The following is a 57,104-nucleotide window of genomic DNA, read 5'->3' on the forward strand; positions in this document are numbered from 1 at the left end:
TGCGCCGTGCCCGCCGACAGCAAGGAGTACCAACGCGTGACACTGGTGAACGACGCGGCCCCCGCCATGCGATCCACCGGTCGCAAGTTCCGCGCCTTCACGGCGAAGCACCTCGACGAGCTGACCGCTCGCGCCGGGCTCTCGCCGGCGCAGCGGCTCGCGACCCGGGCGGTCGCGACCGTCCTGCCGTTCCGGACGAACGCGTACGTCGTCGAGGAGCTGATCGACTGGACGGCGGCGCCCGACGACCCGATCTACCGGCTCGTCTTCCCGCAGGAGGACATGCTGCCGGCCGAGGACGTCGCGCACCTGTCGGACCTGCTCGCCCGGGAGGCGCCCAAGGCGGAGGTGGAGGCCGCCGCGCACGCGGTGCGGATGAAACTGAACCCGCACCCGGCCGGTCAGATGGAGCTCAACATCCCGAGCTTCGGTGACGGCAAGGTCCCCGGGATGCAGCACAAGTACGACGAGACCGTCCTGTACTTCCCCAAGCAGGGGCAGACGTGTCACGCGTACTGCACGTACTGCTTCCGGTGGGCCCAGTTCGTCGGCGAGGCCGACCTCAAGATGGCGGGCGACGAACCCGCGCAGCTCCGCGACTACCTGATCGCGCACCCCGAGGTCACGAGCGTCCTGTTCACCGGCGGCGACGCCATGATCATGGGCGAGCCGGTCCTGCGCCGCTACCTGGAGCCGCTGCTCGACCTGGAGCAGCTCGAGTCGATCCGCATCGGCACCAAGTCGCTCGCGTACTGGCCGCAGAAGTTCGTCACCGACCCGGACGCCGACGCCATGCTCCGCCTGTTCGAGCAGGTCGTGGAGTCGGGCAAGAACCTCGCGTTCATGGCGCACTTCTCGCACCCGCGCGAGCTCGAGCCGCTCATGGTCGCCGAGGCGTGCCGCCGCATCCGCGACACCGGCGCCGTCATCCGCACCCAGGCCCCGCTGATCCGCACGATCAACGACGACGCGCGGACCTGGGAGGCGATGTGGCGCACGCAGACGCGCATGGGCCTCATCCCGTACTACATGTTCGTGGAGCGTGACACGGGCCCGCAGGACTACTTCGCGGTGCCCCTGGCCGACGCCTACGACATCTTCCGGGACGCCTACAGCAACGTGTCGGGGCTCGCCCGCACGGTCCGGGGCCCGTCCATGTCCGCGACGCCGGGCAAGGTCTGCGTGGACGGCGTCCTGGAGCTGTTCGGGGAGAAGGTGTTCGCGCTGCACTTCATCCAGGCGCGGAACTCCGAGCTGGTCGGCAAGCCGTTCTTCGCCAAGTACGACCCGAAGGCGGTCTGGCTGGACGACCTCAAGCCGGCGTTCGCGGACCGCTTCCCCTTCCAGGGGTGATCCGGGCGTGGCGTGTTCGTCCCGCAGCCGCGCGGACGAACACGCCACGGTGCGTCGTCGAGTTCGGCGCCGTCACGTCCGGCGCCGTCACGTCCGGCGCGCGCGCGGAGCGGTGCGTCCCGGCGTGTAGCCGTACTCCTTCGTGAAAGCGGTGATGAACGCCGACGGGCTCGCGTACCCGACGAGCGGCGCGACCTGCGTCACCGGGGTGAAGCACAGCAGCACCCGCGCGGCGCGCACCCGCAGCTTCGTGCGCCACTGCGTGTACGGCATCCCGAACTCGCGGACGAAGTCGCGCTGCAGCGTCTTCACGCTCACGCGCAGCCGCGCGGCCCACTCGTCCAGGTGCGTCGGGTCGGCGGGGTCGCGGGCCAGCGCCCGCGCCACGGTCAGCGCGGCGCCCGTCCCGGACGGCCCCCGCCCCGGCGGGGCGCCGAGCCCGGCGGTGATGCGGCGGCGCGCGGCGAGCGCGGCCGTCTCGTCGCAGTCCCGGCGGGCGATCAGCTCGATCAGCCGCGCCGCCTCCCCGTCGATCGGCACCGGCCCGGCGCGCAGCCCGGCCAGCGTCGGGGGCACCTCCCGCAGGCACATGCGGTAGACCGTCTGCCGGTCGCCCGCCCGCACCTCGTGGCTGACCGCCCGCCGCACCCAGTACGCCTCGCGGGGCGCGGTGATGAACCCCTGGGACGTCGCGAGCGGGCCGTCCGGCGACCAGTACAGCTGGTGCAGGAAGTCCTGCCGGCTCTCCCCGAATCCGATCCCGCCGGAGGAGCGGTACTTCAGCACGAGCACCCCGGCGGGTTCGCCGAGCCCGTACCCGTACTCCTCGCGCTCCTCCGGATCCCGACTCCAGACTGGCACGACCCCGTCCTCTCGCAGTCATGGCGAGGCACCAGCATCTCGCGCCGCGAGGCCGGCGTCAGCGGATCTTTCCGCAGGATGGATGTCGGGTCGAGAAGACGCCCACCGCGGGTCAGGGGCGCTGTCGCCGGAACACCCGCCGAAACACCCGCCGAAACGCCCGCAGAAACGGGCCCCGGACGGCCGTCCGGGCGGCCCGGGGGGCGCGGCGCCCCGGGCCGGCGCGGGCGGCGCGTCAGCTTCCGTACTCGGGGACGATCACGGCGCGGGCCAGCGTGTGCGCGGTGATGTTGAAGCCCACGACCGCCGGGGAGGTGTCGGAGCCGAGGCCGAGGGACTCGACGTCCAGGGCGTGCACGGTGAAGACGTAGCGGTGCGGGTCGCCGGGCGGCGGGGCGGCGCCGCCGAACGCCTTCACGCCGTAGTCGTTGCGGGCGTGCACGCCGACCTTGGCGTCCTCCGTCCCGGCGCCGGTCTGCAGCTCGACGACCGCGGCCGGGACGTCGAACAGCGACCAGTGCCAGAACCCGCTGCCGGTGGGCGCGTCCGGGTCGAAGCACGTCACCGCGAAGCTCTTCGTCTCCGCGGGGAAGCCCGACCAGCGCAGGTGCGGGGACTTGTTCCCGCCGGAGAACCCCCAGTCGTCGAACACGTGCGCGTCCGCGAGCCGCTCGCCGTCGGCGACGTCGTCGCTGGTGACGGTGAACGACGGGACCTGCGGCAGGAACTCGTGCGGAAGCGGCGGCTTGGCGGCCATCGCGACCTCCTCGTGAGACGGATCTTCGTGTCGGTCCATCTCTACCAGCCGGGGGCCGCTCCGGTCCGCCGTCCCGCCGCTCGCCCGCCGCCCGCTACTTGCCGGTGGCTTCGGTGTAGGCGCGGATGACCTCGTCCGGCGGGCCGTCCATGTGCATCTTGCCGTCGTCGATCCACAGGACCCGGTCGCAGGTCTCGCGCACCACGTCGAGCTGGTGCGCGACCAGGAACACCGCGCCGGCCTCCTTGCGGAGCTCCTCGATGCGGCGCTTGCTCTTGGCCCGGAACTTGCCGTCGCCGGTCGCGAGGGCCTCGTCGATCAGCAGCACGTCGTGCGTCTTGGCCGCGGCGATCGCGAACCGGAGGCGGGCGCCCATGCCGGACGAGTACGTCCGCATCGGGTACTGGATGAACCCCTCCTTGAGACCGGCGAAGTTCACGATCTCCTGGTACTTCGCCTTGGTCTCCGCCGGGGACATCCCCATCGCGAGGCAGCCGAGGACGATGTTGCGCTCGCCGGTGAGGTCCTTCATCAGCGCGGCGTTGACGCCGAGCAGGGACGGCTGCCCGTCGGTGTAGACGCCGCCGCGGTGCGGCGGCAGCAGGCCCGCGATGGCCTTCAGCAGCGTCGACTTGCCGGAGCCGTTGGTGCCGATGATCCCGACGGCCTCGCCCCGGTAGGCGATGAACGACAACCCCTTGATCGCGTGGACCTCGGTCATCGTCGGCCGGTTGCGGCGGCGGATCACCCGGGAGAAGGCGCTCGCGGCGTTGCCCTTGCCGCCCGCGCCGAACACCCGGTAGACGATGTGCAGGTCGTCCACGACGACGATCGGCTCCCGGGCGGGGTCGATCGCGACCTGTCCGCGGACCTTGGTGTCAGCCACGGCCGTAACGCTCCTCGGCACGGTAGAAGAAGTAGAACCCGCCGATCAGCATGGCCACGCCCCAGCCGACGGCGTACAGCCACAGCTGGCTCATGGACGTCATGCCCAGGCTCGTCTCCACGTAGTTCCGGTACTCGCCGAGCAGGGAGTGCCTGGCGAGTTCGAGGAACACGTACGCGGGGTTCGCCTCCAGCACCTCGGTCAGCCAGGGGTGGTCCTTCAGCAGGCTGCTGCTGTTCATGAGCTGCGGCAGGCTGAAGATGACGCCGGAGGCGTACAGCCAGGTGCGCATGACGAACGGGAGCAGCTGCGTGATGTCGCGGTTGAACGCCCCGAGCCGCGCCATCACCATGCTGATGCCCACGTTGAACATCAGCTGGAGCATCAGGATCGGGATGAACAGCAGCATGTAGAGGGTGAACGGCTCGCCGAACGCCAGGATGATCGCGAACAGGACGATCAGCGACAGCAGCAGCTGCTGCAGTTCGACGACCGCGATCGCGAGCGGCAGCGTCGCCCTGGGGAAGTGCAGCGCCCGGATCAGCGACAGGTTGTCGCCGACCGACTTGGACCCGGCGGTGACCGACCGCTGGGTGAAGCCGAACAGGAAGACGCCGGTCACCAGGAACGGGATGAAGTCGGGGATGCCGCGGCTGAGTTTCAGCAGCAGGCCGAAGATCAGGTAGTAGACGGCCGCGTTCAGCAGCGGCGTCAGCACCTGCCACACCTGGCCGAGGCGCGAGTCGCTGTACATCGAGATGTTCTTCGCCGAGGCGAAGGCCCAGATGAAGTTGCGCCTGGCCCACACGTCTCGGATGTACTTGCGCAGCGGCGGGCGTGCCGCGCTCTGCCTCAGCCCATGCCGTGCGGCGTAGTCGGACAGCTTCTCGTTCACGTGAGGAGGCTCCGCGATCGTGCCGACCGACTCGCCACCCGGGGAACCGAGCCGTTCCGGGTGACTCATGCCGGGAAGCTTATTGCAGTCGATGTTGTCCGAGTGACGTTCGCCCGCATGTGACCCCCGATTTGAGATCTTCCCGGAATCATGTCGGCGCCTCTGGGGATACCCGGAGCATGCGCGTCAACCACTCGAGGGCTCCCTCCGGCCCGTCCGGAGCCGCGCACACCGCGTCCCGGCCCGTGTCCGCGGTCGAGCATAGACCCCGCCGTCACCGCTGGCCGTGGGTCCTGCGCCGGCTGGGGCGGGTGGACCGCTGGGCGTTCGACCGCGTCGCCGCCGCGCACCTGCCGGGCCTGGAGTACGTGCTGCCGCGGCTGTCCCGGTCCGCCGACCACGGTGTGCTCTGGTTCACGACCGCCGGCGTGCTCGGCCTCACCGGACGGCCGGGGCTGCGGCGCGCGGCGCTGCGCGGGGCCGTCGGGATCGCGGTGGCGAGCCCGGTGGTGAACGTCATCGGCAAGCACGCGTTCCGCCGGAAGCGGCCCGTCGTGGACCTGGTGCCGCCGATCCGGATCCGCTGGAAGCTGCCGACGTCGCACGCGTTCCCGTCCGGGCACTCCGCGTCGGCCGCCGCGTTCGCGACCGGGGTGGCGCTGGAGGCGCCCGCGGCCGTGGCCGCGCCCGTCGCGGCGGCGGCCGCCGCCGTCGCGTTCGCCCGCGTCTACACCGGCGCCCACTACCCGGGCGACGTGCTCGCGGGCCTCGGGATCGGCGCGCTCGCGGCGGTCGGGACGCGCCTGGTGTGGCCGCCGCGGCCCCCGGCGGCCCGCGTCGGCCCGGGCGGCGTCGAGGACGTGCGCGTCGACGCCGACGGGCGCGGGGTCGTCGCGGTCGTCAACGCGGCGTCGGGCGCCGGGCCGCCGGGGATCCTGCCGGGCCCGGCCGACGCGGCGGCGGACCTGCTGGAGCGCGAGCTGCCCGCGGCGGAGATCGTCCGGCTCGGTGCGGACGACGACGTCGACAAGGCGTTCGGGGAGGCCGCGGCGCGCGCCGAGGTCCTCGCGGTCGTGGGCGGGGACGGGACGGTCAACGCGGCGGCGCGGGCGGCGCTCGCGCGGGACGTCCCCCTGCTCGTCGTGCCGGGCGGCACGTTCGACCACTTCGCCCGCGCGTACGGGATCGAGAGCCCCGCCGACGCCGTCGCCGCCTACCGGAAGGGACGGGTGGGGCGGGTGGACGTCGGGTCCGTGCGGGGCCCGGAGGAGGAGCAGCTGTTCCTCAACACCGCGAGCTTCGGCGCCTACACCGAGATCGTGGACCGCCGGGAGCGGCTCGAACGGCGGCTCGGCAAGTGGCCGGCGCTCGCCGTCGCCGCCGTCCGGACGCTGCGGCACTCCCAGCCGGTCGAGCTGGACGTCGACGGGCACCGGCGGCGGGTCTGGCTCGCGTTCGTGGGGAACTGCGTCTACGGCTCGCCGGGCGCGGCCCCGTCGTGGCGGCGGCGGCTCGACGACGGCCTGCTGGACGTCCGGATGGTGGCGACGGGCCGCCGGGTGCCGCGCGCCCGCGCCGTCGCGGCCGTCCTGGCCGGGCACCTGCCGCTGATGCCCGGGTACCGGGCGTGGCGGGCCGGGGGGCTGGAGCTGTGGTCGCCCGCGGGCGGGCTGCGGCTGGCCCGGGACGGCGAGGTGTCGACGATGGCGGGGACCGTGCGGTTCGGCAAGCACGCGCGGGCGCTCGCGGTCTTCTGCCCCGGCTGACCGTGCGGGCGAAAGGCCCGAATGGGCGGGGAAGCCCGGGTAGGGGACGGGAACACCGCGACAAGGAGGTACACGCGATGACGATGGGCGTCGACCCGCGGGAGCTCCCCGACGACGATCTGTTCCGCGAGCTCGGGCACCTGTACCAGACCCGGTTCGAGACGCTGCGCCACGCGTCCGACCAGGCGTTCGAGGAGCACACCCGGCGGACGAACGAGCTTGAGGGCGAGTACCTGCGCCGCCGTCCGGCCCGGGAGGTCGACCCCAACCGCCTCCGCGAGGGCGCCCGCGCGCGCTGACCCCCGCCCCGGCGCGCAAGTCGATTCGCGCACCATCGCGCTCGTCCCGCGCGTTCGTTTTCCGCAGAGACTTCTCGAATAGACGGTAAAGAACGCCGGTTCGTCCGACTCACCTGAGGCAGGCTCCCGTCCCGGGGTCCCGACCGGGGATCCGCGGGGGGTGTGAGCTGTGGGACGGACCCGGCGCCGTCATTACCGCCGATACCGCGCGGACCAGCGGGCGCTGCGCGACCACGTGCGCCGCTGGTGGCCGTTCGTCGCCGGCGCGCTCGTCGCCAACGGCTTCCTCGTGGCGACGTACCTGTGGGCGCCGCACGGGCCGGCCGCCGACGCGGTGCCCGCGGCCGATCCGGCCGCCGTGCGGCGGGCCGCCCCGGCCGAGCGGCCGATGAGCACGTTCACGACCCGGTTCGAGCGGGGCGAGCCGCGCGTCCGCAACATCGAGATCGCGGCCCGGCGGCTGGACGGCGCGGTCGTGCGGCCCGGCGCGACGTTCTCCTTCAACGACGTCGTGGGGCCCCGCACCAGCGACCGCGGCTACGTGCCCGCGCCCGTCATCATGGGCTCCCGCCTCGTGAACGACGTCGGAGGCGGCATCTGCCAGGTCAGTTCGACGCTCTACAACGCCGTCTTCCGCGCCGGGCTCGACATCCGGAAGGCGCGCGCGCACACCATGTGGATGCCCGAGTACCCGGACGGGCGCGAGGCCGCCGTCGCCTACCCCGATCTCGACTTCCGCTGGCGCAACGACACCGACGTCCCCGTCCGCATCGACGTCCAGTACACCGACTCGTCCCTGACGGTGAGCCTGTGGGGCGAGCGGCGGTACGAGGTCCGGTCGGAGACGTCCGAACGGTACGACTACACGCCGTACTGGACGACCGTCGGGCACGGCAGCCGCTGCGTCCCCACGACCGGCCGCAGGGGGTTCGAGATCGACGTGTGGCGCGTCCTGCTGGAGGACGGCCGCAAGGTCAAGCGCGAGCGGTACCACACCGAGTACCAGCCGCAGCCCAAGGTCACCTGCGTCTGACGAGCGCCTCCGCCGCCGCCCGCGCGGTGGCCGCCGCGCCCGGATCGCCGGTCATCGCGGCCGCCACGATCGCGCCGTCCACGAGCATCCCGAGTTGCGCGGCCAGTTCGTCGTCGTGCACGAGCCCGTGCAGGAACCGCCGCAGCCGCTCCTTGTGTGCGCGCGCGGCCGCGGCCACGGGCGCGGACCCGTCGCCAAGCTCCCCGTAGGCGTTGATGAACGCGCACCCGTGGAAGTCGTCGCTCGCGAACCATTCGCCCAGCCAGTCGAACACCGCGCCGACCGAGCCGTCCCGGGCGGCGACGTAGCGCTCCAGGTCCGCGGTCCAGCGCAGGTCCCGCCGCTCCAGGTACGCCGTCACCAGCGCCTCCTTGGAGGGGAACGTGCCGTACAGCCGCTTGAGCGAGACGCCCGACGCGGCGCGGAGGTCGTCCATGCCGACGGCCTGGACGCCCCGGCGGTAGAACAGCGACTCCGCGGCGTCCAGCAGCCGGGTCTCGGCCTCCTGCCGCTCCATGCCCCTCCTTGCGTCGAGAACGTACGTTCTCTAGCCTACGCGGAGAACGCACGTTCTCTAGGGAGGAACCCGATGCGCCCACCGCTGCCGCCGTTCACGGAGGAGACCGCCCGCGCCAAGGTGCGGGCCGCCGAGGACGCCTGGAACACCCGCGACCCCGAACGCGTCGCGCTCGCCTACACCGAGGACTCCGTCTGGCGGAACCGCGACGAGTTCTTCACCGGCCGCGACGCCATCAAGGACTTCCTCCGCCGCAAGTGGGCCCGCGAACTCGACTACCGCCTCCGCAAGGAGCTGTGGTCCTACACCGGGAACCGCATCTCCGTGCGGTTCGAGTACGAGTGGCACGACGCGGACGGCCGCTGGTGGCGCAGCCACGGCAACGAGCAGTGGGAGTTCGCCGACGACGGCCTGATGCGCCGCCGCGAGGCGAGCATCAACGACGTCCCCATCGCCGCCGCGGACCGCCGCCTGGCGTCCTGACGGGGCGGGGCCGCTGCTCCCGTGCCCTGTCGGTCGGGTGCGATATGTTCCAGACCTTCGTGATCACAGCTTGTGGAGGACGCCATGTACGGGTCGGGGACGCCGCCTCAGCCGCCGGGGCAGCCCGGAGCGCCCGGCGGCCCGCCCGGCCCTCCCGGTGGTCCTCCCGGCCCGCCCGGAATGCCGGGCGGGCCGTACCCCGGGCCGCCGCCGCAGGCGCGCGCCAAGACCTCGGCGTGGGTGTTCGTGGTCGCGGGCGTCGCGGCGGTGCTCGTGCTCGGCGCCATCGTCGGGTCCGTCCTGCTGAGCGCGTCGGCGGAACCGGACGGGCCGGTGAAGGCCGACGAGTGCGTCGGCGTCCGGTTCGACCTCCAGCAGGGCAAGAGCTCCATGCAGCGGGTGCCGGCGGCCGAGCGGGTCGACTGCGGGGACGCGACGGCCAAGGGCAAGATCGTCAAGGTCGTCGGGCCGAGCACCGGCTTCTCGTCGTCGTCGCCCGACTGCCCGGACGGCGCCGACGGCGTCGCGGCCGTCCGGGCCGACGAGAAGGCCGCGAGCGCGACCCAGGTCTGCGTGCGCAACGTCGACGGCCCCCACCCGGGCGACCCGGGGGCGGGCGGCGCGATGTTCAGCGTGGGCGACTGCGTGAAGTCGTCGATCGCGTTCGGCAGCGAGGTGGCCTGCACGGACAAGGAGTCGTACGCGAAGGTCGTCGCGCGCGTGAACGACAAGGCGGAGTGCCCGTCGACGGCGCTGGAGATCATGGAGCTCCGGTCGTTCGGCGGCGGCGAGACGCCCCGGCCCGTCCTGTGCCTGGGCGGCGAGGGGCAGATCGTGTCCGTCGGCGAGTGCATCACCGACCCGTCCTACTCGGTCGGCGGGCTGAAGACGGCGGCCTGCGAGTCGAACTCCGCCGTCGCCAAGGTCCTCGGCCGCACCCGGGCCAAGGCGGAGTGCCCGTCCGGGACGACCCACCACCTCGAAGCCGAGGACAAGGAGAAGGCGCTCCTGCCGGTCATGTGCGTCAAGAAGCTTCGGCCGACCCTCAACGAGCGGATCCGGGGCCTCGGCAGCTAGCCACCGCCCCGGCGGCCGTCCGCCGCCTATGCCCTTTCACCTGCGGCTTCTCGGTTATCGAGGAGCCGCAGGTTCTTCTCATCCCTGGGGCGGGAGCGCACAATGAGGGTTGAGTGACGACACGGCAGGGCGGCGGAGATGTCCGCGCGCGCGAACGTCCCGAACCCCTCGCTCCCACGGCGGAACCTGGACGAGAGGGACGAACATGACCACTCATATCGATCCGGGCCTGCGGACGGAGTTCGCGGGCGAGGTGCTCACTCCCCGCGACCCCGGCTACGACGAGGCCCGGACGATCTTCAACGCGATGATCGACCGGCGCCCGGCGGTGATCGCGCGGTGCGCCAACACCGACGACGTGGCGCGGGCGATCGGGTTCGCGCGCGAGCGCGGGCTGGAGGTGTCGGTCCGCGGCGGCGGGCACGGCGTCGCCGGGAAAGCGCTGGTGGACGGCGGCCTGGTGGTCGACCTGCGGCTGCTGAACTCGGTCACCGTCGACCCGGACGAGCGGACGGCCCGCGTCGGCGGCGGCGCCGTCATGGCCGACCTCGACGGCGCGACGGCCGAGTACGGGCTGGCGACCGTGGGCGGGCGCGTGTCCACGACCGGCGTCGGCGGGCTCGTGCTCGGCGGCGGATCGGGCTGGCTGGAACGCAAGTACGGGCTGACCTGCGACAACCTGGTCTCCGCCGAGCTGGTGACGGCGGACGGCTCGCACGTCCGGGCGAGCGAGGAGGAGAACCCCGAGCTGTTCTGGGCGCTGCACGGCGGCGGCGGGAACTTCGGCGCGGTCACCTCGTTCACGCTCCGGCTGCACCCGGTGACCACGCTGTCGATCGCGATGCTGCTGTTCCCGCCGGAGGCGGGCCCGGACGTCGTCCCGGCCTTCCGCGACTTCATGGAGGCGGCGCCGGACGAGGTCGGCGGCGGCTCGGAGTACATGCTCGCCCCGCCCGCCGACTTCGTCCCCGACGACCTGGCCGGGCGGCTCGCGCTCGGCATCGTCGTCACCTGCCTGGCGACCGAGCCGGAGGCGCGGGCGGCGTTCGCGCCGATGACGCGGCTCGGGCCCGCGGGCGGGCTCGTCGCGGAGATGCCGTACACGGCGGTCCAGTGCATGGACGACGACGAGCCGGGGATGCGGAACTACTGGACCGCGCAGCACGTCGGCGAACTGCCGGACGAGGCGGTGGCGCGGTACTGCGCGCTGGCCGAGGACATGATCGTCCCGTCGGCGTCCCGGCACACGCTGCTGCCGCTGGGCGGCGCCGTCGCGCGGGGCCCGGCGGAGTACCCGGTCCCGTGGCGGCGCGACCCGTGGGTCGTCCACCCGCTGGCCCTGTGGGACGACCCCGCCGACGACGCCCGCGCCAAGGCGTGGGTCCGGGACGTGCGCGCGTCCATGAAGCGGTGGTCGACGGGCTCGCTCTACCTGAACTTCATCGGGGACGAGGGCGCCGAGCGCGTCCGCGAGGGCTGGGGCGACGCGAACATGCGGCGCCTCGCGGACGTGAAGCGGCGGTACGACCCGGACAACGTGTTCCGGCACAACCAGAACATCGCTCCGGCGGCGGCCTGACCCGCGACCCGCCGGGTCATCGGCGGGCGGGCCGACGCACGAGGGGGGAGGAGCATTGACCACCCACCAGAGGGAAGCCGACCTGCGCACGGGGTTCGCGGGCCGGGTGATCCTGCCGGACGACCCCGGCTACGACGAGGCCCGGACGATCTTCAACGCGATGATCGACCGGCGCCCGGCGGTGATCGCGCAGTGCGCCAACACCGACGACGTGGCGCGGGCGATCGGGTTCGCGCGCGAGCGCGGGCTGGAGGTCTCGGTCCGCGGCGGCGGGCACGGCGTCGCGGGCAAGGCGCTGGCCGACGGCGGCCTGGTGGTCGACCTGCGGCTGCTGGACTCCGTGACGGTCGACCCGCGGGCCCGGACGGCCCGCGTCGGCGGGGGCGCGACGATGCGCGACCTCGACCGGGCCGCCGGGGAGTACAGCCTCGCCACCACCGGCGGGCGCGTGTCCACGACCGGCGTCGGCGGATTCGTCCTCGGCGGCGGATCGGGCTGGCTGGAGCGCAAGTTCGGGCTGGCCTGCGACAACCTGCTGTCGGTGGAGCTGGTGACGGCGGACGGCTCGCACGTCCGGGCGAGCGAGGAGGAGAACCCGGAGCTGTTCTGGGCGCTGCACGGCGGCGGCGGCAACTTCGGCGTCGCCACCTCGTTCACGCTCCGGCTCCACCCGCTCCCGGCCGTCTCCGTCGCGATGCTGCTGTGGCCGGCCGAGGCGGGCCCGGAGATCCTGACCGCCTACCGCGACTTCATCGGCTCCGCCCCGGACGACGTGGGCGGCGGAGCCCTGTACCTGACCGCGCCGCCGGAGGACTTCGTCCCGGACGGCCTGGCCGGGCGCCGCGCGTTCGCGTTCCTGATCACGTTCACGGGCACGGGGTCGCGGGCCAACGGGGTGATCGGGCCGATGACGCGGCTGGGGCACGCGGGCGGCCTCCGGATGGAGATGCCGTACGCGGACCTGCAGTGCATGCTCGACGACCCGCCCGGCTACCGGAACCACTGGTCGGCGGAGCATCTGCGCGAGTTCCCGGACGACGCCGTGGCGCGCTTCTGCGCCATGTCGGAGGAGATGGTGATCCCGTCGCCGTCGCAGCAGGTCCTCTTCCCGGAGGGCGGCGCCGTCGCCAGGGGACCGGAGTACCCGATCCCCTGGCGGCACGACCCCTGGGTCGTGCACCCGTTCGGCCTGTGGGAGGACCCGGCGGACGACGCGCGCGCCGTCGCGTGGGCGCACGGCCTGCGCGACGCCATGGGCCCGTGGTCGACCGGGGCCGTCTACCTGAACTTCATCGGGGACGAGGGGACCGACCGCGTCCGGGAGGGGCTGGGGGAGGGCAACCTCCGGCGGCTCGCGGAAGTGAAGCGCCGGTACGACCCCGACAACGTCTTCCACAACAACCAGAACATCCGGCCCGCGCTCACGGCGTGACCGTCACGGTGTGGGTGGGGCTGCCCGGGTCCGCCCACACCGACAGGACGTTCCGTTCAGCGTCCCACCGGTGCTTCCAGGTGCCGTCGGGGTCGGTGGACGTCACCTTGGGCGAGTCGGCCGGGAACCAGATCTCGGTCGGACCGGACGCGCCGCTGCGCGCGCGCCACCCGACCTTGAGCGCCGTCCCGTCGTAGGAGATCTCGGTCGGGGTGCCCGCGACGGCGCGCGGGTAGGGGCGGGCGAGGAGCTCGGCGAACAGCGTGGGGTCGCCGTCGCCGTCGACCACGCCGCCTTCGCCCGGGTCGTTGGACCAGTACGCCCAGCCGATGCCCAGGTCGTCCGCCATCCGCAGCCACTCCCCGGTGAACCGGTCGGCGCCCGGGGCGCCCGCGGGCATGCCGCCGACCTCGCCGAGCCACATCGGCATGCCGAGCCGCCGCGCGGCGGCGGGCATGTTGCGCTTCCACAGGAAGAACTGGGCCTTGACCAGGAGTTCGGTGAACCCGTCGTAGGAGCCGCCGATGTCCACGCCGCCGGGGTAGAAGTGCGGGGCGAAGACGAGGCGGGGCTCGCCGGGCCGCGGGTCCCGGATCGCCCCGAGGGACGTCTCGGCGCCCTCGTTCGGGCCGAGGGCCTGCGGCTCGACGAAGATCCAGCCGTCCCGGTCGACCTCGCGGACCGCGTCCACGATGCCCTGGTAGAACGGCGTGAGGACGGGCCCCTCGAAGAAGCCGAACTGGCTGGTGCCGCCGAACGGCTCGTTGTAGAGGTCGTAGCCGAGGACGGCCGGGTCGTTCGCGAAGCGCTCGGCGACGTGCCGCCACATGGCGGTGAACCGCTGCTTGAGTTCGGGATGCTCGCCCGAGTTGTTCCAGAAGTGGTCGTAGGCGCGGATGACCGCGGGCTGCACGTACGTCAGGACCCAGGGCGTCTGCGGGGTGCAGGGCAGGCCGTCGGTGTGGGTGGCCCAGGCGGGCGCGCCGTTCCCGGAACCCTCGCACGCGGCCGGGCCGTAGATGTCCTGGTGCATGTCCAGGATCACGTGCATGCCCTGCTCGCGGTACCACGCGACGTGTTCGGCGACGTCGTCCAGATACGCGTCGTCGTACCGGCCGGGCTCGGGCTCGATGTTCTTCCACTGGATCAGGTACCGGACGGAGTTCGTGCCCAGCTCGCGGGCCTCGCGCACGACGTCCTCGCGGTCGATCCAGGGCAGGCCGCTCGGGCCCTTCGCGCTGCTCGCGGTGTTGAGCCCGTGCAGGATGAGCGTCCGGCCCCGGTCGTCGACGATCGTGCGCAGCGGCTCGGGCGCCGCGTGCGCGGGCCGCGCGGGGAGGGCGGCGGCGGCCCCGGCGGCGAGCGCCCCCGCCAGGGCGGCCGTCAGGGTGATCCGGCCGAGAGCGTTTCGGGCGCGCATGCCACCTCCAGAACATGAAATTTGTTCGGATATTAGGAGGCGCGCCCGAGCGGCGGAAGTGGGAGAAATGCACGAAGGGCCGCGCGCGGAACGGGCGGATTGTGCCGAACGGCCCGCGGCGGCCCAGCTCGGCGGCGTCCGGACGTCAGCCCTGCTGCGGCGGGTGCGGCGGGTGCGGCGGGTTCGGCCGGTGCGGCGGCCCGTACGGGCCGGACGGCGGGTGCGGCGCGCCGGGCGGCGGGTTCGGCGGCCCGGGCGGGGCGGCCAGGTAGCCCTCGTACGGGCCCGCACCGTAGTTCGGCGGCGGCAGGAACGCCGGGCGGCCCGGCTGCGGCGCGCCGAACGGCGGCGGCGCGGGCGGCCCCTGCGGGCCCGCGCCCGGCCCCGGCGGCGGCCCCGCCATCGCCATCACCGCCGCCGGGTGCGCCACCTGCTCCGGGACCGGCAGCCCCAGCCGGCGCAGGCGGCGCGCGCGGCGCTCGGCCAGCCGCACCTGCTCGCGGTGCCGCCGCTCCGCCAGGACCGCCGACAGCATGATCTCCGGCCGGACGCCCGGCGGCGGGGGCGGGCTGACCACCGCCGCGACCTCGCCCGCGATCCGGTCGCCGAGCGAGTCGCGGACGTCCGTCCGCAGCTCCCAGAAGCGCGACAGGTACTGCCGCGCGGTCATCGCCAGCTCGTCGGAGAGCATCGACAGCTCCAGCGTGCCCGCCCACGGGACCAGGTGCGCGGGCATGATCGCGACCGGCCGGTACAGGCCGGACCCGGAGCGCTCCTGGATGACGACCGTGCCCGCGAACATGTCGCCGAGCCGCTTGCCCCGCCGGTTGCACAGCGAGGCGATGAGCGCGGGCGAGCCGAACAGCATCCGGAACTCCACGAACCCCGCGAGCGCCCGGACGAGCGCCTGCCGGAACCGGACCGGGCCGCCGTCGTCGCCGACGACCCGCAGCTTCAGCACCATCTTGCCGAGCGTGCGCCCGCGCGTCATCGTCTCCATCGCGCACGGGTAACCGACGAACACCAGCACGGTGGACAGCAGCGACAGCCCGACGATCCACGCCTCGTCGTCCGCGAACAGCGACACCATGCCGATGACCATGAAGGCGCCGTAGAGGAGCGCGGCCTGCAGCACCAGGTCGATCAGCAGGGCGCAGCCGCGGCTGGCCAGCCGCGCCACCCGGATGTCGAGCGCGACGGCCTCGCCGGTGACGAGTTGGCCCATGTGCCGATCCTCCAATGCAGGGGGTCTGGTCTATTTTGCCGGTTCGGCGGGGAGACGCGTTACTCTCCCCGGGTGGACGTCGACGCCTATGTGGCCGCGCACAACCCCGACTGGAACCGCCTCGAGCACCTCATCAACCGGGGGCGGAAGCTGACCGGTGCGGAGGCGGACGAGCTCGTCGAGCTCTACCAGCGCACGGCCACGCACCTGTCGGTCGTCCGGTCCAGCTCGCCCGACCCCGAGCTGGTGGGACGGCTGTCGTCGCTCGTCGCGCGGGGCAGGGCGGCCGTCGCCGGCGCCCGGGCGCCCATGTGGCGGGACGCCTCCCGGTTCGCGACCGTGACGTTCCCGGCGGTCGCCTACCGGCTGAAATGGTGGTGGCTGGGCAACGCCGTGCTCGGCAACCTGCTCGCCCTCGCCCTCGCGATCTGGGTGGTGCAGAACCCCGAGGTGCAGGCGTCCGTGGGCGCCCCCGACGAGATCCGCAGGCTCGTCGAGGAGGACTTCGCGAACTACTACACCGAGCATTCGGCGGGCTCCTTCGCGTTCCAGGTGTGGATCAACAACGCCTGGGTGTCCGCGGTGGCGATCATCTTCGGGATCCTGCTCGGGATACCGACCGTGTACGTCCTGCTGCTCAACCAGGCGAACCTGGGGCTCACCGCCGGGCTGATGTTCGCCCACGGCAAGGGCGACATCTTCTTCGGGCTGATCCTGCCGCACGGCCTGCTCGAACTGACCGCCGTGTACCTGGCGGTCGCGGGCGGGCTGAAACTCGGCTGGACGATCATCGACCCGGGGCGGCGCACCCGCGGCCAGGCCCTCGCCGAGGAGGGCCGGGCGGCCATGAGCATCGCCGTCGGGCTCGTCGCGGTCCTCTTCCTCTCGGGGCTGATCGAGGGCTTCGTCACGGGCTGGGTCCACGTCACCTGGCTCCGGGTCGGGATCGGCGTGGTCGCGGAAGTCGCGTTCCTCACGTACGTGCTCGTCCTCGGCCGCCGGGCGACCCGGAAGGGCGAGACCGGCGACGCCGAGCTGCGGCCCGACCTCGCACCCGTCGCGGGCTGACCGGCCGGAAGCCGGACCGCGGGGCCCCGGCGGCGGGGCTGAGACGTCCGCAGAGCCGCGGACCCGCCCCCGCCCGCACTCGCCGCCGCACGACGGCCGCGCGGTGCCGCCGGGCCGCCTCAGAGCCGTCCGGCGGCCTTGAGGGCCAGGTAGGCGTCGGCGAGCGCCGGCGCGATCTCCTCGGGCGGCGCGTCCACCACCTCCACGCCGTGCCCGCGCAGCTCCGCGGTCAGCCGGCGGCGCTCCGCGCGCGCCCGCTCCGCGGCGGCCGCGTCGTACACCGCCGCCAGGTCGCCGCGCCCCGCCGCCATCTCCCCGATCCGCGGGTCCGCCACCGCCGCGACCATGACCAGGTGCCGGGCGGTGAGCCGCGGCAGCAGCGGCAGCAGCCCCTCCTCGATCGCCGCCGTGTTCAGCTCGGTGAGCAGCACCACCAGGCACCGCTGCCGCACCCGCGCCAGCAGCGTCGACGCCATCCCGGCGGCGTCCAGCTCGATCAGCTCCGGCTCCAGCGGCGCCAGCGCGTGCACCATCGCGGGCAGCAGGTCCGTCCGCGACGCGCCCTCCACCCGGGCGCGGACCCGCCGGTCGTAGGCCAGCAGGTCGACGCGGTCGCCCGCCCGGGACGCCAGCGCGCCCAGCAGCATCGCCGCGTCCATCGAGCAGTCCAGCCGCGGGATGTCGCCGACGCGGCCCGCCGACGTGCGCCCCGTGTCCAGCACCAGGTAGATGCGGCGGTCCCGCTCCGGCCGCCACGTCCGGACGACCACGTCGGCGCGGCGCGCGGTGGCCCGCCAGTCGATCGAGCGGACGTCGTCGCCGTCCACGTACTCGCGCAGCGAGTCGAACTCGGTGCCCTGCCCGCGGATCTGCGCGACGTGCGCGCCGGTCAGCTCCCGCAGCCGCGCCAGCTTCGCCGGCAGGTGGCGGCGCGACGGGAACGCGGGCAGCGCCCGCACCGTCCACGGCGCCCGCCGCGACAGCTGCCGCGCGGCCAGCCCCAGCGGCCCCACCGACCGCACCACGACCGTCACGGCCTCCCGGTCGCCGCGCCGCGTCGGCGTCAGCGTGAGCTCCACGCGGCGCCGCTCGCCCGCCGGGACGTCCACGTCGGCGGTGCGCGGGGACGCCCCGGCGCTCGGCGGCCACACGTCCCGCAGCCGCGCCTTCAGCCGCCGCTTCCCGAGGTTCTCGACCGTCAGCGTCACCCGCGCCGACTCGCCCAGCCGCACCCGCGCGTCGCCCGACCGGTGGAACCGCAGCGCCCGCACGTTCCCCGCCAGCGCCAGGTCGGCGGCCACGCCGAGCAGCAGGACGCCCCACAGCGCGAACAGCGTCCACCAGCTCGGCAGCAGGATCGGGACGAGCGCGCCGAGCAGCGCCAGCAGCCCCAGCCGTCCGGTCAGCGCCATCAGCGCGGCGCGGGGACGTGGGCGAGGATGCCCTCCAGCACGCCGTCCGCGGTCGCGCCCTCCAGCTCCGCCTCCGGGCGCAGCGCCACGCGGTGCCGCAGCGTCGGGCGGGCGAGCGCCTTCACGTCGTCCGGCGTCACGTAGTCGCGGCCCGACAGCCACGCCCACGCGCGGGACGTCGCCAGCAGCGCCGTCGCGCCGCGCGGCGACACCCCGAGCTGAAGCGACGGGGACTGGCGGGTCGCGCGGCACAGGTCCACCACGTACGCGGCGACCTTGGGGTCGAGGTGGACGGCCCGCGCCGCGGCGCGTCCCGCGGCCAGCTCGTCCGCGCCCGCCACCGGCCTGACCTCCGACAGGTCGCGCGGGTCGAACCCGGACGCGTGCCGCTGCAGCATCGCGATCTCCTCGTCCCGCGTGGGGACGGGCACGGTCAGCTTCACGAGGAACCGGTCGAGCTGCGCCTCGGGCAGGGGGTACGTGCCCTCGTACTCGATCGGGTTCTGCGTCGCGCAAACGACGAACGGGTCGGGCAGGGGGCGCGCGGAGCCCTCCACCGAGACCTGCCGTTCCTCCATGGCCTCCAGAAGGGACGCCTGGGTCTTGGGCGGAGTCCGGTTGATCTCGTCGGCGAGCAGGAGGTTGGTGAAGACCGGCCCCTTGCGGAACTCGAACTCCGCGGTCCGGTTGTCGTAGATGAGCGAGCCCGTCACGTCGCCCGGCATCAGGTCGGGGGTGAACTGCACGCGCTTGAAATCCAGGTCGAGCGCCCGCGACAGGGTCTTGATGAGCAGCGTCTTCGCCGTCCCGGGGACGCCCTCCAGCAGCACGTGCCCCCGGCACAGCAGCGCGATCACCAGGCCCGTCACCACGGCGTCCTGCCCGACGACGGTCTTGGCGACCTCGCCGCGCAGCGCCGCGAGCGCGGCCCGCGCCGTCTCGGCCCGCCGCAGCGTCTCGTCGGAGAGCGCGGCGCCCGGCGGCGTGTCGGCCACCGCCCACCGTTCGACGCCCGCCCCGTACGGGGGCCCCTCGCCGGGGCCCTCGCCCTTTCCGAGGTCAACAGGGTGGTTCACGACTGGCGTACCTGCCTTTCCAGGTCGTCGAGGACGTCGGTGAGGGCCAGCAGCCCGGCGTCGTCCACGGGTTCAGGACCGTACAGGGCACCGCCCACGACCGCCTCCTCGTAGGAGGTGCGCTGCGCGACGGCCGAAACGATCTGCTGCGCGGCGGCCGGGTCCTGCGCGGCCGAGCGCGGCAGCCCCAGCAGCGGGACGATCCGGTCGCGCGCGCCCGCCTGCAGCGCGTCCGCCGCCCGGTCGCGGGCGCGGGCCGCACGGTACAGGCGGGCGCGGCCCTCGACCGTCTCCGCGGACCGGACCACCACCGGCAGCGCCTCCGCCACGACCGGGCCGAGCCGCCTCGCCCGCCACAGCGCGACCAGCAGCACCGCGACGACCAGCTCCAGGAAGAACAGCTTCACCCCGAACGGGACCAGCTCGGTCAGCGACGTCCCGCCGGCCGCCGTGCCGGGCTCGGGAAGGTCCGGCATCAGCCACACGGTGTGGTCGCCGGGCCCCGCCAGGTTCATGCCGAGCGCCGCGTTGCCGGCGTCCGCGAGGCGCTCGTTGACGAACGGGGCCGTCGAGCCGACGACGGTGACCGTCCGGCCCTGCTCCCGCACCTGCACCAGGCGGGCGCCGTCCCGCTCCGCGTAGCAGGACACCGCGCCGCCCCGGCCGGCCTCGTAGGCGACCGACTCCCCGAACGAGACCGGGCCCGCGAGGCGCGCGGCCCCGAGCGCGCAGCCGGGGCCGTCCACGCCGGAGAACACGGTGGCCGCCGGGTCGACGCCGGGCGCCAGCTCGTCCAGCGCGTACGGCGACGGCCGGACGAGCACGAGGTTCGCCGGGGACGTGCGCAGGCCCGCAAGGTCGCGGTCGGTGAGCCGCTCGGAGTGCGCCACGACCAGCGTGCTGCCGGGACCGGATGCGGCCAGCGCCCCGGGCGTGTCGCGCGCGACGTCGACCCGCGTGCCGTGCTGCTCCAGCAGCGCCGCGAGCGCGCGGGCGCCCTCCGGCCGCGGCGACTCCGGGTCGAGCGCCGCCGCCGACGCCGACGGGCGCAGCGCGGCCAGGATCACCGCGATCACCGCCATCGCCAGCAGCGCCGCCAGGATCCCGCGGGACGCGCGCCAGCGGCGCCCCGCCACCTGCCGCGCGGACGGCTCCGCGGCCCCGGCGCCCGCGCCCGTCCCGGCGGGCGGTGCCTGCGTCACCATCGCGGCCCTCCGTCCTCGTCGCCCTGCCCGGCCGGGACCGGGTCGGGCTCCAGCGGCGCCGGGCGCGTCGCGCGCAACCGGTCGTCCAGGTCCCTGACCTGCGCGTATCCGTCGGCGGTGCCGGGGCGGTCGCCGTACCAGACGTCCTCGAAGACCCGGACGGCGGCGCGCAGCGCGTCCGCCAGCTCGGGCACCGCCGCGCCCGCCTCGGCGGCCAGCTCGTCGGCGGTGCGGCCGGGCCGCGGCCCCAGGACGGCGCGCTCCTCCAGGTCGCGCGCGACCGCGCGGAGCCGCTCCCGGATCGCCTCGGCCCACTGCCCGGCCGCCGCGTGCCGCTCGGCCGCGTCCCGGTGGTCGAGCGCCGTCGCGGGCGCCGCGTCGTCCAGCAGCCCGTCGCGCCGCGAGCGCGGGTTGCCGGCCCCCCGCATCAGCCACGCCACCAGCGCGATCACGATGGCGAGCACCAGCACGACCACCACGACCGTCAGCAGCGTGTTGCCGCCGCCGGTCGCCTGCCCGCCGCCCGGCGACTGGTTGAGCAGCTCGCGCAGCCACTCCAGGAAGTCGTTCCACCACCGTTCCAGGAACGACGGCTCCTCCCGCCGGTAGACCTGCTTGTCCAGCTCGCGGCGGGCCATCTCCCGCGCCTGCTCGCGATCGACCGGATCGAGCAGCAAGGAACCGAGCATCAGACCGCCGCCCCCGTTCCGTCGGTGGGACGCCACAGAGCGATGAAGCGCTCTCGTTCGCTTTCCTCTGCGTCGGCTGCGCCGCCTGCGCCGCCTGCGCCGAGGTCCTCCGCGCCCTGGCCGCCGCTCACGGGCGTGCGCGGCGCGCCGGTGGACGACGTCCGCTGCAGGCGCACCTCCAGGTCGAACCCCTCGCGGCGCATCCGCTGGTCCATGTAGAGCATCGCGATGACGCCCGCGTCGAACGGCAGGACGACCGACCAGGCCACGATCCGTCCCGCCGTGTCGACGGCCAGCGCCGCGACGGCGTCGCTGCCGTCCCCGAAGAACATCAGCTCGACGAAGAGGAACGGGATCCGCAGGGCGAAGAGCCCCATGAACATCGTGACCAGCAGCGTCAGCATCAGCGCACCGCACAACCGCCACCAGCGGCCCTTGGTGAGGGCCCGCGCGCGCTGGAGCGCACCCCCCACGGTGCGTCGCTCCAGAACGACCGCCGGAACCGCCTGCACGAGCAGGACGTAAAGCCACACCATCAACCCGAGACTCACGGAAAAGCCCAGGATCGCGGCCGCCGCGACGACCGCCGGATGCGCCCCCGCCGCCGCCAGCAGGACGAACGGGGCGACCGGCAGCACGAACGCCAGCAGCGACGCGCCCATCACGACCGCCGCCGTCCCCGCCAGCCGTCCCAGCACCGGACGGGCGTCGCGCATCGCCCGCCGCGGCGGCACCGGCAGCCCCACCAGCTCCCGGCCCAGCAGCGGCGCCAGCAGGCCCGCCAGCAGCAGGATGCCGAACCCCGACAGCACCAGCAGCAGCCCGTTCAGCGTCGCCTGCGCGCCGAACGAGCTCAGCAGCACGCCCGGCGTCACCTCGTCGCGGGCCTCGTCCCCGAGGAAGAAGTACGCGGCGACCGACCCGGCCACCTGGATCACCGACGCCACCGCCGCCGACATCCCCAGCACCGCGCGGGGGCGGCGCCGGATCCCGGCGATCACGCCGTCCAGCAGCTCCGAGATCGACATGGGGCGGAACGGGACGGCCTCCTCCACGGCGACGTCCCGGCCGTCCGGTCCCGGCATGGCGGCTCCCTGCGGTCTCTGCGGCGTTTCCCCGGCGATCTTCCCGATCCGTCCCGCGCTCCCCTGCGGCGGTCCGCGCCCGGCGCGCGCGGGACGGCGGCCCCGCGCGCCGGCCGGGTGCTCCACCGCGTGCGTCCGGTCAGGTCATCCTGTCATGGCCGCAATGCCGGGTTCACCGTCATCGCCCGTCCCGCACCGCGGTCCGCCCCGCGACACGCCGAGCCGGGCGATGGAAACCGCCGCTTCCGGCCGCCTCCGGCCCCGCTTTCGGGGTCTCCCTTGACAAACCCGGCACTGTATAAAGAGCGCATAAGGCGGTGCCCCGCCGCGACGAGGGGGCGGCGCCGGGCGCCGGACGCGCGGCCACCCGGCTCGGGGGAGTCATGTACAAGGCAAACGCAGGTAACCTGGCACGCCAAGGCATATCTCTCCGCGGCTAGGTGGGAAACCGGCGCGTCGCACCACTCCACCGAACCCCGACTATGCGATGAGGGCCATGAGAGGACGTGTACTGGTCGTCGACGACGACCTCGCGCTCGCCGAGATGCTCGGCATCGTGCTCAGGGGCGAGGGCTTCGAGCCCTCGTTCGTGCACGACGGCGACAAGGCGCTCGAGGCGTTCCGGGAGACCCGCCCCGACCTCGTGCTGCTGGACCTGATGCTGCCCGGAGCCGACGGCATCGACGTCTGCCGGCAGATCCGCGCCGAGTCGGGCGTCCCGATCGTCATGCTGACCGCCAAGAGCGACACCGTCGACGTCGTCCTCGGCCTCGAGTCGGGCGCCGACGACTACATCGTCAAGCCGTTCAAGCCGAAGGAGCTGGTGGCGCGCGTGCGCGCCCGCCTGCGGCGCACCGACGAACCCGCGCCCGAGACCCTGCAGATCGGCGACATCACCATCGACGTCGCCGGGCACTCCGTCAAGCGCGGCGACCAGCACATCCCCCTGACCCCGCTCGAGTTCGACCTCCTCGTCGCCCTGGCCCGCAAACCGCGCCAGGTCTTCACCCGCGAGGTCCTCCTCGAGCAGGTCTGGGGCTACCGGCACGCCGCCGACACCCGCCTGGTCAACGTGCACGTCCAGCGACTCCGCGCCAAGATCGAGAAGGATCCCGAGCGCCCCGAGATCGTGGTGACCGTGCGCGGCGTCGGCTACAAAGCGGGCCCAGCCTGAAGCACCGCCGGTTCCCTCCCCCCGCCGGCCCGATCCCTCCGGTGACACGACGATGACTCTTCGTTCGTCCGGCCTCCCGTCCGGCCCGCGGACCGGCCTGCGGAACGGCACCGCGCGACGCCCCGCGGACTCCTCATGAACGTCTCGGTGAGGAGCGCGGGGCGGTTCGTGCGGCGGCCCCTGCGCGCCCTCCGGCGGTTGCTGCGCGGCGCCGCGCGGCAGGCGTTCGCCCGCTGGCGCCGCTCCATCCAGGTGCGGATCGTCACCTCGACCCTGGTCATCTCCGGCATCGTCGTGGTGATCCTCGGCGCGTTCCTGATGCAGCAGGTGTCGTCCGCGCTGATGGACAGCAAGGTCAAGGCCGCCCGCCTCCAGCTCGACGAGGGCCTCGCCCAGGTCCAGCGCGACCTGGGCCACTCCTCCGACAGCGGCACCCGGCTCAACGCCACCATCGACCGGCTCCGGTCGAGCAGCGGCCCGTCCGGCCTGTACGAGGTGTACATCCGCGACACGAACGAGCAGTACTTCGACGGCTACGCCACCAACGAGCTCCGCGAGGCGAGCGTCCCGAACCGCCTCCGCGAGGAGATCGCGAACGCCCCCGCGGGCACCCGCGCCTACACCTACGGCGAACTGTCGTACATCGGCGACCGCCCGTCCGAACGCGGCCTCATCGTCGGCGGACGCACCGGCCAGTTCGAGCTGTACTACCTGTTCTCGCTCGAACAGGAGCAGGAGACCCTCACCACCGTCGAACGCTCCCTCGTCGGCGTGGGCATCGTCCTCGTCCTCCTCCTCGCCGCGATCGCCTCCCTGGTGACGCGCCAGGTCGTCATCCCCGTCCGGCTCGCCGCCCAGGGCGCGCAGCGCCTCGCCGCCGGCCGGCTCGAGGAGCGCATGCGCGTCCGCGGCGAGGACGACCTCGCCCGGCTCGGCCGCTCCTTCAACGAGATGGCCGAGAACCTCCAGGAGAAGATCCGCGAACTCGAGGACCTCTCGCAGGTCCAGCGCCAGTTCGTCTCCGACGTCTCGCACGAGCTCCGCACCCCGCTCACCACCATCCGCATCGCCGCCGACATGCTCTACGAGAACCGCGACACCTTCGGCGACGCGGCCGTCGGCCGCTCCGCCGAGCTGCTGCAGAGCCAGCTCGAACGGTTCGAGGCGCTGCTCGCCGACCTCCTCGAGATCAGCCGGCACGACGCCGGCGCCGCCACCCTCGACGCCGAGTCGCTCGACATGCGCGACGTCGTGCTCCGCACCGTCGGCGACATCCAGGGCCTCGCCGAGCGCAAGGGCAGCAAGGTCGTCCTCCAGCTCCCCGGCGAACCCTGCATGGCCGAGGTGGACCGCCGCCGCGTCGAGCGCATCCTGCGGAACCTGCTGGTCAACGCCGTCGAGCACGGCGAGGGCGAGGACATCGTCGTGTCCGCCGCCGCCGACCGCGACGCCGTCGCCGTCGCCGTCCGCGACCACGGCGTCGGCCTGAAACCGGGCGAGGGGCAGATGGTCTTCGACCGGTTCTGGCGCGCCGACCCCGCCCGCGCCCGCACCACCGGCGGCACCGGCCTCGGCCTGTCCATCTCCCGCGAGGACGCCCAGCTCCACGGCGGCTGGCTCCAGGCATGGGGCGAACCCGGCCAGGGCTCCCAGTTCCGCCTGTCCCTGCCCCGAGCCGCCGGCGCGGAACTCCGCGGCTCCCCGCTCCCGCTCGTCCCGCCCGGCGCGGGCGACTCCCGCCCCGTCTTCGCGGAACTGGAGGTCGAATGAACCGCGGCCTCGCCATCGCCTTCCTGTGCGCCGCCGTCCTGCTCGGCGGCACCGGCTGCGCCGGCGTGCCCAGCGGCGGCCAGGTCGTCACCGGCCAGCCCGCCGAACGCGCCGAGCGCGTCGACGACCCGTACGTCCGGCTCGTCCCCGTCGGGCCCGACCCCGAATGGGGCCCCGCCGAGATCGTCTCCGGCTTCCTCGCCGCGTCCGCGAGCTTCGACGACGACCACCGCGTCGCCAAGCAGTACCTCGGCGCCAAGTCCCGCTGGGACCCCGGGCCCCGCCCGTTCGTCACCGTCCTCGCGGACCGGATCGTCGCACCGCAGGTCGTCCGGTCCGAGAACGGGCAGGCGACCGTCCGGATCACCGGCGACCAGCTCGGCACCATCACCTCCGACGGCCAGTACACCGCCGCCCCCAAGGACCTCGACGTCGCCTTCCAGCTCGCCCGCACCCCGCAGGGCATCTGGCGGATCACCGGCCTGCCCGGCGGCGACAAGGCCGGCCTGATCCTCACCAAGGACGACGTCGAGCGCTCCATGCGCACCGTCAACCTGTACTTCTTCGCGCCCGACCGGCACACGCTCGTCCCCAACGGGATCTTCCTGCCGGTCGTGAACCGCCAGACGCTCCCCACCCAGCTCGTCCGGGCGCTCCTCAGCGGCCCGACCTCCTGGCTGAACGGCGCCGTCGACAGCGCCTTCCCCAACGGCACCCAGCTGCGCGGCCCCGTCGACATCGACAACGACGTCGCCACCGTCGACCTCACCGCGGGGGCCCGCGCCGGCGACGTCGAGCGCATGTCCGCGCAGCTCGGCTGGACCCTCCGCCAGCTCTCCGAGATCCAGCGCTGGCGGCTGCGCATCGGCGGCGAGACCGTCACCGCCGAAGGCATGGACTCCACCCAGTCCGTCTACGCCTGGCCGGAGAACTCGCCCGACGGCCCCGACGCCAAGAACAAGGGCCACCAGAACGCGTACATGGTCGGCGAGACCGGCGCCCTCGGCACCCTCCGCGGCGACCGCGTCCACCCCGTCGTCACCGGCCCCGCCGGCGCCCTGTCCCGCCCCGCCGTCTCGCCCGACTACGGCGAGGTCGCCGGGCTCGGCAGCGCCCACGACCAGGTCGTCGTCGCGGCCCCCGTCTCCGGCGCCGCCGCCTCCCGCGTCCTGCTGAACGCCCGGGAGGGCGCCCGCTTCACCGCGCCGTCCTGGAGCCCCGACGGCACCCTGTGGACGGTCGAGAGCACGTCCGAGGAGTCCGCCCTCTGGGTGCGGCGCCCGGGGCAGCCGCCCGTCCGCGCCGCCCACTGGGGCCTCAGCGGACGCGAGGTCCTGTCCTTCCGCGTCGCGCGCGACGGCGTCCGCGCGGCCGTCATCGTCAACATCGACGGCCGCCCCCAGATCCAGGTCGGCCGCATCGCCCACGCCCCCGACGGCACCCTGGACGTCGGGGCCTTCCTGCCCGTCAGCTCCGAACTCCAGGACGCCGTCGACATCGCCTGGCGCGACTACGGCACCCTCGCCGTGCTCGGCCGCGCCAAGCGCGACTCCCAGACGCTCCCGTACCTGATGCCCGTGAGCGGCAGCGCCGTCACCACCCTCGGCGTCGGCTCCCTCGGCGAACCCGAGACGATCACCGCGGCGCCGGGCGCGCCCGTCCTCATCGGCACCCGCTCCGGTGACGGGCAGAAGATCTGCCGCCAGCGGTCCCCTTCGCAGACCTACAGCGAGTGGATCTGCCCCGCCGCGGGCCGCGACCCGTACTACCCGCGCTGAGTTATCCACAGGTCGGGGTTCTTGTGTCGGCCCGGCGCCGCGCCGGGCATCGTCGACGGCATGAGCCTCCTGACGACGATCCTCGACCTGGTCCTTCCCGAATCCTGCGCGGGCTGCGGGCGCCCGTCGGTCCTCCTGTGCCCCGTCTGCAGCATCCCCCTGCAGGCTCCCGCCGGCCGGGCGCCCGCGCTCCCGGGCGTCCCTCGCCCCCACACGGTCGCGCTCTACCAGGGGCCGGTGAAGGCCGTCCTGTCGGCCTACAAGGAGCAGGGCCGCACCCGCCTGGCCGTCCCGCTGGGCGAAGCCCTGGCCACCGCCCTCCGCGCCGCCCTCCACCCCCAACCGCCCCCGCCGTCCGAGCCGCCGTTCCCGGCGTCCGGGCCGCCCTCGGAGTCCCCGCCGTTCCCGCCGCTCCCGGTGTCCGCGCCGCTTTCGGCGGCCGCTTGCGGGGGCGGCGCCCCGCCGCTCGTCCGGGCGGTATGGGTCCCCTCCGGCAGGCGGGCTCGGCGCCGGCGGGGGCGGGACGTGACGGGGGAGGTGGCGCGGGTCGCGGTGCGGCGGCTGCGCGCGGAGGGCATGGCGGTCACCGCGGTGGACGCGCTGCGGCTGCGGCGGCGCGTGGCCGACCAGGCCGGGCTGACGGCGGCGCGGCGGGCGGCGAACCTGCGGGGCGCCATCGAGGTGCGGGCGCCCGTGGCCGGGCGGCGCGTCGTCCTCGTGGACGACGTGGTGACCACCGGGGCGTCGCTGTCCGAGGCGGCGCGCGCCCTGCGCGCGGCGGGGGCCGAGGTGGTGGGCGCGGCCACCGTCGCGATGACGCCGCGGCGCCGGGCGTGAAGGGTGACTTTCTTCACGTAAGCGCAAAGGTCGGACAGGTAGTTACCTAGCGTGGCCGGTCTTCCCGGCGGGTGCGCGGCACCCCTGGGCGCCGCGGCCGCGAGGCCCGGCGAGAGGAGAAGAAATTACGCAAACTCACCTGTGGGTCAGGGCGATCTGACCTGCGGGGAAGGAGGGCGCGCAAGCCCCGCGCCCAAGGGGGAACACGGCATATGGCGGCGCCGTGGAGGGCCCTCGGGACGCCGCTGAGGCGATCATCGATGACGGACCGTGAGTTTTTCCTCGCCCCACCCCCCTGACATTCGAGGCGTAAGGGGTTAGCGTTCCTGACATGGCACCCGCCCGGGTCCGTGGTTGCGTCGGATCGCAGCGTTCCTCGGGAACGCGGCAGACGATCCGGCTAGCCGATGCCAGGCGCAGGCGAAACGGCCCACGTAAGGCGACTTCTCGTCGACCGATCACGGTGCGCCTTAGAGGTAAGTCCTGCCCCGTCGAGGGATCCGACATCCCCCGAACCGGGAGAAGGGCAGTAGTGGCGAGAGCGCCGCGAGCCCCTCAGCAGGCGGATGTGGGGACGAAGACCAGGTCGGCCGGGCGGGTGCGACCCACCGTGCTGTGGCGCCCGAACCGGGGACGTCAGGGCCCCCGGTCCGGGCGGAGAACGCAACCGGGCGAAGGGGGGAGTCCCGCGTGGACATCACCGTTAGGGGCCGGCACACCGACGTAGGTGACAGGTTCCGCCGGCACGTCGACGGCAAGCTGGCCAAGATCGAGCGGCTCAACCAGAAGGTCATCCGCGTGGATGTGGAGGTGTCGGAGGAGCACAACCCGCGTCTCGCCGACCAGCGCGAGCGAGTGGAGCTGACGATCCGTTCCCGCGGACCGGTGATCCGGGCCGAGGCGGCGGCCGACGACCGGTACGGCGCGCTCGACCTGGCGCTGGACAAGCTGGAGTCGAGGCTCCGCCGCGGCGCCGAGCGCCGCAAGAGCCACGGCGGCAGGGCGCGGGCCAAGCTCGCCACGATGGAACCGGTCCCGGAGCCTCCGCTCCCGGCGCCGGAACCGCCGCGCGCGGCGCGCGCGGAGCACACGGCCGTCCAGGAGCGGCCCGATTCCGAGACCGCGGTCCCGACGGACGAGAACATCGTCCCGATCCCGATGGAGGGCGACGGGCCCGTCGTCGTCCGCGAGAAGTTCCACACGGCGGAAGCGATGGGCATCGAGCAGGCCCTGTTCGAGATGGAGCTCGTCGGGCACGACTTCTACCTGTACCGGGACAAGGCCACCGGCCACCCCTCGGTCGTCTACCGGAGGCGAGGCTGGGACTACGGAGTGATCAGGCTCGTCGAAGAGTGATGAGGTGCTCGCCGAACGTCCGAACCATGTCATGATCTGAAAAGGCGTACAGCCGATCGCGGGCGCGGTGGCCCGGGGCGGCGGGTGCGGCCGAGGCGCCGCCGTCCGCCCGTCCGGGCCACCGTCCCGCGTCGGCGCCCGAAGACGCGCCGGGAACCTCCTCGGGACCCGCGGCAGTTCTCCTGGAGACACCCCACCGAAATCCCCCGGATCCGCCTTCGGACCCCTTAGGTTCCCGAGGACGACACAAAACCGCAGCTTCGATCGGAGGCGACCCCCGCCGCTCGATGACGGGACCGGCCCCGGCCCCTCCGGGTCCGCCCGTCCGTCCGGACGCCGCGCCCGGACACCGAGCGCCCGAACAGACCCGCCCGGGACGACCCGGGCCCCGCACGTTCACCGGGGGCGACCCCGGACCCCGCACGGTTCCGGCCCCGGAACCGACCCTCCGGTAATCCCAGATCACCCAAAGTGAAAGGGGGAAGCGGCGTCTCCTCCACGCCGCGACTCAGGTGAGCGAGAATCCCGAGGCTCGCAGCTCCGCGGCGGCACCCCGTCGGGCCGGCGCCGGCGCGACTCCTGCCGACCGGGAGGCGGCGCAGCCGGCCGAATCGGCCGACCCGATCCGCGTGCTCATCGTCGACGACCACGCGCTGTTCCGCCGCGGTCTGGAAATGGTCCTCCAGGAGGAGGACGACATCGAGGTCATCGGCGAGGGCGGCGACGGGCACGAGGCCGTCCAGATGGCCGGCGACCTGCTGCCGGACGTCGTCCTGATGGACATCCGCATGCCCCGCCGCAGCGGCATCGAGGCGTGCACCGCGATCAAGGACGCCGCGCCCAGCGCGAAGATCGTCATGCTGACGATCAGCGACGAGGAGGAAGACCTCTTCGAGGCCATCAAGGCCGGGGCCACCGGCTACCTCCTCAAGGAGATCTCCATCGACGAGGTCCCGCAGGCCGTCCGCGCCGTGCACGGGGGGCAGTCGCTGATCAGCCCGTCCATGGCCTCCAAGCTCATCACCGAGTTCGCCTCCCTCGCCAAACGCAGCGAGGAGCGCACCCAGCAGGTCCCCGCGCCCAAGCTCACCGACCGCGAGATGGAGGTCCTGCGCCTCGTCGCCCGCGGCCTCGGCAACCGCGAGATCGCCCGCGAGCTCTTCATCTCCGAGAACACGGTCAAGAACCACGTCCGCAACATCCTGGAGAAGCTGCAGCTCCACTCCCGGATGGAGGCCGTCGTCTACGCCGTCCGGGAGAAGCTCCTGGAGATCACCTGACCGCCCGCCCCGCCCCGCCGCCCGGTCCGGCGATCGGCGGAGACCGGTAAACGGGGTTTGTCGGTGTTGTGGCGTAGCATCGCGGGCGTGGTGGAGCTCAGCGCGGACGAGGCGAGACGGCTGCAGTTGCGCGCCCAGGGACTGCTGGGCGCGCGGGGCAAGGGCGGTGTGCCCGCGGTGCTGCGGCGGCTGGGCGCCGTCCAGCTCGACACGATCTCGGTGCTCGCGAGGTCGCACGAACTGGTGCCCTACGCGCGTCTCGGCGCGGTCGGCCGCGGCCCGGTGGAGACGGCGTTCTGGGGCAACGGCACCCCGACGGCGTTCGAGTACTGGGCGCACGCGGCGTCGGTCCTGCCGCTGGACGACTGGCCGCTGTTCGCGTTCCGGCGCCGCGCGTACGCGCGGCGCGGCTGGCGCTGGCACAAGGTGCCGGCGGGCGTGACCGACATCGTCCGCGAGCGGCTCCGGACCGACGGGCCGCTCACCACCCGCGAGCTCGGCGGCGCCAAGGCGAGCGCCGAATGGTGGGACTGGAGCGACCAGAAGATCGGCATCGAGTGGCTGCTGGACGTCGGCGAGGTCGTCTGCGTGCGGCGCGTCGGGTGGCGCCGGGTCTACGACCTCGCGGAACGCGCCGTCCCCGCCGACCTGCTCGCCCAGGACCCCGACGACGACGCGTGCCTGACCGGGCTCGTGGCCCGCGCCGGCCGCGCGCTCGGCGTGGCGACCCGCGCCGACCTCGCGGACTACTACCGGATCCGGCAGGACGAGGTCGCCCGCGTCATCGACGCGACCGGGCTCGTGCCCGTCGAGGTGGCCGGGTGGGACCGGCCCGCCTGGGCCGACCCGGCGGCCCTGGACGCTCCGGCGCGCGGGCGGCACGTCACGACGCTGTTGTCGCCGTTCGACTCCCTGGTGTGGGACCGGGCGCGGACGTCCCGCGTGTTCGGGTTCGACCACCGCCTGGAGGCGTACGTGCCGAAGGCCAAGCGGGTCCACGGCTACTTCACGATGCCGCTGCTGGCCGGCGGGCGCCTCATCGGCCGCGTCGACCCCGCCCGCGACGGAAGCACCCTGGTCGCCCGGCAGGCGTCGTTCGAACCGTGGGCCGTCCGGACCGCCGCGCGGGCCGAGGCGTCGGCCGCGGCGCTCGCCACCGCGCTGTGGCGCGCCGCCGCGTGGGTGGGCTGCGACGACGTCCGGGTGGAGCGCGTCGACGCCGACCCCGCCCTCATCGCCGCCGCCTTGGCCGTCGAGCGCCCCTGACCCGGGCCCGCCCCCCCCGGCGCACCTCTCGGGCCGCGGCCCGGGGCGGTGCAAGGGAAAGCCCGGCGTTCCGGGCGGGCCGGAATGCCGGGCGGCGGGCGGGAAGAATCAGCCGTGGGGGGTTTGTTGTGGGTCGGTGGCGACGGGGCGGTCGAGCGCCTCGCCTTGGGGGCCGCCGCGGCGCTTCTCGCTGCGGGAGCCGAAGAGGGAGTAGTCGACGATCTCGGGGATCACCCGCGGGGCGTCCACGACGACGTCGGCGAACAGGTGCACGAAACCGCTGACGACCAGGCCGAGGACGATGATGCCGACGCCGACCCAGAACATGATCCAGGCGGGACCGATGCAGAGCGCCACGCCGCCGACGACGAAACCGGCGAAGATGATCGACACGGCGAGCCAGGAACCGGGGCGTCCGGCGTGCGAGCCGCTGGCCTCTTCGGACATTGGGGGCCTCCTTCCGTCGTGTGAAAGATCCTCTCCGTGACCCGGCGGATCAAACAGGGCGCAACGATTGCGCCGCGGGAGTGAGCTAGACCATTCTGGGTCTCGCCTACGATGGGCATCGTACGAGTGGTGTGCGTGCCGCCGGGAGCGGTCAACCACGATCTGCAAGGAGCCTTCGAGAGTGCCGCCAGTCATCGACAAGATCCTTCGTGCGGGCGAGGGAAAAACCCTGCGCAAGCTCAAGAAGCTCGCGGATCAGGTCAACTCGATCGAGGAAGACTTCCTCGAGATGAGCGACGCCGAGTTGCGCGAGCTGACCGACAAGTACCGGGAGCGAATCGCCGACGGCGAGAGTCTGGACGACCTGCTCCCCGAGGCGTTCGCGACCGCCCGCGAAGCCGCGAAACGGGTGCTGGGGCAGCGGCACTACGACGTCCAGCTGATGGGCGGCGCCGCGCTGCACCTGGGCAACATCGCCGAGATGAAGACCGGCGAGGGCAAGACCCTGACGTGCGTGCTCCCCGCGTACCTCAACGCGCTCGACGGCAAGGGCGTCCACGTCGTCACGGTGAACGACTACCTCGCCAAGCGCGACGCCGAGTGGATGGGGCGCGTGCACCAGTTCCTGGGGCTCGAGGTCGGTGTCATCCTCCCGCAGATGACGCCGGACGAGCGCCGGGCCGCGTACAACGCCGACATCACCTACGGGACGAACAACGAGTTCGGCTTCGACTACCTGCGCGACAACATGGCCTGGAGCCTGGACGAGTGCGTCCAGCGCGGCCACAACTTCGCGATCGTCGACGAGGTCGACTCGATCCTCATCGACGAGGCCCGGACCCCGCTGATCATCTCGGGTCCGGCGGAGCAGAACTCCAAGTGGTACGCGGAGTTCGCGAAGATCGTCCCGCGGCTGAAGCGCGCCGAGCTGATCAGCACCGCCGGGCAGGTCGACGAGTACGGCCCCGGCGACTACGAGGTGAACGAGAAGAAGCGCACGGTCGGCATCACCGAGTCGGGCGTCGAGAAGGTCGAGGACTACCTCGGCATCGACAACCTGTACGACTCGGTGAACACGCCGCTGGTGAGCTTCCTGAACAACGCGCTGAAGGCCAAGGAGCTGTACAAGCGCGACAAGGACTACGTCGTCATGAACGGCGAGGTCCTGATCGTGGACGAGTTCACCGGCCGGATCCTGCACGGCCGCCGGTACAACGAGGGCATGCACCAGGCCATCGAGGCCAAGGAGGGCGTGTCCATCAAGGACGAGAACCAGACGCTCGCCACGATCACCCTCCAGAACTACTTCCGCCTCTACGAGAAGCTGTCCGGGATGACCGGTACCGCCGAGACCGAGGCGGCGGAGTTCAACAAGACCTACAAGATCGGCGTCGTGCCGATCCCGACGAACAAGCCGATGGTCCGCGAGGACGTCGCGGACGTCGTCTACAAGACCGAGCAGGCCAAGTTCGAGGCCGTGGTCGACGACATCGCGGAGCGGCACGAGAAGGGCCAGCCGGTCCTGGTCGGCACCACGTCGGTGGACAAGTCGGAGCGGCTGAGCAAGATGCTCAAGCGGCGCGGCATCCCGCACCAGGTGCTGAACGCCAAGCACCACGAGCAGGAGTCGGCGATCGTCGCGGAGGCGGGCCGCAAGGGCAGCGTCACCGTCGCGACGAACATGGCGGGCCGCGGTACCGACATCATGCTCGGCGGCAACCCCGACTTCCGCGCCGACCTGGAGCTGCACCAGCGGGGCCTGTCGCCGCTGGAGACGCCCGAGGAGTACGAGACGGCCTGGCCGGAGGCGCTCGAGAAGGCCAAGGAGGCCGTGAAGGGCGAGCACGAGGAGGTCGTCGAGGCGGGCGGCCTGTACGTGCTGGCGACCGAGCGGCACGAGTCGCGGCGGATCGACAACCAGCTCCGCGGCCGGTCCGGCCGGCAGGGCGACCCGGGCGAGTCCCGGTTCTACCTGTCGCTCGAGGACGACCTGATGCGGCTGTTCAACTCGGCCCGCGTCGAGGCGATCATGACGCGGCTGAACATCCCGGACGACGTCCCGATCGAGTCCAAGATCGTGACGAACGCGATCAAGTCGGCGCAGAGCCAGGTCGAGCAGCAGAACTTCGAGATGCGCAAGAACGTCTTGAAGTACGACGAGGTGCTGAACCGGCAGCGCAAGGTCATCTACGCCGAGCGCCGCAAGGTGCTGGAGGGCGAGGACCTGCAGGAGCAGGTCCGCCGGATGATCGACGAGGTCGTCGGCGGCTACGTCGCGGGCGCGACCGGCGACGGCTTCGCCGAGGAGTGGGACCTCGAGAAGCTCTGGAAGGCGTTCAAGCAGCTCTACCCGGTCTCGATGACGGTCGACGAGCTGGTCGAGGACGCCGCGGGCGGCGACATCTCGAACCTGGACGCGGAGACCCTCGCGGAGAAGATCCGCGAGGACGCGCAGCAGGCGTACGAGAAGCGCGAGGAGACGCTCGGCTCCGAGGTCATGCGGGAGCTGGAGCGCCGCGTCGTCCTCTCGGTGCTGGACCGCAAGTGGCGCGAGCACCTCTACGAGATGGACTACCTCCAGGAGGGCATCGGCCTGCGGGCCATGGCGCAGCGCGACCCGCTGGTCGAGTACCAGCGCGAGGGCTACGACATGTTCAACGCGATGCTGGACGGCATCAAGGAGGAGTCGGTCGGCTACCTGTTCAACCTCGAGGTCGAGGTGGAGGAGCAGCCGCAGGCCCCGAAGGTCGGCGCGGAGCCGGTGTCGGTGGCGAAGTCGGCCGCGGCGGACACCGCCGAGGACGAGGCCGCGGAGAAGACCGACGACGAGGCCGCGGAGGCGGACGAGGCCGGCGAGTCCCCCGCGATCGTCGCGAAGGGCCTCGGCGAGCCGGACCGTCCGAAGAAGCTGGAGTACTCGGCCCCGACCGTCGACGGTGAGGGCGGCGTCGAGACCCACAGCGAGGAGGCCGACGACCCGTACGCCGGGGTGGGCCGCAACGACCCGTGCCCGTGCAAGTCCGGCAAGAAGTTCAAGCGCTGCCACGGCGACCCGCGCTCGAAGAAGTAGCGGCGCCCACGCGCACGCACGCGGCCCCCGGGTTCTCCCGGGGGCCGTTCGCGTGCCCGTCCTAGAACGCGGTGGTCTCGACGGCGGTGCAGCGCCACCGGCCGCGCAGGTGCTCCAGCCGCAGCGCCAGGGCGTGGACGCGGCCCGCGAGGGCGATGACGGCGCCCGTCTCGGCCGCCGCCGGCGCGGGCCGCTGCAGCCAGGTGGCGAGGACGCGCGGCGGGACGACGCGCGGCGGGGCGACGCGCCGCGCCGGCGGGGTCGCGCGGCGGGCGTCCAGGGCGCGGCACACCTCCGGGACGGCGATGAGGGTGAGCCGGGCGGGCGGCCGGATCCCGGCGAGGGTCTCGGCGACCATCAGCACGGCCGTGTCCGCGATCCTGCGCAGTTCGCTCTCGGTGTCGTCGCCGGGCCGGACGATCCGCAGCGGGCTCTCGGCCGCCTGGACGCCGGGGACCCGGGCGAGCGCGAGGGCGCCGTCCGTCCCGGGGGAGTCGCGGTACCGGCTGATGCGGACGATCGCGGGCGCGTCCGGTCGGCGGTCCGCGGCGGTGCGGCGGCTCGGGTTCGGGCGATGGCTCATCGGGGGGACCTCCTGCTCGGGTGCTGCCGAGAAAGGGAGGCGCCGGACACTCCGGTTGATACGCCGTGGCCGGATGCGGTCGGACGCGTATTTTCCGCCCCGGGCGCGCCCACGGAGCGACTTCGCGACGCGGGTGAGGTGACGCCCCCGCGTGCCCTGCCGCCTGCATGGGGGCGCACGGGAAAAGGGGCGGAGGCGGGGCGCCGGGTGGGCGCCCCGCCTCCGCGGGGGTGAGTCCCGATGGGGTGCGGGAGCCGGGACTCGCGGGGCCGGACGGCCGATGGGCCGGCCGTCCGGGGGATGTTTCAGTTGCCGGACGGGGTGTCCGGCGACGAACCGGCGTCGCCGCCACCGCCGCCCGAGTCACCGGACGAGCCGGCGTCACCGGACGATCCGGCGTCACCCGCCGGGGCGTCGCCCGACGAGCCGCCGTCGTCGGCGACCGCCGTCTGCGTCCCGCCGTCGCCGGCGGGCGCCGCCGCGGCGGCCGCGCCCTTGCGCGCCTTGCCCTTGGGCTTGGCGGCGGCCCCGGCCGTCTCCGGGTCGGCGGCGGGGTCGGCGGCGACCGACTCCTCGCCCTCCGGCTCGCGGCCCGGCGTCGGGATGTTGAACCGCACGATCAGGAACCTGAAGATGACGTAGTACAAGATGAAGTACAGGACGCCCATCCCGATGATGAGCAGCAGTCCTTCGGTGTTGTCCTTCCGGGCGTTCAGCAGCAGGTCGATGAGGCCCGCGGAGAAGCCGAACCCGAGCTGCGCTCCGGCGGCCTCGAGGATCGCCATCGAGATGCCGGTCAGGACGACGTGCACGCCGTACAGCAGCGGCGCGACGAACATGAACGCGAACTCGATGGGCTCGGTGACGCCGGTGACGAACGCGGTGAGCGCGGCGGAGATCATGATGCCGCCGACCGCCGGGCGGCGGTGCTTGGGCGCGGCGTGCCACATGGCGAGCGCGGCGCCCGGGAGGCCGAACATCAGCACGGGGAAGAACCCGGCGAGGAAGCCGCCCGCGTCCGGGTCCCCGGCGAGGTACCGGTTGATCTCGCCGGTGGCGACGCCGCCGTCGGCCGTCTGGTACTCGCCGAACACGAACCAGATCAGCGAGTTCGGGATGTGGTGCAGGCCGAAGGGCAGCAGGAGGCGGTTGATGACGCCGTAGATGCCGGCGCCGGCCGCGCCCGCCCCGGTGATCCAGTCGCCGAAGTCGGTGAGCCAGCCGCCGAGGATGGGCCAGGCGAACCCGATGACGACGCCGAGCACGAGCGCGGCGCCCGCGGTGACGATCGGGACGAACCGGCGCCCGCCGAAGAACGCGAGCCACGTCGGCAGCTTGATCCGGTAGAACCGCTGGTAGAGGACGGCGGCGAGGAGGCCGATGAGGATGCCGCCGAGCACCTGGGTCGGGTTCTTGGCGCCCCAGTCGATGGCCTGGGTCTCCGCGCCGTCCGCCACCTTGGTGATGACGACGCTGCCCTCCAGTTCGCCGGAGTGCGAGAACATCACCTTGGTGACGCGGTCGAAGACGAGGTAGCCGACCACGGCGGCGAGGGCGGTGGAGCCGTCGGACTTCTTGGCGAAGCCGATCGCCACGCCGACCGCGAACAGCAGGGCGAGGTTGTCGAGCAGCGCCCCGCCCGCGGCGGCGAAGACTTCGGCGACGCGGTCCCAGCCGAGGCCGTCCGCGCCGAGCATGTCGGCCTGGCCGAAGCGCAGCAGCAGCGCGGCGGCGGGCAGGACGGCGATCGGCAGCATGAGGCTGCGGCCGATGCGCTGGAGCACCGCCAGCACACTCGACCCTCGGCGTGGCGCCGAGTCCGCGGTTGTCGCTGTCATCGGGGGTTCCTCCTTGGGGGTTTAGGAGTTCGGCGGGGGGTGTCCGAGGGCCGTGTGGATCTGGTAGCGGTCCGCTCTGTAGGTCGACACGCCCAGTTCGGCGCACACGCCTCCGGTGTAGGAGCGGCGTTGCAGGAGCAGGACGGCGCTGCCCTTGGCGATCTGCAGGTTCCGGGCGTCGGCGGCGTCGGCGAGGCCGGCGTCGATGGTCTGGTCGCCGGCGTCGAAGACGATGCCGTAGACGGCTTCGAGGACGCCGTACAGGGAGCGGTCGGCGAGCCGCCGGTCGAGCAGGTCGGGGGCCAGGGACGCGAGGATGTGGGCGCGTTCGAGGGCCATCGGCTCGCCGTCGGCGGTGCGCAGCCGCTCGATGATGTGGACGGGCGTGCCGGTCTCGACGCCGAAGACGCGGGCGAGGTGCGCGTCGGCGGGGGCGGTGCGGCGGTCGAGGTCGACGGCGCCGGGGCGCAGGCCCCGGGCCAGCATGTCCTCGGTGAACGACACCAGCCGCAGCGGCATCTCGATCTTGGGGCGGGCGACGAACGTGCCCTTGCCGGGGACGCGGTAGAGGCGTCCCTCGGTGACGAGCTGGTCGACCCCCTGCCGGACGGTCATGCGGGACAGCTCGTACCGGGCGCACAGTTCGCGTTCCGAAGGGATGGGGGCGTCCACGGGCAGCTCCGCGCTCTCGATGAGGTCGAGGAGGATCGCGCGGAGCTGGAAGTACTTCGGGACGGGACTGTGCGGATCGATGGTCACGGGGGTCCTCGATGGCCGGAGCCGGATCGATGATCGTCGGAGTGTTCGGCTTTGCGTCGGTTTCGGACTGGTCTAGGCCGGACTAGACCACAAGGACGAAACACGTGTCAATGCACGAAAAGATAACGGGACGATCACGAGGGATCCCGGGCAAGATCGGCGTTCTCGCAGGTCAGCGGGCTCGCTTGGGCGGGGCGTCCGGTCGGGACTCCGGCGGGGTGTCCTCTTCCGGCTCCCGTCCGGGCGTCGGCAGGTCGAACCGCTTGATCACGAAATAGAAGATCGCGTAGTAGAGGAAGAAGTACAGCACCCCCGCCCCGATGATCAGCCACAGGTGGCGGGTGTTGCTCTTGGTGGCGTTGAGCAGCAGGTCGATGAGCCCGGCGGAGAAGCTGAACCCGAGCTGGGCGTCGAGGGCGGCGAGCACGCCCATCGAGACGCCGGTCAGCACGACGTGGATCGCGTACAGGACGGGCGCCACGAACATGAACGAGAACTCGATGGGCTCGGTGACGCCGGTGACGAACGCGGTGAGCGCGGCGGAGATCATGATGCCGCCGACCGCGGGGCGGCGGTGCGGGGGCGCGGCCCGCCAGATGGCGAGGGCGGCGCCGGGCAGGCCGAACATCAGCACGGGGAAGAACCCCGCGAGGAACGTCCCCGCGTCCGGGTCGCCCGCGAGGTACCGGTTGATCTCGCCGTGGACGACGTCGCCGTCGGGCTCCCGGTAGGTGCCGAAGACGAACCAGATCAGCGAGTTCAGGATGTGGTGCAGGCCGAACGGCAGCAGCAGGCGGTTCGCGACGCCGTACAGCCCGGCGCCGACGGCGCCCGCGCCGGTGAGCCAGTCGCCGAAGTCGTTGATCCAGCCGCCGAGCGCCGGCCACACGAACCCGAAGACGACGCCGAGCAGCAGCGCGCCGCCCGCGCTGACGATCGGGACGAACCGGCGCCCGCCGAAGAACGCGAGCCACGACGGGAGCTTCACCCGGTAGAACCGCTGGTAGAGCAGCGCGACCATGATCCCCACGACGATGCCGCCGAGGACCTGCGTCGGGTTCTGCAGCCCGTACGCGACGGTCTCCTCCAGCGACCCGTCCTCCTGCTGCACCTTCTGGACGACGGACGCGCGCAGCTCGTCGGTGTGCGCGAACATCACCTTCGAGACGCGGTCGAACACCAGGTAGGCGACGACGGCGGCGAGGGCGGTGGAGCCGTCGGACTTCTTCGCGAACCCGATGGCGACGCCGACGGCGAACAGGATCGCGAGGTTGTCGAGCAGGGCGCCGCCCGCGGCGGCGAACACCTCCGCGACGCGGTCCCAGCCGAGGCCGTCCGCGCCGAGCAGGTCGGGCTGGCCGAGGCGGAGCAGGATGCCGGCGGCGGGCAGGACGGCGATCGGCAGCATGAGGCTGCGCCCGATGCGCTGCAGCACGCCGAACGCCGCCGACCAGGCGCGGCGCACCCCGCCGTCGCCGGAGCCGCCGTCGCCGGTGGCGGTTGCCGTACTCATGCGCCGATGACCTCCCCGAGCTGGGCCCGATGGGAGGAGTTCGGGCCGACATCTTTAGATGCATCCGATTCGTGCAGTATGGTGCTGACTGGTCTAGTCCGGACTAGACCAGTCGCCGGAGGCGACGACCAGCGATCACCGCGTCACGGAGAGTGCGCAGAGATGTCACTACTGATCACGGCCGAAAGCATGATCACCACCCCTGCCGATGGTCCTACCCGCGTGCTCTCCCCGGGATACGTCCGGGTCGAGAACGGCCTGATCGCGGAGGTGGGCGAGGGCCGCCCGGACGGGACGCCCGACGTCGAGCTGCGCGACGGCCTGCTGGCCCCCGGCCTCGTCGACCTCCAGGTGAACGGCTTCTTCGGGTACGACATGGTCGACGCCGACGAGGACGGCTGGCGGACGGTCGTGTCGCGCCTCCCCGAGACCGGCGTGACGTCGTTCCTCCCCACGTTCATCACCGCACCCGTCGCGACGCAGGCGGAGGCGCTGCGCCGCGTCCGCGAGCTGCTGCCCCGCCTCCCCGACGGCACGCGCGTCCTGGGCGTCCACCTGGAGGGCCCGTTCCTGTCGGAGAAGCGCAAGGGCGCGCACAATGCCGACTTCATCACCGACCCGTCGCCCGAGGCGATCGCGACGCTCCTCGAGACGGGCCTGGTCAAGCTGGTGACCCTCGCGCCCGAGCGCGCCGGGGCCCTCGACGCGGTCCGCGCGCTCACCGACGCGGGCGTCCTGGTCAGCGTCGGGCACAGCGACGCGACGGCCGAGCAGGTCGCCGCCGCCGCCGACGCGGGCGCCCGCAAGGTCACGCACATCTTCAACGCCCAGTCCGGCGTGCACCACCGCGCCCCGGGCGTCGCCGCGCAGGCGCTGGTCGACGACCGGCTCAGCCCCGGGCTCATCCTCGACCTGCACCACGTGTCCGCGACGGCCGCGCGGCTCGTGTTCCGCGCCGCCGCCGGACGGACGGTCCTGGTCACCGACGCGGCGTCGTCCGCCGGGATGCCCCCCGGCACCTACGACCTCGGCGGCGAGCCGATCACGATGCCCGCGGAGGGCCCGCCGCTGCGCGCCGACGGGACGATCGCGGGGTCGGGCCTGCGGCTGGACGACGCGGTCGGCAACGCGGTCGCGATCGGCGTCGACCCGGCCGCGGCCGTGGACGCCGCCACGCGCGTCCCCGCGGACCTGATCGGCCGCGCCGACCTCGGCCGCATCGCCCCCGGGGCGGTCGCGGACCTGGTGCACCTCGGCCCGGACCACCGGGCGCGTACGACCTGGATCAACGGGCAGAAAGTCTTCGGAGGGGATTCATGACCAGCCTCATGCGCGCCGAAATCGGCCAGCAGCCGGACGCGCTGCGCCGGACGATCGACGCGCTGCTGCCGCGCACCGCCGACATCGCGAAGCTGGCGGCGGAAACGCGGCAGGTGCTGTTCATCGCGCGCGGCTCGTCGGACAACGCGGCCGTGTACGGGCGGTACCTGGTGGAGTCGCACGCGGGCCGGCTGGCGACGCTGGCCGCGCCGTCGATCGCGACGACCTACCGGCGGAGGCTGGACCTGTCGGGCGTCCTCGCGGTCGCGATCAGCCAGTCCGGCAAGACCGAGGAGATCGTCGAGACGCTGGAGTGGGCCGCCGCCGGCGGCGCCCGCACCGTGGCGGTCACCAACGGCGAGGGCTCCCCGCTGGCGGAGGCCGCCGAGGTCGCGCTGATCACGCGGGCCGGCGACGAGAAGGCCGTCCCGGCGACCAAGACGTACACGACGCAGCTCGTGGCCCTGTCCGTCCTCGCGCTCGGCCTCGGCGCGGACGTCGCGGAGGACGACCTGCGCCGCGTCCCCGACGAGATCGCGGGGCTGATCGCGGCGACCGAGGCGGCCGAGGCGCTGCCGCGGATCGTGGACGACCTGGCGGGCGTCTCCGGGGCGGTCGTGTCCGGGCGGGGGATCGCGTTCGGCACCGCGCTGGAGCTCGCGCTGAAGATCAAGGAAGCGTGCTACCTGCACGCGATGGGCCTGTCGTACGCGGACCTGCTGCACGGCCCGATCGCGGTCGTGGACGCGCGGACGCCCGCGCTGCTCGTCGCCGCCGACTCCGGCCCCACGCTGCCCGGGACGATCGCGCTCGCCGAGCGCGTGCGGGGCGCGGGGGCGCCCGCGTACGGCGTCGGCGGCGGTGCGGGCCTGGCCGGCGCGTGCACGGCGGCGCTCCCCGGCCCCGCCCTGCCCGAGTGGGTGGCGCCGCTGGGCCTGATCGTCCCCGGCCAGATCCTGGTCGAGAACCTGGCGCGCCGTCTCGGGCTCGACCCGGACGTGCCGCGCGGCCTCAACAAGGTGACTCAGACGACCTGAGCCACCGGCACCCCTGAAGACCCCTTCACCAGAGGGTCCAGCCCACCCCGGACCGAGGAGAGACGACATGGACAAGGCCGAGGCGATCGTCGCCGCGCTGGGCGGCGCCGACAACATCGAGGAGATCGAGCCGTGCGCGACGCGGCTGCGCACGGAGGTCTCCGACCCCGGCAAGGTCGACGAGGCGGCGCTGAAGGCGGCCGGCGCGTTCGGCGTGATGAAGAGCGGCACGGTCGTGCAGGTCGTGGTGGGGCCGGAGGCCGACACGATCGCCAGCGACATCGAGGACATCCTCGACTGACGCGTCCCGGCGAAGGCGGAACGAGCGAGGCTGAACGAACGACAAGGGGCCCCACATGACCCGAGTACTGTCCCCGGTGTCCGGCCGCGCCGTCGGCCTGGCCGGGGTGCCCGACCCGGTGTTCGCGCAGGCGATGGTCGGACCGGGCACCGCGGTCGATCCCGAGCGCGGCCCCGGCCAGGCGATCGCCCCCGTCACCGGGAAGATCGTGAAGATGCACCCCCACGCGTACGTCGTGGTGGACGCCGAGGGCCACGGCGTCCTCGTGCATCTCGGCATCGACACCGTCAAGCTGAAGGGCGAGGGCTTCGAGCTGCTCGCCGCCGAGGGCGACGAGGTGACCGCCGGGCAGCCGCTGGTCGGCTGGAACCCGGCGGTGATCGAGGCGGGCGGCCGCTCCCCGGTCTGCGCCGTGGTGGCGCTGGACGCGGGCGACGGCGCGCTGTCGGACGTCGTGGAGACCGGCGAGGTGGCGAAGGGGGCCGAGCTCTTCACATGGCGGTAGAGATCCCGCTCCGCGCCGCGGTGTTCGACCTCGACGGCACGCTGATCGACAGCGAGCCCCGCAACCGCGTCATGTGGCGGAAGCTGTTCGCGTCGCACGGCGTCCCGCACGACGAGGCGCTGATCGCGTCGTTCGCGGGGCGCCGCGGCCTGGAGGTGCTGACCGACCTGCTGCACCTGTTCCCGGGCCGGACGGCCGAGGAGCTGTTCGATGAGGCGGTCTCCTACGAGTCGCTGCCCGGGATGCCGCCGCCCGCGCCCGTCGCGGGGGCGGTCGAGCTCGTCCGGGCGATGGCGGGCGCGGGGCTGCCGCTGGCCGTCGTGACGTCCGGGCAGCGCGGGTACGCCGAGGGGCTGCTGGACTTCCTCGGCATCCGCGACCTGCTGGACATCGTGCTGACCGCCGGGGACGTCGCGACCGGCAAGCCGCACCCGGAGGGGTACCTGGCGGCGGCCCGCGACCTCGGGGTGCCGCCGGGCGCGGCGATCGGCTTCGAGGACGCCCCGGCCGGCGTCGCGGCGGTCAAGGCCGCGGGGATGACCTGCGTCGGCATCACCACGACCCAGCCGGCCGCGGCGCTCGCCGCGGCCGACCACGTGGTCGCCGACCTGGAACGAGTGAACGTCGCGCCGGGGCCCGCGCTGCGCGTGCCGGCCGCCGGCGCGCGAACGTGATGACCGCGCGACCCGAAAGGAACGAGGCGTTCCGGTGAGGAGTGTGCTGTGAGCGAGCGCAATGTGAGGATCGAGTCGAAGGTGGGCCTGCACGCGCGTCCCGCCGCGCTGTTCGTGCAGACCGCGGCGAAGGCCCCCATGAACGTGACCGTCGCCAAGCGCGGCGGCGACCCGGTGAACGCCAAGAGCATCCTCGCGGTGCTGGGCCTGGACGCCCGGCACGGCGAGGAGGTCGTGATCTCCGCCGAGGGGGAGGACGCCGACGCGCTGCTCGACAGCCTGGAGGCGCTCCTGTCCACGCCGGAGCCGGAAGGTGCCTGAGGGCGCGCCCGGCGCGCTGCGGGGCGCGGGCGTCAGCCCGGGTGTCGGGTTCGGCCCGGTCCGCGGCATCGCCGGCGCGGTGCCGGAACCGGACGCCGGGGCGCGGCACGGGGGCGACGCGGAGGCCGAGAACGCGGTCGCCCTCGGCGCGCTCGAAGCCGTCGCCGCCGACCTGGAGGAGCGGGGCGCCCGCGCCGCCGAGGCCGGCAACACCGACGGGCGGGACGTGCTGAACGCGCAGGCGCTCATGGCCCGCGACCCGGGCCTCGCCGACGGCGTCCGCGCCAAGACCGGCGAGGGGACGGCCGCCGCCCGCGCGGTGTTCGAGGCGTTCGGCGTCTACCGGGAGGTGCTCGCGGGCGCGGGCGACTACCTCGCCGCCCGCGTCACCGACCTGGACGACATCCGGGACCGGACGATCGCGCGGCTGCTGGGGCTCCCGATGCCGGGGGTGCCGGAGTCGGACGAGCCGTTCGTGCTCGTCGCCCGCGACCTGGCGCCCGCCGACACCGCCGTCCTCGACCCCGCGCGGGTCGTCGCGTTCGTGACGGAGGAGGGCGGCCCGACCAGCCACACCGCGATCATCGCCCGGACGATGGGCGTGCCCGCCGTCGTGGCCCTGCCGGGCGCGACGGAACTGGCCGACGGCACCCCGGTGCTCGTCGACGGCGCCGCGGGCACCGTCCGTCCGGACCCGTCCGACGACGAGGTCGCCGCCGCCCGCGCCGCCGCGGCGGCCCGCGCGTCCGCGCTGGCCGAGTCGTCCGGGCCGGGGGCGACGAAGGACGGGCACCGGGTGCCGCTGCTGGCGAACATCGGCGGCCCGAAGGACGTGGAGGCGGCGGTCGCGAACGGCGCCGAGGGCGTCGGCCTGTACCGCACCGAGTTCCTGTTCCTCGACCGGGCGGCGCCGCCGTCCGACGCCGAGCAGGAGGAGGCGTACCGGAAGGTGCTGGAGGCGTTCCCGGAGGGCCGCGTGGTCGTCCGGACGCTGGACGCCGGCGCCGACAAGCCCCTCGCGTTCCTGCCGCCGCCCGGCGAGGAGCCGAACCCGGCGCTCGGCGAGCGGGGCCTGCGGATGTCGCTGCGGCACCCCGACGTGCTCGCCGCGCAGCTGCGCGCGCTCGCCCGCGCGTCCACCGGGACGACCGCGAAGCTGCAGGTCATGGCGCCGATGGTGACGGACGCGGCGGAGGCGGCGTTCTTCGCCCGCGAGTGCGGCAAGGCCGGCATCGAGGTCCCCGGCGTCATGATCGAGGTGCCCGCCGCCGCGCTGCGGGCCCGCGACCTGGCGTCCGAGGTCGCGTTCTTCAGCGTCGGCACCAACGACCTGACGCAGTACGCGTGCGCCGCCGACCGGCAGATCGGCGGCCTCGCCCACCTCCAGGACCCGTGGCAGCCCGCCGTCCTCGACCTGGTCGCCCCGGCGGCCGGCGCGGGCGTCCCGTGCGGGGTGTGCGGGGAGGCCGCGGGCGACCCGGCGCTCGCCTGCGTGCTGGTCGGGCTCGGCGTGACGTCGCTGTCGATGAGCGCGCCGTCCCTGCCGCTGGTGCGGGCCGCGCTGGCCCGGCACACCCTCGACCAGTGCCGGGAGGCCGCCGCGGCGGCGCGCACCGGGCGCACCGCGGCGCAGGCGCGCGACCTGGCCCGCGGACTCCTCCCCGGACTGGACGAGCTGGGCATCTGAGGTTCCGCGTGCCGCATGTGCCGCACGTGTTCGGCCGCCGGGGCGCCCGCCCCGGCGGCCGTCGCCGTTCCGGGGCGTCCTAGCCGTAGGCCAGCCCGTGCCCGACCGGCTGGCCGCCGGCCGGGACCGGGAGCTTGCCGGTCGGGTTCGCGGTGCCCGCGAGCACCCGCGCGAGGCCCCGCAGCGACTCCGTCCCGGACGAGTACGCGGCCACCGCGGCGGCGGCGCCGCCCGCCGAGTCCAGGTCGTAGGGGCTGCCGAGCGCGGCCACGACCACCGGCTTCCCGCCGAGCGCCCGCACCCGCGCGGCCGTCGCCGCGCCGGCGTCGTCCGTGGTCAGCACCGTCACGTCCGCCGAGCCGGGCGCCGCCGTCCGGACGCCCTGGGCGCGCAGCGCGCCCGCGAGCGCCTCGGCCTTCGGCCCGGTCACCGCGACCGTCCGCCCCTTCAGCGGCAGCACGCCGCCCTTGTTCACGACGACCGTGACCGCCCGCTCCGCGACCTGCCGCGCGGTCGCCTCGTGCTGCGGGCCGCCCACGACCGACGCGGCCTTCGCCGGGTCGGCCTGCGCCTGCCCGAACAGCCCGCGGCGCTGCTTGAGCCGCAGGATCCGGGTGACCGACGCGTCCAGCCGCTGCTCGGTGATCTTCCCGGACCGGACGGCCGCCACCACCGCCCCGTGCGCCTCCGGCAGGTCCGGCGGCATCAGGAGCTGGTCGGCGCCCGCCTGGACGGCCCGCACCGCGACGGCCCCGTCGCCGTACTTCGTCCGGACGCCCTCCATCCGCAGCGAGTCGGTCGTGATCACGCCGTCGTAGCCGAGCCGCTCGCGCAGCAGCCCGGTCAGCACGTTCCGCGACAGCGTCGCCGGGTCGCCCGAGCCGTCCAGCTTCGGCACCTCGATGTGCGCCGTCATGATCGCGTCGACCCCGGCGGCGATGGCGGCCTCGAACGGCGGCGCGTCGACCTTCCGCCACGTGTCCGGGTCGTGCCCGATCACCGGCAGGCCCGTGTGGCTGTCGGTCGCGGTGTCGCCGTGGCCCGGGAAGTGCTTGGCGACGGCCGCGACGCCCGCGTCCTGGTAGCCCCGGACGGCCCCGGTCACCATCCGCGACACCCGCGCCGGGTCGGACCCGAAGGAGCGGACGCCGATGACGGGGTTCCGCGGGTTCACGTTGACGTCCGCGACGGGCGCGTAGTCGAGGTTGATCCCGACGGCGCGCAGCTCGGCGCCCGTGACGCGCGCCGCGGCGCGGGCCTGCGCCGGGTCGGCCGTCGCGCCCAGCGCCATGTTGCCGGGGAACCGGGTGATGAACGGGGTGCGGGTGACGATGCCCTGCTCCTCGTCCACGCCCAGCACCAGCGGGATCTTCGACGCCTTCTGCAGCGCGTTCGACTGCGCGGCCGTCTCCTCCGGGGAGCCGAAGTTCTCCGGGAAGTAGATCAGCCCGCCCACGTGGTACCGGCGGATCGTGCGCAGCGCGTCGGCGCGGCTCGCGAACGTCGGGACGAACAGCTGCCCGACCTTCTCCCGCACGCTCATCTTCGCGACGTGCCCGGGGATCCAGGCGTCCGGCGGCGGTGCGGACGGGCGCGCCGGCGCGGACGCGTCCGCCCCGCCGCGCCCGTCCGTCCGGCCGTCGCCGTCACTGCACCCGGCCAGCGCCGACGCGCCGAGCGCGAGCGCCGCCGCGAGCGCGAGCGGAATCCGTGGAATGCGCACCTGACCATGCCCCCCGACGTGGTCTGCGGTTCGATCGTCGTCACAGGGTAGCCGCGGCGCGGAGATGCGACGGGACATGGCGGGGAACCCATCAGTTGGGGAGGGGATGCCCCAGCCTACGCAGCGCGAGGCCCGCCGCGCCGACCGCCCCGTCGCCCGCGCTGCGCGGCGCTTCGGCGAACCGGTGCCGCAGCCCGGTGCGGACGGCGTCCGCCACCGGGCCCTCGCGGAGCACCGAGCCGTGCATGACGACGGGCGCGGCCGGGTCCGCGAGCGCGGGCCGCACGGCGTCGACGTCCCGCAGCAGCGACGCGGCGGCCTCCTCGGTGATCCGCTTCGCGACCGGGTCGCCCGCGGCCGCGGCGGCGGCGACGACCGGCCCGAGGCGGCCCAGCGCGGACGCCGGGCGGCCGTAGACCTCTTTGATGATCGCCTGCGCGAGCTGCGGGTTGGGCGGGGTGCCGGGGTGCTCCGGGTGCCCGGACGGCCCCGCCGAGCACGGACCGGCCGGCGCCGGGACCGCCTCGTGCACCAGCACGGCCGTCCCGCCGCCCGCCGGGAGCGTCGCGGACTGCGGCGACCCGTGCGGGGCGCACGGCGCCGCGACGCCGTGCGCGGAGTGCGCCATCGCGAGGTGCCGGTGCGGGCGGTGCTGCCGCCGCCGCGCCGCGTCGATCTGCGCGACGACCGACGGGCCGAGCAGCGCGCGCGGCACCGAGTCGGTGAGCAGGGTGGGGGAGCCGCGGCCGTCGTAGGCGGCGAGCGCCGCCCGCACGGCCTCCTTGCCGAGCCACACCGCCGACCCCTCGTCCCCGACGAGGAAGCCGTAGCCGTCCGCGCGCTGCACGATCGTCCCGTCGCTGATCACCGCCGCCCCGGCCCCGGTGCCGGAGAACACGACGATCCCTTTGGAACGGCTGGTCCCGGCGGCGAACGCCACCGCGATGTCGGTCACCACCGCGGGGGAGCCGCGCAGGCCCAGGGCCTGCCAGGCGCGCCGGGCGGCCGTCACCGCCGCGGGCCGCCCGGCGGAGCCGGCGCCGGCGATCCCGAAGACGCCGGTGAGCACGTGGGTGCGGTCCAGGTCTCCGAGCGCCTCGCTCAGGGCGGTGCGCAGCGCCCCGGCGGTGTCTCCACCGGAGTTGGGGTTGGCCCCGGGGCCGGTGCCGGAACCGGCCAAGGCTCCCCCGAGGGTCAGTACGACACAGCGGGTCTTCGTGCCACCCGCGTCTATACCGACCACATACGGACCGGCCAAATGGGTCAACACATGGCGAACCGTAGCCTTTTCTACCGTTGACGCGACAATGTGAGCGTAAGAAACTTTCTTGCATGAGGAAACCCATCGGACCCGAGCCGGGGGGCACGGGGGCGGCGCCCGGTGCACCCGGGGACGAGGCGCCGGGCAAGGACCCGACGCCGCTCAGCACGGTGGTGCGGGTGCGCTCGCTGCTGCCCTCGCTGCCCCCCGCCGAGCGACGCGTCGCGCAACGCGTCATCGACGACCCGGAAGGGGTCGCCAACTCCACCATCACCGAACTCGCGCAGAACTGCGGCACGTCCGAGACGACCGTCATCCGGTTCTGCCGCGCGATCGGGTTCCACGGCTACCCGGAACTGCGGCTCACCCTCGCCACCGAGGCGGGACGGGCGCAGACGGCCAGCGGCGGGCGGGTCATCGGCAGCGACATCAGCCCGGACGACTCGCTGGAGCAGATCGTCGAGAAGGTCACCTTCGCCGACGCCCGAGCCGTGGAGGAGACCGCCTCCCAGCTCGACATCAAGATGCTGGAGCAGGTCGTCGACGCCGTCGTCGCCGCCGACCGCGTCGACGTCTACGGGGTGGGCGCCAGCGCGTTCGTCGCGGCCGACTTCCAGCAGAAGCTGCACCGCATCGGCCGGGTCTGCTCCGCGTGGGCGGACGCCCACATCATGCTGACCAGCGCGGCCGTCCTCGGCAGCGGCGACGTCGCCATCGGCATCTCGCACACCGGCGCGACGGTCGAGACCATCGACGCACTGGAGGTCGCCAAGAGCAACGGCGTCACGACCGTGGCGCTGACCAACTTCCCCAAATCACCCATCGCGGAGGTGGCCGACCTGATCCTCACCACGGCGGCAAGGGAGACGACCTTCCGCTCCGGCGCCACCGCCAGCCGGCTGGCGCAGCTCACGGTGGTCGACTGCGTCTTCGTCGGAGTGGCGCAGCGCACCTACGGGCCGACCCGCAAGGCCCTCGAAGCCACGTACGAGGCGGTCCGCGGCCGGACCGTGCGACCCGACCGGAGGCGTCGGTGATCGATTGCGAGCTCCCCACCGAGGGACGGAACCCCCGCACCCTCGACGTCGACACGCTGCCGACCATGGAGGTGCTGCGCCTGATCAACTCCGAGGACGCGACGGTGCCGATGGTGGTGGCGTCCGTCCTCCCCGAGGTCGCCCGGCTGGTCGACCTCGCCGTCGTCTCGCTGCGCGCGGGCGGACGCGTCCACTACTTCGGCGCCGGCACCTCGGGCCGGCTCGCGGTGATCGACGCCGCCGAGCTGCCCCCGACGTTCGGCATCTGGGGCCGCGTCGTGGCCCACCACGCCGGCGGGCCCGGGGCGCTGTCCCAGGCCATCTCCGACGTGGAGGACGACGCCGAGCTCGGCACCCGGGACGCCCGGGACGTCCAGCCCGGCGACATCGCCATCGGGATCGCGGCGAGCGGCCGCACCCCCTACGTCGTCGGCGCGCTGCGCGCGTCCGCCGCCGTCGGGGCGCGCACCGCGCTGATCAGCTGCAACCCGCACACCCCCTACGGCGATGAGGTCGAGGTGCACATCGGCCTCGCCACCGGCCCGGAGGTGATCAGCGGCTCCACCCGGATGAAGGCGGGCACCGCCACCAAGCTGGTGCTGAACAGCTTCTCCACCACGCTCATGATCAGGATGGGGCGCACCTACTCCAACCTGATGATCAGCGTGAACGCGCTGAACGCCAAGCTGCGCGCCCGCCTCGTCCGCATCCTCACCGAGGCGACCGGCATGGACGCCCGGACCTGCGAGAACGCGCTGGCCGAGGCGGGCGGCAACACCCGCGTGGCCCTCGTCTCCCTCCTCGGCGAGGTGCCCGCCGCGCGCGCCACGCTCGTCCTGGAGGAGACCGACGGCGGCGTCCGGGAGGCGCTGCAACGACTGAGATCCGCCTGACCCCACCGATTCCCGCGTGACCAGGACGGCTCGGGCCCGGCCCGGCCGCGAGCCGCCCCGGAGCATGCGGTCATCCCCGCACTGGCCGCGTGCTCACTTCTCGTACCGACGGAGCTCTTGCCTGGCGACGGTCCGGACGTGCACCTCGTCCGGGCCGTCGAAGATCCGCATGGCGCGCAGCCAGGTGTACATGCTCGCGAGCGGCGTGTCGTCGGAGACCCCGGCGCCGCCGTGCACCTGGATCGCCCGGTCGACGACCTCGTGGGCGATGCGCGGCACCACCACCTTGATCGCCGCGATCTCCGACCGGGCGCCCTTCGCGCCCGCCCGGTCGATCAGCCACGCCGTCTTCAGCGTCAGCAGCCGCGCCTGCTCGATCGCCATCCGCGACTCGGCGATCTGCTCCCGCACGACCCCCTGCTTCGCGAGCGGAGCGCCGAACGCCACCCGGTCCACCGCGCGCCGGCACATCAGCTCCAGCGCGCGCTCCGCCATCCCGAGCGCCCGCATGCAGTGGTGGATCCGGCCGGGACCCAGCCGCGCCTGGGCGATCATGAACCCGTCGCCCTCCTCCGCGAGCAGGTTCGACACCGGCACCCGCACGTCCTCGAACAGGATCTCCGAGTGCCCGTGCTGGTCCTGGTAGCCGAACACCGGCAGATGCCGGAGCACCTGGACGCCCGGGGTGTCCCGCGGCACGAGGATCTGCGACTGCTGCCGGTGCGGGGCGCCGTCCGGGTCCGTCTTGCCCATCACCACGAAGATCTTGCAGCGCTCGTCGGCCGCGCCGGTGATGAACCACTTGCGGCCGTTGATCACGTACTCGTCGCCGTCCCGGACGATCGAGGTCGTGATGTTCGTGGCGTCCGACGAGGCCACCGCGGGCTCGGTCATCGCGAACGCGCTGCGGATCTCGCCGTTCAGCAGGGGTTCGAGCCAGTCCCGCTTCTGCTGCTCGGTGCCGAACATGTGCAGGACTTCCATGTTCCCGGTGTCCGGCGCGGCGCAGTTGACCGCCTCCGGCGCGAGGTCGGGAGACCGTCCCGTCAGCTCCGCCAGCGTCGCGTACTCGACGTTCGAGAGGCCGGAGATGTCGGGCAGGAAAAGGTTCCACAGCCCCCGCTCCCGCGCCTCCGCCTTCAGTTCCTCGACCACCGGCGGCAGCGCGTGCGGATCGTTCGCCGCACGCCACTCCGCGTAGACGGGCTCGGCCGGATAGACCCGCTCGTCCATGAACTCCTGGAGTCTGTCCCGGTACTCCCGAGCCTTCGCGCTGAGTTCGAAGTCCATGCCCGCAGTCTTGCAGAACGCGATTCGGTTCCCGCGTGCCGCCCCATAGAACACGATTCGAACCATCGCCTACTATCGCCTCGTGACCGTCAAAGCCGTAATCACCGACTGGGGCGGCGTCCTCACCTCCCCGCTGAACGACGCGATCGCCACGTGGCTCGCCGCCGACCGCATCGACGCCGAGCGCTACCGCACGGTGATGCGCGCCTGGGTCAAGCAGGCGTACGACGGCGGCGGCGTCAACCCGATCCACGGACTCGAGGACGGCACCCTCGACCCCGCCGAGTTCGAGCGGCTCCTCGCCGCCGAACTGCTCACCGTCGAGGGCGGACCGGTCGCCGCCGCCGGCCTGATCGCCCGCATGTTCGGCGCGTTCTCCCCGGTCGAGCCCATGTACGAGGCCCTGCACGCCGCCCGCGCCGCCGGGACCCGCACCGCCCTCCTGTCCAACTCCTGGGGCAACGAGTACCCCCGCGACCTCTTCGCCGACCTGTTCGACGCCGTCGTCATCTCGTGCGAGGTCGGGATGCGCAAGCCCGACGAGCGCATCTTCCGCCACGCCCTCGACCTCATCGAACTCGACGCCGCCGAGTGCGTCTTCATCGACGACATCGAGCACAACATCGCGGCCGCCGAGGCCCTCGGCATCCGCGGCATCCTGCACACCGACCCCGAGGCGACCATCGCCGAACTCCGCGGGCTGGACCTCCTGCCGTGAGCCCCCGCCGGTGCGTCCCGCGAGGGCGCCCGGCGGGCATCTGGCAGACTGGTCGACCGTCATGCGCGTCTACCTGCCCAGCACGCTCGCACTCCTCGCCGGCGTCCACGCATCCCGGGAGATCGGCCCCGCACCGCTCGCCGCGCACGCGGTGACGCCCGCGCTCCGCGAGTGGTACGCGGGCGGCGACACCGAAGAGCTCGAGTACGCGGCGCTGACCGCCGCGGCCCGCACGTCCCTGCGCCTCCTCGCCGCCGACCCGTCCGCCCCGCGCCGCCGGGTCGTCCTGGCCGCCGAGATGCCCGACCGCGCGGTCGAGTGGGGACGCGGCGGCGCGGCCATCGACGACGACGATCCGTCGCTCGTCCGGCTGGTGTCGCCCGTCCCGTGGAAGAAGATCGCGTCCGGGCACGTGGACGACGCGGACGCCGAGGCCGACGTCGCGGCGGCGTCGGCGGCCGTCCCGGCCGCCGACGCCGGCGACGACGACGCCGCCTTCACCGTCGACGGCGCCGAGGGCCACGAGCTCCTCTGGTACGCCACCCAGGAGCTCCAACACCTCCTCTGACGCGGCGGCCGCCGCCGCCGAGGCCGTGTCTGCGGAAGATCAGCCCGTGCGGAGCGCGCCCAGCCGGTGGTGCAGCGCGGCGCGAGCGCTTTCGGCGGTGTGCCGTCCCAGGAGCAACTGGATGTTCAGCCCGTCGGCGAGAGTGATCAGCGCTTCGGCTTCCTGACGGCCGTCGAGGTCGGGACGGGCGTGGCCGTGGGTCTGCGCGGCGCCGATGAGCAGGGTGATGAGTTCGGCCAGGCCGGTGTACTGCTCGCGCTGCGCCGCGGCCGCGGCCGGGTCGATGGCGGCCTGGGCGGTGAAGGCAAGCCACACCCTGGTCTCGGCCCGGCTCGCCGGGTCGAGCGCCAGCGTCGCGGCGAGGGTGTGCTCCAGCGTCGTCATCGCCGCGTCGGGATCGGCGGTGTCGGGAACCCGGGCCCGGACACGTTCGGTGATCCGCTGCTGCATGTGCTCCATGACGCAGGCGACCATCTGCTCCTTGGTGGGGAAGCAGCGCTGCACCGCGCCCATGGACACCCCGGCACGTTCCGCGGCGTCCCGCAGCGTGGCGCCTTCCATGCCGCGTTCGGCGATGAGGCCGAAGACCGCCCGCGCGATCTGGCGGCGTCGGCCGTCGAGGTCCACCTGTCTGGGCACGCCCCGAGTTTAAGTGATGCGTTCGCATCGGAACAATGCTACGTTCCGATGCAAGCGCATCGAAACCACTCGGCGCGCATAGCGAGGAAGGGATATGCGCATGGGGCGACGACAACAGGGTTCCGGTTCACAGAGCGCTCGCTGGATCCTGGGCACGCTGCTGTTCGTCCAGGGGTTCGGTTCCGCCGTCACCCAGACGCTGTGGGACACCGCCTTCGGCGTGGCCGGACTCGCCCGCGCCTCCGGTCTCCCGGAATGGACCGACCTGCTGCTCGGCGCCGCCGGTGCCGTACTCCTGCTGTGGGCCCTGGCCCGGCACCACGCGAACGGGCGGGAGCAGACCGATGGCTGAACGGCACGACGATGCCGCGTACGCCGGGGACCGGCCGCGGCCCGAGCGCCGACGGCTGCTCCGGGCCGCCGCGGTCCTGGCCGGTGCCGGCGGCGCGGGCGTGCTCGCCGCGACCGCCGACCACGCCGGGGCCGCGGACCGCCGTGCCGGACGCGGCGGGCGGCCGACCTTCGTGATCGTCCACGGCGCCAACGGCAACGCCTACTCGTTCGCGCCGCTGGTCGCCGCCCTCGCCGAGGCGGGTCACCGCGCGATGGCGGTGGACCTGCCCGGCCACGGTCCGGAAGGCAACTTCCCGCGCTCCTACCAGGCGCCCCAGAACCCGGCCGCCTTCGCCGCGGTGCCCTCGCCGGTGCTCGCCGCGACGACACTGGACGACAACGTGCGGCACGTGGTGCGCATCGTGCGCCGCGTCGCCCGCCACGGGCCGGTCGTTCTCGTCGGGCACAGCATGGGCGGAGCCACCATCACCCGTGCGGGCAACCTGGTCCCCGACCTGATCGAGCGGCTCGTGTACCTGTCGGCGTTCTGCTGCGTCCGGCTCCGCAGCGTCCTGGACTGCTTCCTGACACCGGAAGCCGCCTCGACCCTGCTGCCGCGGATCCCCGCTGTGCCGACGCCCGAGCACCTGGGCGTCAGCCGCACCAACTGGCGCTCGGCCGACCCCGAGTTCATCGCCATCGCGAAGGAGGCGCTGGCCGCCGGGTACAGCGACGCGGCCTTCCTCGCGGCGCTCAACACGTTCGAGCCGGACGAGTCGGCCGCCGTCTCCACCGACGACGCCCGCGGCCGCCCGCGGACCTGGGGCCGCATCCCGCGCACCTACGTCCGCTACACCGCCGACCGGGCCGTCCCCTTGGCCCTCCAGGACCGCATGATCGCCGAAGCGGACGCGGCCACCCCGTCCAACCCCTTCGCCGTCCGCTCGGTCGCCGCGCCTCACCTCGGCCCCGAGGACCCCCGCGTCCTCGCCGCCGTCCTCGCCCGAAGCCTCTAGGCTCCACCCGGGCCCCGGGCCCCGGGGCCCCAGGACCGGCGAGGGTCAGGCGGGGTACCGGGTGGCTTCGTCGACCTTCGTGATGTCGCCGTCGGCGATCACCTGGGGCTTGGGCGGAACCTCCTGGACGGCGACCAGGTCTTCTAGGGGGGTGCGCGGCGGCAGAGCCCGCCACCGCCCGTCCGACGCCTTCTCGCCGTGCTGCTTCTGCTCGCTCATACCGCCATCATGCGGCCTCCGGCGCCTTTTGGGCACTGCCGCCGGACCCTGAACCCGTACTGGTTTCGCAGGAGGATGCGGGGCCGGCGGGACGGGTGCGGGGAGTCGGGGGTGGCGGTTGGGGTGGGCGCGGGGCGGGGTGCGGCGGGACGCATCGGGGTGGGGACGGAGGGGTAGGGACTGGCACGTCGACGCAGTTGTCGGACATCGCGGGAGCAACGCATGGACGCCGTCACCACCGTTCCGGTTCCGGTGAACGAGCCGGTCAAGGGGTACGCGCCGGGCAGCCCGGAACGGGCGGCGCTGGAGGCCCGGATCAAGGAGCTCGGCGGGACCGAGACCGAGCTGACGATGACGATCGGGGGCGCGCGGCGGATGGGCGCGGGAGAGCCCATCGCGGTGGTCGAGCCGCACAACCACGGGCATGTGCTCGGGCGGATGGGGGACGCCGCGGAGGCCGACGTGGCCGAGGCGATCGCGGCGGCGCGGGAGGCCGCGCCCGCGTGGCGGGCGATGTCGTTCGACGACCGGGCGGCGATCTTCCTGCGGGCGGCCGACCTGCTGGCCGGGCCGTGGCGGCCGACGCTGAACGCGGCCACGATCCTCGGGCAGTCGAAGTCCGTGCAGCAGGCCGAGATCGACGCGGCGTGCGAGCTGATCGACTTCTGGCGGTTCAACGTCGCGTACGCCCGGCGGATCCACGAGATGCAGCCCCTCTCGTCGCCGGGCGTGTGGAACCGGATGGAGTACCGGCCGCTCGAGGGGTTCGTGCTGGCGATCACCCCGTTCAACTTCTCCGCGATCGCGGGGAACCTGCCGACCTCGCCCGCACTGATGGGCAACGTCGTGGTGTGGAAGCCGTCGCCGACGCAGCAGCTGGCCGCGCACTTCACCATGCGGCTGCTGGAGGCGGCCGGGCTGCCGCCCGGCGTCATCAACATGGTGACCGGGAACGGGCGGGCCGTGTCGGAGGTGGCGCTGAGGCAGCCCGATCTGGCGGGGCTGCACTTCACGGGGTCGGTGCCGACGTTCCAGGGGCTCTGGCGGGCCATCGGGGAGAACATCGCCGGGTACCGGGGGTATCCGCGCATCGTGGGCGAGACCGGCGGCAAGGACTTCGTGATCGCCCACCCCTCGGCCGACGCGGCGGTGCTCAAGACGGCGCTGGTGCGCGGGGCGTTCGAGTACCAGGGGCAGAAGTGCTCGGCGGCGTCGCGGGCCTACATCCCGCGGAGCGTCTGGGGGCGGCTGCGGGACGAGTTCTGCGCCGAGACGGAGTCGCTGACGATGGGGGACGTCGCGGCCGACCTGTCGACGTTCATGGGGGCCGTCATCGACGAGCGGGCGTTCGCCAAGCATCGGGCGGCGATCGAGCGGGCCCGGTCGATCGACTCGATGAAGATCCTCGTCGGGGGCGAGCTCGACGACTCGCGGGGGTACTTCGTGCGGCCGACGGTCCTGGAGTCGGCGGACCCGGAGGACGAGATCTTCACCACCGAGTACTTCGGGCCGATCCTCGGCGTGCACGTCTACGACGACGCGGACTACGACGCCGTGCTCCGGCAGATGGAGGGCGTCTCCGAGTACGGGCTCACCGGCGCGGTCATCGCGGACGACCGCGCGGCGATCGCCGCGGCCACCGAGAGCCTGCGGTTCGCCGCGGGGAACTTCTACGTCAACGACAAGCCCACCGGCTCGGTCGTCGGGCAGCAGCCGTTCGGCGGCGCGCGGGCGAGCGGGACGAACGACAAGGCGGGGTCGGTGTTCAACCTG

The 57,104-nt window shown here is 73.6% G+C and carries 53 protein-coding genes (1 of these 53 only partly in view); 31 read left to right on the plus strand and 22 right to left on the minus strand.

Features of this window, described 5'->3' with window-relative positions; all coding sequences use genetic code 11:
* Positions 1-66 precede the first annotated feature (66 nt).
* Positions 67-1,353 (plus strand): KamA family radical SAM protein, encoded by a 1,287-nt coding sequence (locus H505_RS0117345; RefSeq protein ID WP_034518417.1) that lies wholly within the window; start codon positions 67-69, stop codon positions 1,351-1,353.
* 87 nt (positions 1,354-1,440) lie between these two features.
* On the opposite strand, the gene H505_RS0117350 is transcribed toward H505_RS0117345, so the two are convergent.
* The 4 genes from H505_RS0117350 to H505_RS0117365 all read right to left on the minus strand — a co-directional run bounded on the left by H505_RS0117350 (position 1,441) and on the right by H505_RS0117365 (position 4,821).
* Positions 1,441-2,214 (minus strand): helix-turn-helix transcriptional regulator, encoded by a 774-nt coding sequence (locus tag H505_RS0117350; RefSeq protein ID WP_026403013.1) that lies wholly within the window; start codon positions 2,212-2,214, stop codon positions 1,441-1,443.
* A 235-nt stretch (positions 2,215-2,449) separates the two neighbouring features.
* Complete coding sequence (locus tag H505_RS0117355; RefSeq protein WP_026403014.1) at positions 2,450-2,971, minus strand: YbhB/YbcL family Raf kinase inhibitor-like protein; 522 nt, start codon at positions 2,969-2,971, stop codon at positions 2,450-2,452.
* A 94-nt stretch (positions 2,972-3,065) separates the two neighbouring features.
* Entirely contained in the window at positions 3,066-3,857 is a 792-nt protein-coding gene (locus tag H505_RS0117360) for an ABC transporter ATP-binding protein (RefSeq protein ID WP_026403015.1), read from the minus strand.
* A complete protein-coding gene (locus H505_RS0117365) occupies positions 3,850-4,821 on the minus strand; it encodes an ABC transporter permease (RefSeq protein WP_026403016.1) in 972 nt (323 codons plus the stop codon). Before H505_RS0117365 ends, H505_RS0117360 begins: the two co-directional genes overlap by 8 nt.
* A 242-nt stretch (positions 4,822-5,063) precedes the next feature.
* On the opposite strand from H505_RS0117365, the gene H505_RS42475 reads away from it, so the two are divergent.
* The 3 genes from H505_RS42475 to H505_RS42480 all read left to right on the plus strand — a co-directional run bounded on the left by H505_RS42475 (position 5,064) and on the right by H505_RS42480 (position 7,850).
* Complete coding sequence (locus tag H505_RS42475; protein WP_245592550.1) at positions 5,064-6,518, plus strand: bifunctional phosphatase PAP2/diacylglycerol kinase family protein; 1,455 nt, start codon at positions 5,064-5,066, stop codon at positions 6,516-6,518.
* Positions 6,519-6,595: 77 nt separating this feature from the next.
* Positions 6,596-6,817, plus strand: coding sequence for a DUF6158 family protein (locus tag H505_RS0117375; protein ID WP_026403017.1), 222 nt, complete (start codon positions 6,596-6,598; stop codon positions 6,815-6,817).
* Positions 6,818-6,986: 169 nt separating this feature from the next.
* Positions 6,987-7,850 (plus strand): VanW family protein, encoded by an 864-nt coding sequence (locus H505_RS42480; RefSeq protein ID WP_157433029.1) that lies wholly within the window; start codon positions 6,987-6,989, stop codon positions 7,848-7,850.
* On the opposite strand, the gene H505_RS0117385 is transcribed toward H505_RS42480, so the two are convergent.
* Entirely contained in the window at positions 7,837-8,367 is a 531-nt protein-coding gene (locus tag H505_RS0117385; protein WP_026403018.1) for a TetR/AcrR family transcriptional regulator, read from the minus strand. The genes H505_RS42480 and H505_RS0117385 overlap by 14 nt on opposite strands.
* Positions 8,368-8,439: 72 nt before the next feature.
* Between H505_RS0117385 and H505_RS0117390 the strand changes: the two genes are divergently transcribed.
* The 4 genes from H505_RS0117390 to H505_RS0117405 all read left to right on the plus strand — a co-directional run bounded on the left by H505_RS0117390 (position 8,440) and on the right by H505_RS0117405 (position 12,938).
* The gene (locus tag H505_RS0117390) at positions 8,440-8,850 is read left to right on the plus strand and encodes a nuclear transport factor 2 family protein (RefSeq protein WP_026403019.1); all 411 of its coding nucleotides are present in this window, start codon (positions 8,440-8,442) and stop codon (positions 8,848-8,850) included.
* A 180-nt stretch (positions 8,851-9,030) separates the two neighbouring features.
* On the plus strand, positions 9,031-9,927 hold the full coding sequence (locus tag H505_RS47760; protein ID WP_051300808.1) for a hypothetical protein: 897 nt from the start codon (positions 9,031-9,033) through the stop codon (positions 9,925-9,927).
* 205 nt (positions 9,928-10,132) lie between these two features.
* Positions 10,133-11,506, plus strand: a complete 1,374-nt coding sequence (locus tag H505_RS0117400) for an FAD-binding oxidoreductase (protein ID WP_034518367.1) — start codon at positions 10,133-10,135, stop codon at positions 11,504-11,506.
* Between the two features lie 55 nt (positions 11,507-11,561).
* Positions 11,562-12,938 (plus strand): FAD-binding oxidoreductase, encoded by a 1,377-nt coding sequence (locus tag H505_RS0117405; RefSeq protein WP_026403021.1) that lies wholly within the window; start codon positions 11,562-11,564, stop codon positions 12,936-12,938.
* Here the strand turns inward: H505_RS0117405 and H505_RS0117410 are convergent.
* On the minus strand, positions 12,928-14,358 hold the full coding sequence (locus H505_RS0117410) for a cellulase family glycosylhydrolase (RefSeq protein WP_034518370.1): 1,431 nt from the start codon (positions 14,356-14,358) through the stop codon (positions 12,928-12,930). The genes H505_RS0117405 and H505_RS0117410 overlap by 11 nt on opposite strands.
* Before the next feature lie 145 nt (positions 14,359-14,503).
* Positions 14,504-15,583 carry an RDD family protein gene (locus tag H505_RS42490; RefSeq protein WP_064743659.1) on the minus strand — a complete coding sequence of 360 codons (1,080 nt, stop codon included), beginning with the start codon at positions 15,581-15,583 and terminating at the stop codon, positions 14,504-14,506.
* A gap of 72 nt (positions 15,584-15,655) precedes the next feature.
* Here H505_RS42490 and H505_RS0117420 point away from each other — a divergent pair, with 72 nt between their 5' ends.
* Positions 15,656-16,651, plus strand: coding sequence for a stage II sporulation protein M (locus tag H505_RS0117420; protein WP_026403023.1), 996 nt, complete (start codon positions 15,656-15,658; stop codon positions 16,649-16,651).
* A gap of 119 nt (positions 16,652-16,770) precedes the next feature.
* Here the strand turns inward: H505_RS0117420 and H505_RS0117425 are convergent, their stop codons facing one another.
* The 5 genes from H505_RS0117425 to H505_RS42500 form a co-directional block, all read right to left on the minus strand.
* On the minus strand, positions 16,771-18,063 hold the full coding sequence (locus tag H505_RS0117425) for a DUF58 domain-containing protein (protein WP_026403024.1): 1,293 nt from the start codon (positions 18,061-18,063) through the stop codon (positions 16,771-16,773).
* A complete protein-coding gene (locus H505_RS0117430) occupies positions 18,063-19,058 on the minus strand; it encodes an AAA family ATPase (RefSeq protein WP_169528840.1) in 996 nt (331 codons plus the stop codon). Before H505_RS0117430 ends, H505_RS0117425 begins: the two co-directional genes overlap by 1 nt.
* A 77-nt stretch (positions 19,059-19,135) precedes the next feature.
* A complete protein-coding gene (locus tag H505_RS0117435; protein ID WP_026403026.1) occupies positions 19,136-20,344 on the minus strand; it encodes a DUF4350 domain-containing protein in 1,209 nt (402 codons plus the stop codon).
* A complete protein-coding gene (locus tag H505_RS42495) occupies positions 20,338-21,021 on the minus strand; it encodes a DUF4129 domain-containing protein (protein ID WP_084550433.1) in 684 nt (227 codons plus the stop codon). Before H505_RS42495 ends, H505_RS0117435 begins: the two co-directional genes overlap by 7 nt.
* Positions 21,022-21,032: 11 nt before the next feature.
* Complete coding sequence (locus tag H505_RS42500; RefSeq protein ID WP_157433031.1) at positions 21,033-22,118, minus strand: hypothetical protein; 1,086 nt, start codon at positions 22,116-22,118, stop codon at positions 21,033-21,035.
* Between the two features lie 496 nt (positions 22,119-22,614).
* Between H505_RS42500 and mtrA the strand changes: the two genes are divergently transcribed.
* The 7 genes from mtrA to H505_RS42510 all read left to right on the plus strand — a co-directional run bounded on the left by mtrA (position 22,615) and on the right by H505_RS42510 (position 31,579).
* A complete protein-coding gene (gene mtrA / locus H505_RS0117450) occupies positions 22,615-23,292 on the plus strand; it encodes an MtrAB system response regulator MtrA (protein ID WP_026403027.1) in 678 nt (225 codons plus the stop codon).
* Between the two features lie 135 nt (positions 23,293-23,427).
* Positions 23,428-25,062: an MtrAB system histidine kinase MtrB gene (mtrB, locus tag H505_RS0117455; protein WP_026403028.1), complete on the plus strand. Its 1,635-nt coding sequence runs from the start codon at positions 23,428-23,430 to the stop codon at positions 25,060-25,062.
* Complete coding sequence (locus tag H505_RS0117460) at positions 25,059-26,840, plus strand: LpqB family beta-propeller domain-containing protein (RefSeq protein WP_245592551.1); 1,782 nt, start codon at positions 25,059-25,061, stop codon at positions 26,838-26,840. Before mtrB ends, H505_RS0117460 begins: the two co-directional genes overlap by 4 nt.
* Positions 26,841-26,900: 60 nt before the next feature.
* Positions 26,901-27,677 carry a ComF family protein gene (locus H505_RS42505; protein ID WP_034518372.1) on the plus strand — a complete coding sequence of 259 codons (777 nt, stop codon included), beginning with the start codon at positions 26,901-26,903 and terminating at the stop codon, positions 27,675-27,677.
* Positions 27,678-28,367: 690 nt separating this feature from the next.
* Positions 28,368-29,033, plus strand: a complete 666-nt coding sequence (gene hpf, locus H505_RS0117470) for a ribosome hibernation-promoting factor, HPF/YfiA family (protein WP_026403030.1) — start codon at positions 28,368-28,370, stop codon at positions 29,031-29,033.
* Between the two features lie 629 nt (positions 29,034-29,662).
* Positions 29,663-30,313, plus strand: coding sequence for a response regulator (locus H505_RS0117475; RefSeq protein ID WP_267898574.1), 651 nt, complete (start codon positions 29,663-29,665; stop codon positions 30,311-30,313).
* Positions 30,314-30,400: 87 nt separating this feature from the next.
* Positions 30,401-31,579 (plus strand): winged helix-turn-helix domain-containing protein, encoded by a 1,179-nt coding sequence (locus H505_RS42510; protein ID WP_051300810.1) that lies wholly within the window; start codon positions 30,401-30,403, stop codon positions 31,577-31,579.
* Positions 31,580-31,687: 108 nt separating this feature from the next.
* Here H505_RS42510 and H505_RS0117485 read toward each other — a convergent pair whose 3' ends face one another.
* On the minus strand, positions 31,688-32,026 hold the full coding sequence (locus tag H505_RS0117485; RefSeq protein ID WP_026403032.1) for an HGxxPAAW family protein: 339 nt from the start codon (positions 32,024-32,026) through the stop codon (positions 31,688-31,690).
* Positions 32,027-32,207: 181 nt separating this feature from the next.
* Between H505_RS0117485 and secA the strand changes: the two genes are divergently transcribed.
* Positions 32,208-35,096: a preprotein translocase subunit SecA gene (gene secA, locus H505_RS0117490; RefSeq protein WP_026403033.1), complete on the plus strand. Its 2,889-nt coding sequence runs from the start codon at positions 32,208-32,210 to the stop codon at positions 35,094-35,096.
* Positions 35,097-35,157: 61 nt separating this feature from the next.
* On the opposite strand, the gene H505_RS47765 is transcribed toward secA, so the two are convergent.
* The 4 genes from H505_RS47765 to H505_RS42525 all read right to left on the minus strand — a co-directional run bounded on the left by H505_RS47765 (position 35,158) and on the right by H505_RS42525 (position 39,789).
* Complete coding sequence (locus H505_RS47765; protein WP_051300811.1) at positions 35,158-35,679, minus strand: Rv3235 family protein; 522 nt, start codon at positions 35,677-35,679, stop codon at positions 35,158-35,160.
* 305 nt (positions 35,680-35,984) lie between these two features.
* On the minus strand, positions 35,985-37,517 hold the full coding sequence (locus tag H505_RS42520; protein ID WP_084550394.1) for a PTS transporter subunit EIIC: 1,533 nt from the start codon (positions 37,515-37,517) through the stop codon (positions 35,985-35,987).
* A gap of 21 nt (positions 37,518-37,538) precedes the next feature.
* On the minus strand, positions 37,539-38,276 hold the full coding sequence (locus H505_RS0117505) for a GntR family transcriptional regulator (RefSeq protein WP_026403034.1): 738 nt from the start codon (positions 38,274-38,276) through the stop codon (positions 37,539-37,541).
* A gap of 172 nt (positions 38,277-38,448) precedes the next feature.
* A complete protein-coding gene (locus H505_RS42525; protein WP_051300812.1) occupies positions 38,449-39,789 on the minus strand; it encodes a PTS transporter subunit EIIC in 1,341 nt (446 codons plus the stop codon).
* Positions 39,790-40,011: 222 nt separating this feature from the next.
* On the opposite strand from H505_RS42525, the gene nagA reads away from it, so the two are divergent.
* The 7 genes from nagA to ptsP all read left to right on the plus strand — a co-directional run bounded on the left by nagA (position 40,012) and on the right by ptsP (position 45,634).
* A complete protein-coding gene (nagA, locus tag H505_RS0117515; RefSeq protein WP_245592552.1) occupies positions 40,012-41,109 on the plus strand; it encodes an N-acetylglucosamine-6-phosphate deacetylase in 1,098 nt (365 codons plus the stop codon).
* Positions 41,106-42,146, plus strand: coding sequence for an SIS domain-containing protein (locus H505_RS0117520; RefSeq protein ID WP_034518375.1), 1,041 nt, complete (start codon positions 41,106-41,108; stop codon positions 42,144-42,146). The genes nagA and H505_RS0117520 overlap by 4 nt, the downstream gene beginning before the upstream one ends.
* Positions 42,147-42,213: 67 nt before the next feature.
* Positions 42,214-42,447 carry a PTS sugar transporter subunit IIB gene (locus H505_RS0117525; RefSeq protein WP_026403037.1) on the plus strand — a complete coding sequence of 78 codons (234 nt, stop codon included), beginning with the start codon at positions 42,214-42,216 and terminating at the stop codon, positions 42,445-42,447.
* A 55-nt stretch (positions 42,448-42,502) separates the two neighbouring features.
* Positions 42,503-42,952, plus strand: coding sequence for a PTS sugar transporter subunit IIA (locus H505_RS0117530; protein WP_026403038.1), 450 nt, complete (start codon positions 42,503-42,505; stop codon positions 42,950-42,952).
* Positions 42,943-43,626 carry an HAD family hydrolase gene (locus H505_RS42530; RefSeq protein WP_034518377.1) on the plus strand — a complete coding sequence of 228 codons (684 nt, stop codon included), beginning with the start codon at positions 42,943-42,945 and terminating at the stop codon, positions 43,624-43,626. Before H505_RS0117530 ends, H505_RS42530 begins: the two co-directional genes overlap by 10 nt.
* A gap of 48 nt (positions 43,627-43,674) precedes the next feature.
* Positions 43,675-43,947, plus strand: coding sequence for an HPr family phosphocarrier protein (locus H505_RS0117540; RefSeq protein WP_026403039.1), 273 nt, complete (start codon positions 43,675-43,677; stop codon positions 43,945-43,947).
* Positions 43,940-45,634, plus strand: coding sequence for a phosphoenolpyruvate--protein phosphotransferase (ptsP, locus tag H505_RS0117545; protein WP_026403040.1), 1,695 nt, complete (start codon positions 43,940-43,942; stop codon positions 45,632-45,634). The genes H505_RS0117540 and ptsP overlap by 8 nt, the downstream gene beginning before the upstream one ends.
* 79 nt (positions 45,635-45,713) lie before the next feature.
* Here ptsP and H505_RS0117550 read toward each other — a convergent pair whose 3' ends face one another.
* Both H505_RS0117550 and H505_RS0117555 read right to left on the minus strand, forming a co-directional pair.
* On the minus strand, positions 45,714-47,357 hold the full coding sequence (locus H505_RS0117550; RefSeq protein ID WP_026403041.1) for a glycoside hydrolase family 3 protein: 1,644 nt from the start codon (positions 47,355-47,357) through the stop codon (positions 45,714-45,716).
* 91 nt (positions 47,358-47,448) lie between these two features.
* Positions 47,449-48,537: a BadF/BadG/BcrA/BcrD ATPase family protein gene (locus H505_RS0117555; protein ID WP_245592553.1), complete on the minus strand. Its 1,089-nt coding sequence runs from the start codon at positions 48,535-48,537 to the stop codon at positions 47,449-47,451.
* A gap of 152 nt (positions 48,538-48,689) precedes the next feature.
* Here H505_RS0117555 and H505_RS0117560 point away from each other — a divergent pair, with 152 nt between their 5' ends.
* On the plus strand, positions 48,690-49,655 hold the full coding sequence (locus H505_RS0117560) for a MurR/RpiR family transcriptional regulator (RefSeq protein WP_026403043.1): 966 nt from the start codon (positions 48,690-48,692) through the stop codon (positions 49,653-49,655).
* Complete coding sequence (locus H505_RS42535) at positions 49,652-50,548, plus strand: N-acetylmuramic acid 6-phosphate etherase (protein WP_034518384.1); 897 nt, start codon at positions 49,652-49,654, stop codon at positions 50,546-50,548. Before H505_RS0117560 ends, H505_RS42535 begins: the two co-directional genes overlap by 4 nt.
* A 93-nt stretch (positions 50,549-50,641) precedes the next feature.
* On the opposite strand, the gene H505_RS0117570 is transcribed toward H505_RS42535, so the two are convergent.
* Positions 50,642-51,838 (minus strand): acyl-CoA dehydrogenase family protein, encoded by a 1,197-nt coding sequence (locus H505_RS0117570; RefSeq protein WP_026403044.1) that lies wholly within the window; start codon positions 51,836-51,838, stop codon positions 50,642-50,644.
* Positions 51,839-51,920: 82 nt separating this feature from the next.
* Between H505_RS0117570 and H505_RS0117575 the strand changes: the two genes are divergently transcribed.
* On the plus strand, positions 51,921-52,556 hold the full coding sequence (locus tag H505_RS0117575; RefSeq protein ID WP_034518387.1) for an HAD family hydrolase: 636 nt from the start codon (positions 51,921-51,923) through the stop codon (positions 52,554-52,556).
* Positions 52,557-52,617: 61 nt separating this feature from the next.
* A complete protein-coding gene (locus tag H505_RS0117580) occupies positions 52,618-53,124 on the plus strand; it encodes a DUF6912 family protein (RefSeq protein WP_026403046.1) in 507 nt (168 codons plus the stop codon).
* Positions 53,125-53,163: 39 nt separating this feature from the next.
* Here H505_RS0117580 and H505_RS0117585 read toward each other — a convergent pair whose 3' ends face one another.
* On the minus strand, positions 53,164-53,763 hold the full coding sequence (locus H505_RS0117585) for a TetR/AcrR family transcriptional regulator (RefSeq protein ID WP_026403047.1): 600 nt from the start codon (positions 53,761-53,763) through the stop codon (positions 53,164-53,166).
* A 100-nt stretch (positions 53,764-53,863) separates the two neighbouring features.
* On the opposite strand from H505_RS0117585, the gene H505_RS42540 reads away from it, so the two are divergent.
* Entirely contained in the window at positions 53,864-54,115 is a 252-nt protein-coding gene (locus H505_RS42540; RefSeq protein ID WP_034518443.1) for a hypothetical protein, read from the plus strand.
* Entirely contained in the window at positions 54,108-55,112 is a 1,005-nt protein-coding gene (locus H505_RS42545) for an alpha/beta fold hydrolase (RefSeq protein ID WP_084550399.1), read from the plus strand. The genes H505_RS42540 and H505_RS42545 overlap by 8 nt, the downstream gene beginning before the upstream one ends.
* A 45-nt stretch (positions 55,113-55,157) precedes the next feature.
* Here the strand turns inward: H505_RS42545 and H505_RS49895 are convergent, their stop codons facing one another.
* Entirely contained in the window at positions 55,158-55,331 is a 174-nt protein-coding gene (locus tag H505_RS49895; RefSeq protein WP_157433032.1) for a hypothetical protein, read from the minus strand.
* Between the two features lie 222 nt (positions 55,332-55,553).
* On the opposite strand from H505_RS49895, the gene pruA reads away from it, so the two are divergent.
* Positions 55,554-57,104, plus strand: the 5' portion of a protein-coding gene (gene pruA / locus H505_RS0117605) for an L-glutamate gamma-semialdehyde dehydrogenase (protein WP_026403048.1). 81 nt of this gene lie beyond the right edge of the window; 1,551 of the gene's 1,632 nt are visible here — the first part of the coding sequence; it begins with the start codon at positions 55,554-55,556; its stop codon lies beyond the right edge, outside the window.

The organism is Actinomadura rifamycini DSM 43936 (assembly GCF_000425065.1).
Classification (GTDB): Bacteria; Actinomycetota; Actinomycetes; order Streptosporangiales; family Streptosporangiaceae; genus Spirillospora; species Spirillospora rifamycini.

Excerpts from the sequence above, each read along its gene's own strand:
- H505_RS42500 (WP_157433031.1), bottom strand. The coding sequence starts at position 22,118 with ATGCCGGGACCGGACGGCCGGGACGTCGCCGTGGAGGAGGCCGTCCCG.
- H505_RS47760 (WP_051300808.1), top strand. The coding sequence starts at position 9,031 with ATGCCGGGCGGGCCGTACCCCGGGCCGCCGCCGCAGGCGCGCGCCAAG.
- H505_RS42545 (WP_084550399.1), top strand. The coding sequence starts at position 54,108 with ATGGCTGAACGGCACGACGATGCCGCGTACGCCGGGGACCGGCCGCGG.
- H505_RS0117375 (WP_026403017.1), top strand. The coding sequence starts at position 6,596 with ATGACGATGGGCGTCGACCCGCGGGAGCTCCCCGACGACGATCTGTTC.
- H505_RS0117460 (WP_245592551.1), top strand. The coding sequence starts at position 25,059 with ATGAACCGCGGCCTCGCCATCGCCTTCCTGTGCGCCGCCGTCCTGCTC.
- H505_RS0117560 (WP_026403043.1), top strand. The coding sequence starts at position 48,690 with ATGAGGAAACCCATCGGACCCGAGCCGGGGGGCACGGGGGCGGCGCCC.
- H505_RS42505 (WP_034518372.1), top strand. The coding sequence starts at position 26,901 with ATGAGCCTCCTGACGACGATCCTCGACCTGGTCCTTCCCGAATCCTGC.
- H505_RS0117365 (WP_026403016.1), bottom strand. The coding sequence starts at position 4,821 with ATGAGTCACCCGGAACGGCTCGGTTCCCCGGGTGGCGAGTCGGTCGGC.
- H505_RS0117580 (WP_026403046.1), top strand. The coding sequence starts at position 52,618 with ATGCGCGTCTACCTGCCCAGCACGCTCGCACTCCTCGCCGGCGTCCAC.
- H505_RS0117525 (WP_026403037.1), top strand. The coding sequence starts at position 42,214 with ATGGACAAGGCCGAGGCGATCGTCGCCGCGCTGGGCGGCGCCGACAAC.
- mtrA (WP_026403027.1), top strand. The coding sequence starts at position 22,615 with ATGAGAGGACGTGTACTGGTCGTCGACGACGACCTCGCGCTCGCCGAG.
- H505_RS0117390 (WP_026403019.1), top strand. The coding sequence starts at position 8,440 with ATGCGCCCACCGCTGCCGCCGTTCACGGAGGAGACCGCCCGCGCCAAG.
- H505_RS0117425 (WP_026403024.1), bottom strand. The coding sequence starts at position 18,063 with ATGGCGCTGACCGGACGGCTGGGGCTGCTGGCGCTGCTCGGCGCGCTC.
- mtrB (WP_026403028.1), top strand. The coding sequence starts at position 23,428 with ATGAACGTCTCGGTGAGGAGCGCGGGGCGGTTCGTGCGGCGGCCCCTG.
- H505_RS0117355 (WP_026403014.1), bottom strand. The coding sequence starts at position 2,971 with ATGGCCGCCAAGCCGCCGCTTCCGCACGAGTTCCTGCCGCAGGTCCCG.
- H505_RS0117385 (WP_026403018.1), bottom strand. The coding sequence starts at position 8,367 with ATGGAGCGGCAGGAGGCCGAGACCCGGCTGCTGGACGCCGCGGAGTCG.
- H505_RS0117435 (WP_026403026.1), bottom strand. The coding sequence starts at position 20,344 with ATGGTGACGCAGGCACCGCCCGCCGGGACGGGCGCGGGCGCCGGGGCC.
- H505_RS0117520 (WP_034518375.1), top strand. The coding sequence starts at position 41,106 with ATGACCAGCCTCATGCGCGCCGAAATCGGCCAGCAGCCGGACGCGCTG.
- H505_RS0117400 (WP_034518367.1), top strand. The coding sequence starts at position 10,133 with ATGACCACTCATATCGATCCGGGCCTGCGGACGGAGTTCGCGGGCGAG.
- H505_RS0117570 (WP_026403044.1), bottom strand. The coding sequence starts at position 51,838 with ATGGACTTCGAACTCAGCGCGAAGGCTCGGGAGTACCGGGACAGACTC.
- H505_RS42490 (WP_064743659.1), bottom strand. The coding sequence starts at position 15,583 with ATGGGCCAACTCGTCACCGGCGAGGCCGTCGCGCTCGACATCCGGGTG.
- H505_RS0117410 (WP_034518370.1), bottom strand. The coding sequence starts at position 14,358 with ATGCGCGCCCGAAACGCTCTCGGCCGGATCACCCTGACGGCCGCCCTG.
- H505_RS42520 (WP_084550394.1), bottom strand. The coding sequence starts at position 37,517 with ATGACAGCGACAACCGCGGACTCGGCGCCACGCCGAGGGTCGAGTGTG.
- H505_RS42525 (WP_051300812.1), bottom strand. The coding sequence starts at position 39,789 with ATGAGTACGGCAACCGCCACCGGCGACGGCGGCTCCGGCGACGGCGGG.
- H505_RS49895 (WP_157433032.1), bottom strand. The coding sequence starts at position 55,331 with ATGAGCGAGCAGAAGCAGCACGGCGAGAAGGCGTCGGACGGGCGGTGG.
- H505_RS0117530 (WP_026403038.1), top strand. The coding sequence starts at position 42,503 with ATGACCCGAGTACTGTCCCCGGTGTCCGGCCGCGCCGTCGGCCTGGCC.
- H505_RS42530 (WP_034518377.1), top strand. The coding sequence starts at position 42,943 with ATGGCGGTAGAGATCCCGCTCCGCGCCGCGGTGTTCGACCTCGACGGC.
- H505_RS47765 (WP_051300811.1), bottom strand. The coding sequence starts at position 35,679 with ATGAGCCATCGCCCGAACCCGAGCCGCCGCACCGCCGCGGACCGCCGA.
- H505_RS0117485 (WP_026403032.1), bottom strand. The coding sequence starts at position 32,026 with ATGTCCGAAGAGGCCAGCGGCTCGCACGCCGGACGCCCCGGTTCCTGG.
- H505_RS42540 (WP_034518443.1), top strand. The coding sequence starts at position 53,864 with ATGGGGCGACGACAACAGGGTTCCGGTTCACAGAGCGCTCGCTGGATC.
- H505_RS0117345 (WP_034518417.1), top strand. The coding sequence starts at position 67 with ATGCGATCCACCGGTCGCAAGTTCCGCGCCTTCACGGCGAAGCACCTC.